This window comes from Parundibacterium terreum (assembly GCF_014636315.1).
Taxonomy (GTDB): domain Bacteria; phylum Pseudomonadota; class Gammaproteobacteria; order Burkholderiales; family Burkholderiaceae_D; genus Undibacterium; species Undibacterium terreum.
This window is the reverse complement of sequence record NZ_BMED01000001.1, coordinates 1712867-1769595: the sequence shown is the minus strand read 5'-3', so window position 1 is coordinate 1769595 and position 56729 is coordinate 1712867. Positions and strand designations below refer to the sequence as shown.

Here is a 56729-nt window from a genome sequence, read left to right as displayed (position 1 = left end):
TTTGCGCGGCAGGTAGGCAAATTCCGGATGGAAGGTGGTCCACTGACGCAGGATCTCGGCGTATGGGCGCGGATCGATCACTTCATCGGCAGCAACGCCGGCGAACTCGTCGGACGTGATATTGCGCATGCAGTTGCCGGAAGTCTGGATCGCGTGCATTTCCACCGATGCCAGCTCTTCCAGGATGTCCGGAGTCTCTTCCAGGTTGATCCAGTTGAACTGGATGTTCTGGCGGGTAGTGAAGTGGCCATAGCCGCGGTCGTATTTGCGGGCGATGTGGGCAAATTTGCGCACTTGGGTTGACGACAGCATGCCGTAAGGAACCGCTATGCGCAGCATGTAGGCATGGCGCTGCATGTACAGGCCGTTTTGCAGGCGCAAGATGCGGAATTCATCCTCGCTCAATTCGCCGGACAGGCGGCGACGTACCTGATCGCGGTATTGGGCGATGCGTTCCTTGATGATTTGGTGATCATGCTGATCGTAACGATACATCTTTTAAATCCTTAAAGAACCAGTTTGGCTGCAACGATGGTAAGCGTAGTGGCTAATAGTCCACGCAAGAATTTTTCGGGCACGGCGCGGGCGGCCATGGAACCGAGGGTAATGCCCGGTAGAGAGCCCAGCAACAAGCTGCCGAGCAGATCCCAGTGTATGGAGCCTAGCCACCAGTGGCCGAAGGCGGCAATCGCGGTCAGTGGCACTGCATAGGCGATGTCCGTACCCGCAATCTGTGCCGATGGCATGCGCGGATACAGCATCACCAGCAGCGTAGCGCCGATGGCGCCTGCACCGATGGAGGAGATCGTGACCAGCGTGCCGAGCAAGGCGCCCGCAATGATGGTTGCGGCTGTCAGTTGTTTACCCTGCAATTGTTTTTCAGGGTGGGCATTTAGCCATGCCAGCATCCTGGCCTTGAACAGCAATGCAATCACTGTCAGAAAAACGGAACCGGCGATGGAGTAACGGATGATCTGGCTTATTTCCTTATCCAGCGCACCAAAATGCTTCAAGCCCAGCGTGGCGACGATGGCAGCAGGGACAGCGCCGAAGCAAAGCAGGCGCACTACCTGCCAATCCACGGTGCCGCGCAGGCGGTGAGTAAACGTGCCTGCCGCCTTGGTAATGGAGGCGAAGGCGAGATCGGTGCCGACGGCAACCGTAGGGGAAACGCCGAATAGCAGGGTCAGCAGGGGCGTCATCAGCGAGCCGCCGCCAACACCGGTCAGCCCCACTAAAGCTCCTACTGCAAATCCCGAAACTATATAGGTTAAAGTCATATCCCCTCGCGCAAAGTAGATGCATCGTAATGAATATGTGCTTTATTCCAAACTACATAGTATTTATTTGCTTATATGCGCTTTTGATATAAGGATATGCGGGCCAGGGATTTTGTCTTATTGCATGCCGATGACGGAAAAAGCATTGAGAAAGATGAAAAATATTGTCTTATAGATATTTATTCAGAGAAAAAGCTGCTCTTGAATGAGCTCCGGCAGGCGAATAAACTATATACTGTTAATGGTATATAAAAAGATAAAAAACCAAATTATCAGGCATAAGAGCTCTGTGCAGTGGATGCGCGGCAGGCCAGCCTAAAACGACGGTATTCCGCAATTTCCCGATTTATTTTGTTGCTCAGGCAGCAATAAACGGGGTTCAAGGCCAACAATGAATCTACATCAACTACGCTTTGTCCGCGAAGCAGTGCGGCAAAATTTTAACCTGACCGAAGCTGCCAAGGCCTTGTTTACCTCGCAACCAGGGGTATCCAAAGCGATTATCGAGCTGGAAGAAGAGCTGGGCGTGGATATCTTTACGCGTCACGGCAAGCGTATACGCGGCCTGACCGAGCCCGGGCGGGCGGTGTTGAAGTCGGTAGAACTGATCATGCAAGAAATCGATGGTCTGAAGCGCATAGGCAAGGAATATGCAGCGCAGGACAGTGGCAGCTTCACAATTGCCACTACGCATACCCAGGCACGTTATGCCTTGCCCAAGGTAGTGCAAGCCTTCATGCAAAGGTATCCCAAGGTCAGGCTGTCGCTGCTGCAGGGCAATCCCAAGCAGATTGCCGAGATGGTCATGCGCGACCAGGCCGACCTGGCGATCGCGACCGAGGCTATTGCAGGCATAGACGGCCTGGTCTCCATGCCTTGCTACCAGTGGGAGCATGTGGTGGTGGTGCCGCCCGAGCATCCGCTGCTGAAGCTGAAGAGCATCACGCTGGAAGAAATTGCGCACTATCCGCTGATTACCTACGACGGCGCATTTGCCGGCCGCAGCAAGATAGACCATGCATTCGAGATCCGCAACCTGAAACCGGATATCTTGCTGGAAGCGATAGATGCCGACGTGATCAAGACTTATGTAGAGCTGGGCATGGGCGTCGGTGTGATTGCCGGTATGGCCTACGATGCCGAACGCGACAAGAACCTGCGCTCGATTCCCGTTGGCCACCTGTTCGGCATGAATGTCTCGCGGGTGGCTGTGAAGAACGGCGCCTACCTGCGCAGCTATATCTACACGTTTATAGAATTGCTGACGCCTACCCTGAACCGCAAGCTGATAGACCAGGTCATGCAGGGCGGCAAGGATACCTACGATTTATGAGCATGCGGGCACTGGCGGACTGGCCGCCGGAAGAGCGTCGCCTGGTGAAGGGCGTGCTGACCGACATCGATGACACGTTCACTACGCATGGGCGCTTGACGATCGCTGCGCTGGATGCGGTGGAAAGGCTCAGAGCTGCTGGCCTGAAAGTCATTGCCGTTACCGGGCGGCCGACCTACTGGACCTTGCCTTTGCTTAGATTGTGCAGTTTCGATGCGGTGATTGCAGAAAATGGCGCCAGCGCGTTCTGGCTGGATGCGCAAGGCCGCTTGCAATCGATGTTTTATGCCGATGCAGAAACGCGCCGGCAACACCGCCACCGGCTGGAAGAGTTCGCGCTGAAGATGCAGCGGCATTTTCCCGCTATTCATATTGCGGAAGATGCCGCGCAGCGGGTGGGGGATCTGGCCTTTGATATCGGTGAGAACATTGCACCGATACCCTTATCGCAACTGGAAGCCGTGGCAGCGCTGATCCGGGCCGAAGGCTTGTATGCAACTACCAGCAGCATTCATGCACATGCATCGGTGGTGCCGTTTTCCAAGCAGAGCATGAGCCAGCGTGTACTGCAGCAGGTATTCGGCATCGGTGACGACGCAGCTTGCCGGCAATACGTGTTTGTTGGCGATTCGGCCAACGATGCGTCGATGTTTGCCCACTATCCTTTGACCGTTGGTGTGGCGAATGTGCGCAAGTTCCTGGATCGTTTCGATGCGCATCCTGCCTATGTCACGCAACAGGAATACGGTGCAGGATTTGTCGAATTGGCGAACTCCATCCTGAACGAAAAATAAGAGCAGTTTTGCTGCCGGCAATACAACAGATACAGAAACAAGAGGAAATTTTATGCGCGAATACTACGCCCAAAGAGCCAAGAGCTACGAAACCATTTATCAAAAGCCGGAACGCCAGGCTGATCTGACACAGCTGGAACAGCGCATCGGCGATGTATTGCAAGGGCATAAGGTGCTGGAGATAGCCTGCGGCACAGGCTACTGGACCGAGCGTTATGCACCGCTTGCAAATTCCGTGCTGGCGACAGACTTCAACCAGGCCATGCTGGATATTGCGCAGAGCAAGAGCTACCCGCAAGGCAAGGTAGAATTTGCGATTGCAGATGCCTTCAATCTGCCGCCTGCCGACTTCAGCGCCTGTTTTGCCGGCTTCCTGTGGTCGCACATCAAGCGTGAAGAACAGACCGCCTTTCTCTCCGGCCTGAGCAAGAGCGGCGGCAAGGACAAGCTGCTGGTGTTAATCGACAATAATTACGTGGAAGGCAGCAGCACGCCGATCGCGCGTACCGACCTGGAAGGCAATACCTATCAGATGCGTCTGCAGGAAGACGGCAGCAGGGTGGAGATCATCAAGAATTTTCCTACAGACAGCGCCTTGCGCAAGAAGTTCGGTCCGGCGGCCAAGGATATTCGTATCCACAGGACTGAATATTTCTGGATGCTGACTTGCGTGCTGAGGTAACGTTGGGCTACTAGCCTTTAGATAGTTTGTGGCTCGCTAACGAAGTTGCACTTTGTGGAGGCTGTGCTGGTCGGGGGTAGCCCGACAGCTACTTACCTTCTTTGTCTCGCCAAAGAAGGTAAGCCAAGAAAGGCGACCGCAAGCCTCGCCCCTTCGGGGTGCCCGATTATGCGGCACAAAAAATGGGAAACAGGCGAAACTCGCTGCGCTCAAACACACCTGTTTCTGATCCATTTTATGTACCGCACAATCGGCGAGGCTTCGAGCGGTTGAAAGTCAAAAGCAAAGTCAAAAACAGCGTCAACCAGATTCTCTTATTTCTAGAAAAGCCAGTTCTTAAGTCGGAGAGGACGTGATGTTGCTACGCTTTATCCTACAGGCAGTTCTGCTGTTGCCTTTGTATTTGCGAAGTGTAATTTCATCAGTTAGGGACAGTTGGCAACACAGAAAAAATTGGCATGGCAAGAGACATCGCTACTTGCGACTTTGCCTGGCCGCCTGATTTACCATTGCCGCCAGCACCAAAGCTCCAATCGCCACCAGCGAACACGCGTCCCGGAAGACGACCTGTTCCTGGCTATCCAGCCCGAACAGCCAGTGCAGCACAAACTCCGAGCTGTAGGAGATCGCCAGTAGCAATATTGCGGCGACGGTGACTACCAATGACAAACTGATGATGCGCCCGCTGGCGCGGCGGCTGAGGCTCATGCCGATTCCAGGATATCTTTTAAGCGCTGCAAATCGCGCGTGACCCAAGCGGCATCGGCGGCAAATTTCGCGTCATCTATATCCGGCTGGCGCAGCAGCGTAAACACCAGCTCGCTATGCTCACCATTGGCGATCACGCGCAGTGGTATGTACACCTTTTGCCCTGTCGGCAGGCTGACCCAGTGGTCCAGTACGCCATAGGTATTGCGGGTGCTGAAGCGTATTGTTACCTGCCCGTTGTCGGTGTTTGCGGTCCAAGCATCACCATGCTGTTTCAATCCATTGCCCAGGCCGGATGCCCAGTGGGAAAAATTCTGCGGCATGCTGGCATAGTCATACACAGCCTGTGCAGTGCGCATAATGCTGATGTTGAGATGGCGCAGGGACTCGCTCATAGCATCATTTCCTTCTGACGTATTTTCCATCGAAGGCGGTAACCCAGGTTTTGCCGGCATCTTCCGAAGTTTGCCACAACTGGCGCACTGAGCCGTCCGTATTCTTTGTCCAGGTAATTTGCTGTCGAAGCAGGGCGCCTGCCTTGTTCGGATTGGGCGCATCGGTCCACAGCACCATTTTGCCATCGGCGAACTTGCCTTCCAGGTTCAGTCGGCTGCCGCTATTATCCACCCAGCTCTGGTGCCACTGTTTATCGGTGATGTCATAGATATTGATACTTTTTCCGGTAAAACCGCCTGTACCCGACCAGTTTTCCAGTAATGCGCAGCCGTCGGCAAACGACTGGATTACGCTGGCGCCGGCGGTCTTGCCGTCAGGCAGATAGACATCCCACTGGCCCAGCCAAAAATCAAACTGGCGGTATTCTTCGCTGTCGCAGGGCTTGGCACTGGCCGCGACAGGCGCTGTTGTTGTGGAATTTGTGCCCGATGGCGTTTGCGCCGATGCCGCCTGCAGACTACAGAGGGCTAGTGCAAATGCAAATAATTTCCGGGCAAAAAGGGGGCTGAAATGCATGCTGTCTCCTGACATTCATTCTGATCGTATGGCAGCGCTTTATCGCGCTTGGCGGAACGGCAATTCCTGCTATAGGTATTATAAAGGCAAGCGGCAAACTGCCGGAAGCGGAGCCTGTTTGCAGGCGAGGCTGCACACTATTGGTTTTCAGGCGTATATCCCGTTTTTGCAGTGCAAAATAGGTTAAACTAGCAAGGTTACCTAGCGTTACAAAATCACCTTCCTTATGGAAAACACGACACCGCAAAGCATTGCTCTGCATTCCTCTGCTCCCGTCAATCTCAGTGAGATTCGTGCGCACTGCTCTTCGTGCAGCCTGCATCAACTGTGCCTGCCCATGGGCTTGGCAGAGACGGATATGGACAAGCTGGACAAGATCATAGGCCGCCGCCGCCGCGTTGCCCGCGACAGTGCCTTATACCGCATGGATGATCCCTTCACCAACCTGTACGCAATCCGCTTCGGCCACTTCAAGACTTACCAGATCAATTCCGGCGGCCAGCAGCACATCACCGGCTTCCAGATGGCAGGCGAGTTACTGGGTATGGATGCCATCAGCACCGAACGCCACCATTGCGATGCGATAGCGCTGGAAGACAGTGAAGTATGCGAAATACCGTTTTCCGGTCTGGAGGGATTGTTTGGTGAAATCCCCAATCTGCTAAGCCATTTCCATCGCATCATGAGCCGCGAAATTACCCGCGAACAGAATGTGATGCTGCTGTTGGGCAGCATGCGTGCCGACCAGCGTTTTGCCGCTTTTCTGGTGAACCTGTCATCCCGCTATGCGACACGCGGCTATTCTTCTACCCGCTTCCAGTTGCGGATGTCGCGCGAGGAGATAGGTAACTATCTTGGCCTGACGATAGAAAGCGTCAGCCGCCTGCTGTCCAAATTCAAGAAACTGGATTTGCTGAAAGTGGACCACAGGGAAATCGAATTACTGCAACTGCCTAGACTGAAGGCTCTCGCGGCGGGCACGGAAAGTTGCGGTTAAAATAAAAAATGAGCTAGAAGGGCGATTGCCGACCGGAGGTTGCATCCACCTTTGCCTCCAGCAGATAGCAGCTCAATGAACTTGCCAGTGCGCAGAATAGCCAGAAGCAGAGAAATCCCGCGCTGTATACTGCGACTGCCGGCAGTTCTATATGTTTGCCTCCAGGTGCCAAATCAAGAGGATCAAACAGCGAAAAAAACAAGCCTTCGGCGGCAATAGCCACCAGGAATGAAGGCCATAGTATCGTCATCAGAAGTCGCATCTACAATCTCCGTTTTGCTTTTCGCAGTTTATTATATTTATAGCGGGTCAAGTTCCATGCCTTGCTGCTGAGGCCAGTTCCATACGCCGCTCAGACGCCACTGATGCTCCTGGTCTTCCAGCGTGACTTGCCACAAGGCCCTGTCCAGCATGGGCAAAACCAGCGAGAAATTCCCAGCCTCATCCACATGCGTTGCTATGGCCAGATCTTTGGACGGCTGGGTAGGGTGAATAAATTTCACTGTCAGGTTGCCGCCGTGAATTGCCTTTATCGGATTCATCCGGCCGTTCACTATGCCGCGCGCGGCGTCGTAGTTCATCAGCGCATTCAGATGTAATGCGACGGCAGCCTTGTCGCGCCGCAGATCCTGATTGATGGCTTTGCCTTCCTTATAGTAATCGTCAACGACCATCGCATCTTGTGAACGATAGGCGACAGAAGCCATATAAGAGCCGGCCACTACGGAGATGATAGGCGGTGCCAGTAAAAACCAGAGCCATGGGTGTTTGAACCAAGGCCTGGCCCGATCCTGATGTATGGCGGACGCGACAGCACGCATATTATTCTCCTAGGGGCGTGGAACAAAAAATACAGCTTTTTCTTTGACTTGCAGATCAGGCTTGTCCATTGCCTGCAACTCGAACCAGATATGATTGCTGCCGGGTTTCCCTTCGCCATGGCCTACATGCACGCGAACCGGTATCGCCTTGGCCGTTGCACCGGCCAGCGTTATTTGCTCTGGCGTTTCCAGCGTGATGGAGTCGATGCCGGAAACCTTGAGCTGATAGGTGTGGGCAAGTTCGTCGGTATTCATCACCTGCAGGCGGTATACGTTTTCTATTACTCCTCCATCCAACTCTCTACCCATGGAGCCCCGGTCGCGTATCACGTCCAGTTTCAGCGGAGTACGGGTCAGCAGACTGCCAAAGAAAATGCTGACAATCAGCACCAGCAGGCCGCTATAGATGAGTACCCTCGGACGGTAAACCGAGCGCATCAGTTGTTGGGGTGAGAAATGGTGTTTGATTGCATTTGCGGTTGAATACCTGATCAGGCCGCGCGGAGCCTGTATCTTATCCATCACCGTATCGCAGGCATCTATGCAGGCTGCACATCCTATGCATTCGTACTGCAGGCCGTTGCGAATGTCGATGCCGGTAGGGCATACCTGTACGCACATCGAACAGTCTATGCATGCGCCGGACCCGTTTGCTCCCGTGCTCGCGGCTTTCTTCGCGCCGCGGGGTTCTCCCCGCAACCCATCATAGGTCACCATCAAGGTATCCTGGTCGAACATCACGCTTTGGAAGCGCGCATAAGGACACATGTATTTGCACACCTGTTCCCGCAACCATCCGGCATTGCCATAGGTTGCAAGTGCGTAGAACAATACCCAGAACCATTCCCAGGGACCGAGTGTCAGCAGCAGTATTTCCTGCATCAAGCTGTGTATGGGGGTGAAATAGCCGACAAAACTGATACCGGTCCACAAGGCAATACCCAGCCAGACCGCGTGCTTGGCAGCCTTTTTCATCGCTTTTTCCGTGCTCCAGGCTTGCCTGTCCAGCCGGATGCGTGCGCTGCGGCTACCCTCGATTTTCCTTTCTACCCACATGAATATCTCGCTGTACACCGTCTGCGGGCACGCGAAGCCGCACCAGAGACGGCCGGCGACTGTCGTGAACAGAAAGAGTGAATAGGCACAGATAATCAGCAGCACCGCCAGATAAATAAAATCCTGCGGCCATAGCACGATGCCGAACAAATAGAATTTCCTGGCAGCGAGATCAAACAATACAGCCTGGCGGCCATTCCATGACAGCCATGGCAATCCGTAGAAGACCAACTGTGTCAACCAAACGCAGATCCAGCGCCAGTTTGCAAACAAGCCCTTGACCTCGCGCGGATAAATCTCCTCGCGCGAGGCATACATCTTGATGCTTGCATATTGCGTATCAGTGTCAGGCATGGTGGAAAACATTCAAATGGTTGGCAAAAGACAGGGGCTTCATTTTTGCGCTACCTTGGTTTCGTCATTCGACAGGCTCCATACATAGGCGGCAAGCACCTGCACCTTGGCTTCACCCAGGAAATCCTTGAACGGCGGCATGGTGTTGGTGCGGCCTTTGCGTATGGTTTCCATGACTGTCTCCACTCCACCACCATATAACCAGATCTTGTCATTCAGCGTTGGCGCGCCTATAGCCTGGTTTCCAATGCCGCCGGCGCCATGGCAACCGGCGCAAGCGCCAAACTTGGCCTTGCCGAATACCGCCTTGATCGGATCGTGCGAAGAATCAGAAAGACTGAGTACGTAGTGCGCAACATTTCTCACGTCATCGTCGGTTCCTAATGCTGCGGCCATCGAGGGCATCTGTCCATTGCGCCCGGACATGATGGTAGTTTTGATGATGTCCGGGCTGCCACCGTATAGCCAATCCTTGTCTGTCAGATTAGGGAAGCCCTTGTTGCCGCGCGCATCGGAACCGTGGCATTGCGCGCAGTAGGTCAGGAACAAGCGCTCTCCTATCGCATGCGCCTGTGGGTCCGCAGCTACAGATTTAATGTCCTGATGCAGGTATTTTTCAAACAAGGGCCCATACTCTGCATCCGCCACATTCAGTTCTTTTTGGTACTGCCCGCTGGATTGCCAGCCCAGTTTGCCGGCATAACTTCCAAGGCCGGGATACAGGTAAAGGTAGGCGCAGCCGAAAATAATAGTCAATATGAAGAGCCACATCCACCAGCGAGGCAGGGGATTGTTCAATTCACCGAGGTCTTCGTCCCACATGTGGCCGGTGGTTTCAGTCTGTCCATGACCATCCTTGTCGATTTTTACTTTCGCTGTCGATTGCGTCCACAACAGCACCGCGCAGCCCAGGATGCCTATGATCGTCAATAGCGCGATGTAGGCATTCCAGAATCCATTGGTAAAGTCAGCCATGTTGCGACTCCCTGTAGCGTGTTTGAACGCCTGTATCTACAAATGTATCAACCGACTCATCCGCAAAGGGCAGGTTGGCTGCCGCATCAAATTCGTTTTTACGTCCCGAGCTATACGACCAGTAGACGATGCCAAGGAAAACCAGCAGGCTGGTAATTGTCATGATGCTTCTCATATCGCTTAAAAAATTGATGATGTCCATGTTTATCTCCTGGTCTTGATCAGAGTGCCCATGTCCTGCAGATAGGCGATCAGCGCATCCTGTTCCGTTTTTCCTTCGAGTGCCTCAGGCGCATGCTTGATGTCATCCTCGGAATACGGATCTCCCAGTCTTTTCAGTGCGCGCATCTTGGGCACAATGTCTTCCGGGTCCAGCTTATTGCGCGCCAGCCACGGATAGCCAGGCATATTCGATTCAGGAACGACATCGCGTGGGTTGTTCAAATGTGTACGGTGCCATTCATCGCTATAGCGCCCGCCTACTCGGGCAAGGTCGGGTCCAGTACGCTTGGAACCCCATTGGAAAGGCCGGTCATACACAAATTCGCCGGCGACCGAGTAGTGGCCATAGCGCTCAGTCTCGGCACGGAAAGGGCGTATCATCTGCGAGTGGCAGTTGTAGCAGCCTTCTCGAACATAGATATCCCGTCCGGCCAGGCGCAATGGCGAGTAGGGTTTCAATCCGGTCACGGCTTCCGTTGTGGATTTTTGGAAGAATAGCGGGACGATTTCCACCAGTCCGCCAAAACTGACGACGACGATGACTAGTGCAATTAATAGCCATGGATTTTTTTCTATCCACTCGTGTGAAAACTTCATCAAAAGCTCCTCATTTTTTTCGTGTGCAATGTGCTGTTTGCGTTCGTTCAGGCCTTCACGCCGGCGAATACCGGTATGCGTGCATTGGCGGTCTTGCTTTCGCGTACGGTCATGAATACATTGAATGCCATCAGCAGCATGCCGCTCAGGTAGAGCAATCCCCCGCCAAAGCGGATCACATAGTAGGGATAGGTCGCCTTGACAGACTCTACGAAGGTATAGGTCAGCGTGCCGTCTGAATTTACAGCTCTCCACATCAGGCCTTGCATGACACCGGCGATCCACATGGCCGCTATGTACAACACGATGCCTATCGTCGCTACCCAGAAGTGCAGTTCCACCAGTTGCTTGCTCCACATCTCGACCTTGCCCGACAGGCGGGGTATCAGGTAATACATGGAACCCATCGTGATGAAGCCCACCCAGCCCAGGGCGCCTGCATGGACGTGGCCTATGGTCCAGTCTGTATAGTGCGACAAGGCATTGACCGTTTTGATCGACATCATCGGTCCCTCAAAAGTCGCCATGCCATAGAAGGACAGGGATACGACCAGGAATTTCAATATGGGATCAGTACGCAGCTTGTGCCAGGCACCCGACAAGGTCATGACGCCGTTGATCATTCCGCCCCATGAAGGCGCTAGCAGAATCAGCGAGAACACCATGCCTATGGACTGGGTCCAGTCCGGCAGAGCGGTGTAGTGCAGGTGATGCGGCCCTGCCCACATGTAGGTAAATATCAGTGCCCAGAAGTGGACGATGGACAGCCGATAAGAATACACGGGCCGTTCCGCCTGTTTGGGGATGAAGTAGTACATCATCCCCAGGAAGCCCGCAGTCAGGAAAAATCCTACCGCGTTATGCCCGTACCACCACTGTATCATCGCGTCCTGCACGCCTGAGTAGGCGGAATAGGACTTGGTCAATGACACCGGCATTGCTGCACTGTTGACGATGTGCAGCAGTGCGACAGTGAGAATAAAGGCGCCGAAGAACCAGTTGGCGACATAGATATGCGGTACCTTGCGTTTCAGCAGCGTACCGAAGAAGACAACAGCGTAGGAAACCCAGACGACCGCCAGCAGCAGGTCTATCGGCCACTCCAGTTCTGCGTATTCCTTGCCCTGTGTGATGCCCATCGGCAGGGTAATCGCCGCCAGCACGATCACCAGTTGCCAGCCCCAGAAAGTGAATGCAGCCAGCCCGTCAGAGAATAACCTCACCTGGCAGGTACGCTGTACGACATAGTAGGATGTGGAAAACAGCGCGCAGCCGCCAAAGGCGAAGATCACTGCATTTGTATGCAGTGGCCGCAGACGGCCATAGGTCAGCCATGGAATATCGAAATTCAACTCCGGCCATGCAAGCTGGGCGGCGATAATGACGCCGACCAACATACCTACTACGCCCCAGAAGATAGTTGCGATGGCAAATTGCTTTACCACCTTATAGTTATAGTTCAGTGCAGTATCCACACATACTCTCCCAAATTACTTCGATCATGGGAGTAGCATAGGGGGAGGCCGGATTTTATTCCTTGATATGCATCAAGCCGAAAAGAAATTACCGGCTATTTTTTAGTGAGATGCAACTGCGGGCGAGTGCGGAAAGGGCGAGTTTCAGCCGAGCCGGCCTTGGCTGCTGTCAATTGGATAACATTCGCCCGCTGCACCTTTTGTGAGGAATGCGCCAGCTGTTCCTTGCGAACGGGGCGTAATATGCTTGAGCTTAATTGCGTGTGCGGCTGCACGTCGAACTTGAATACAGCTACAGCCTGGCTCAATTTGATCGCCTGTTCATCCAGATTGCCGGCAGCAGCGGCAGCTTGCTCAACCAGCGCGGCATTCTGCTGTGTTACGCCGTCCAGCTCGCCGATGGCCTTGTTCACCTGGTCTATGCCGGTGCTCTGCTGCTGGCTGGCATCCGCAATCCGGCTCATGATATCGGTGACTCTCTGTACTGAGCCGACGATTTCCTGCATGGTGTTGCGTGCCTCGTCGACCAGTTGATTGCCTATGCCCACATTTTCCACAGACTCGTCAATCAGCGCCTTGATCTGCTTGGCTGCCGCTGCCGATTTTTGCGCCAGCATGCGCACTTCCGTGGCTACCACTGCAAATCCGCGTCCCTGTTCCCCGGCGCGTGCTGCCTCAACCGCTGCATTCAGGGCAAGGATATTGGTCTGGAATGCAATATCATTAATGAGGCTGATGATTTCGCCTATCTTTCCGGCTGACGCATTGATGTCGTTCATGGTGCTGCCCACTTTTGCAACCGCCTCTCCTCCTTTGGCTGCGATATCGGATGCTTCCGCAACCAGCTTGTCGGCATGCTTCGCATTGCGGGCATTGTCTTTGACGCTGGCGGCAAATTGCTGCATATTGCTTGCAGTTTCTTCCAGGCTGGCAGCCTGCGCTTCTGTGCGTCTGGCCAGATCCATGTTTCCTGTCGCGATTTCGCTGGTGGATATCGCCATGGATGCTACGTTGTTGCGTACATCGCCTATGCTGGCTTTCAGGTTCACGTTCAGCTGTTGCAGTGCACGTTGCATCTGTCCCATATCGCCATAGCCGGTAGCCTCAAACTTGCTTGTCAGGTCGCCTCCCACCAAGGCGTACAGCGCATCGGTGGCGCGCTGGATGGGAGCGACGATGCTTTCATACAGCACATGCCATAGCCACAGGATGCTGGCGATTCCGGAGATGGTGATGCCGGTATTGAATAGCATGCGGGTGCCGCTGCCGCCTATCAAGCCGAAAGAATTCAGGCTGGCCAGGATGAACAGCAGTGTCAGCACCGACATGCCGTAGTTGATGCGGCTGCCGGTAGACAGGTTCCTTACCCACGACAACAGACCCGGCAATCCTCGCTGGATTGCTGCTCCCTGCTTGATCTGCAGGCCGCCGGCGTCACCAGCGCGGAATTGGGTATACAGGGCTTCTGCCTGGTCTATCTGCTGGCGGCTTGGTTTGCTGCGGACCGACATATATCCTGTGGCGCTGCCGTTTTCACGGATAGGGGCAACATTTGCCAGTACCCAGTAATAGTCGCCGTTCTTGCAGCGGTTCTTCACCATGCCGGTCCATGGCAGACCCTGCTTCAAGGTATCCCACAGGTCGGCAAAGGCTTCCGGCGGCATATCAGGATGGCGCACAATATTATGCGGCTGGCCCAGCAACTCTTCTTCGCTAAAACCGCTGATATTGATAAAGCTGGGATTGACATAGGTAATACGACCTTTTAGGTCGGTCTTGGAAACAATCGGATCACCTTCTTTCAATTCTTGTTCCATACTGCTGACGGGCATATTGCTGCGCATTTCATTTACTCCTGTTCATCTATCTTGATCATTTTGCAGTGGCATAAGGGCATGCCGCAGGCTACTTAGCTTTCGTATTTGCATTGCAGGGATGGCGGGGAGGCCTGGTTTCATCGCTGCTGGGAAGAGCAGCGCGATCATCGTCTTGAATGATGTTGAGAGCCGGGCCCAGCATATCGTCGAACTGCCCACTGTCGGACATTGCCAGAAAGATCCAGATGGCGACGAAAACAATAAGAACACTGATAGGTATCAGCAGATATAAGGATTCCATGTCAGGCTTTCTGGTCCACCGTTGCAGGCAGCGTGGTCGCATCACGGCCATTGTTTTCAGTATTGGGGGGCATTTTCCGGATTTGGTGGAGCTTCCGCAGGCTCAACGCATTGACGACGACTATCATTGAGCTGGCAGCCATCCCGACCCCGGACCATAAGGGGCTTACGTAGCCGCAGGCTGCAGCCGGTATCGCGATCAGGTTATACACTCCAGCCCACAGCAGGTTTTGCCTTATGACACTGCCGGTAGCGCGCGCAAGCGAGAAAGTGTTCAACACTGAATCCAGATTTTCAGACAGCAGTACGGCATCTGCATTGACTTGTGCCATTGCTGCGCCGTTCCCCATTGCAAACGAGGCATCAGCCGCGCGCAGCACTGCCGCGTCGTTGATGCCGTCACCTATCATGGCGACTACCGCGCCGGATCGCTGCAGGTTTTGGACGAATTGCAGCTTTTGTTCCGGTAACTGATTGCCGTATACCGTGCTGATGCCGAGCTTGCAGGCGATATTCTGGGCAATTTGCTGGTCGTCGCCACTAAGCAGTATCACTTCCTTGCCTGCGTCCCGCAACTGCCGGACGACAGTGGCCGCTTCATCACGCGCAGCATCCTGCATGTCAAAACGTGCCAGACAAGAGTTCTCGCCCGCCAGATAGATGGAAGAAAATTGCGGGTTTGTCTTTTCTGGTATCGCATACCCTAGAAGTTCTTCTATATATTTTTTGCTTCCCAGCCGGTAGCTCACACCCTTCACGGAGCCCTGCAGTCCCTTGCCAGGTTCGGTATGGGTCTCCGTAGCAAAAGCTTGCATTCGTTCCTGATCGCACCCATCCTCTACCAATGATGCGCGCTGAGCCTGTTTCAGCGCCTCGCCGAGCGGATGCTGGCTACCGGATTCAAGTCCGGCTGCCAGTTGCAGGCACTGTGATGCGCTCACCGTAGAATAAGTCTGGATATGCCGGATTGCCGGTTTGCCTATTGTCAGTGTGCCGGTTTTATCAAAGATCACATGCGTGACGAGCGGCAGGGTTTCCAGCATGCCGGTGCGCATCAGCAATATGCCTTGCCCAAGCATGCGGTCTACCGCAGATGCCAGGGCGCTAGGCGTTGCCAGCGCGAGCGCGCAAGGGCATGAAACAACCAGTATTGCAATCGCAATCGGCCAGGAGCGGGCCGGGTCTATCATCTGCCATAGAGCAAAGAACAAGACTGACAACAGTATTTGTGTTGCGACGAACCATGAGGCCAGTTGGTCCACCCATGTAGTCGTTTCGCGCTTGTTCATGCCCGCGCGTTCGGTCAGCCTGATCAGCGCGGATAGACGGCTGCCTTCTGCCACCCGCAGAACTCGTGCTATGACAGCCTGCTGAATATTGATGGCTCCCCCGGGCAGTTCATCGCCAGCTTCCTTGGGCAGGGGCCGGCTTTCACCGCTGAGCAAGGACGCATCGATCGCCGTGGCGCCGCTGATGATGGTACAGTCCGCAGAGATAGCCTCTCCAGACCGTATCAGGATGACGTCGTCAATGCGCAACTGGTTTGCACTGACTAGCTCTTCAGTTTGATTGAGTGGATAATCCGCCAGCCTGCATGCGGTGACGGGCAAGGTACGCTGCATTTTTTCCAAACGCTCAAAAGCCTTGCGCCTGGCCGCCATTTCCAGGTAGCGGCTGCATAGCAGCAGAAAGATGAACATTGTCACGGAATCAAAATAAACATCTCCGCGATTGTTCCAGGTTGCTATTGCGCTGGCGCCAAAGGCGGCAAGTATGCCCAGCGTAACGGGAACATCCATGCCCAGGCTGCGGCCGCGCAGGCTGAACCATGCACCCCTGTAAAATGGCAAAGCGGAATAACAGACGGCGGGTAATGTCAAAAACAGGCTGGCCCAGCGCAATAGCTGCGCATGCTCTTCTTCTATCGTGAAGCTGGAGGACAGATAGGAAGGAAATGCATACATCATTACCTGCATCATGGACAGGCCGGCGATGAACAACTGGCGAAATAACTGCTTACTGCTGCGGCGTACCCTGTCGCCATGCTCCAGTGCGTCGTAGGGATGGGCGGTATAACCGATCTGATGCAGCGCCTGTATGATCTGACTGGGGCGGCAGCACTGGCTATCCCACTGCACGTAAAGTTTTTCCGCAGAGACATTCATGCTGACGCTTTGCATGCCCGTTAAAGCGCCTAGACGATGCTGGATCAGCCATACGCAGGCGGCGCAGCGTATGCCTTCAATTGAAAAGACAGCTTCGCAGGAGGTTCCAGCTGATTCCTGGGCGGCGACATCGATTGCCTGCAACTGGGCGGGAACAAGATCATCTCTACCGCTGGCGGTGGCAGAATAATCGCTCCGATTGCGATAATAGTCAGAACCGGCCGTGCTGACGATGGCTTCGGCTACTGCCTGGCAGCCGGGGCAGCACATGGCACGTGTGTTTCCATCAATAGTGGCCGCCCAGCGGCTGCCGGCAGGCACGGGAAGGCCGCAATGAAAGCAGAATGCTGCGGTATCAAAATCGGGGGCAGGTTTCATGGCCGCTCCATCTGGATGCTGCTCGGAGCTAGATGCGGTGTAATGCAAAAATTGTCCAACCAGGATGCCTGCGAGCCATAGGCGGCACGTATCAGCCCCAGCAGGCCGAATGCCGCTATCAATAATCCTGCGGCCAGCCGGAATGCCGGTTTCTGCATTTTTTTCCTGGCGCCGGCACCCAGCGTTCCCATAGCCAGCAAAAGTGGGAGGGTACCGGCGCCAAACGCCAGCATGACTAGCGCACCTGAGCGGGCTGAACCGGACAGCATCGCCGTCAGCAGGCTGGAATACACCATGCCACACGGCAGCCAGCCCCATAGTGCACCCATCGCAAGTGTTTTTGCATTACTGTCCAAAGGGAGCAAGCGAGCGGTCAGCGGGCTGATGCGGCGCCATGCAAATTGGCCCGCGGCTTCCAGCGCCGGCAGTCCACGCCAGACACCCATCAGGTAAAAGCCGATGGCAAGCAACATCAGGTTGGCGGCCCAGTAAAAAAATTGTTGCAGCGGAGCTAAACCAGCAAGCAGTAATGCGCCGCTACCCACGCCGCCGGCCAATGCCCCTGCCAGCATATAGCTGCTGATTCTGCCGGCGTTATAGCTGAGTGCGCGTGCCGCATGCTGCAATATCGGTTGTGCGTTATGCGTCGCCATACGGGAATTCGCTGCCGCTACCACAGGAACGGGGAAGGGCCGTCCGTTCAGGGGGCTGGCGCTGACTGAAAAAGCGCTGACGATGCCACCACACATGCCTATACAGTGCAGGCTTCCAACCAGTCCGGTCAGGAATACGGGTATCAGGTTGATGGTCGCCATGGTCTTAGATCGTCGTGGAATAGCGTGCCGGTTCCGGTCGGTGGCTCAAGTAACGGTCGAACACCATGCTGATGTTTCTGATCAGCAGACGGCCTTTTTCAGTAACGCATATCCAGTCTCCGTCAAAGCGTACCAAGCCATCTGCTTCAAACTGCTGCAGCCTGCCCAGCTCCTCCGCAAAGTATTCATTGAAGCTGACCGGGTAGGATAATTCGATAGCGCTGCGGGAAAGTTCGAAATGGCACATCAGGCTTTGGATCACACTGCGCCGTATCAGGTCATCCATGGTCAGGGTGATACCCTTGGCCATAGGCAGCTCGCCTTGTGCGATACGTTCGTAGTAGGCATCCAGGGTTTTTTCGTTCTGGCTATAGGTGGTGCCGACGGCGCTGATGGCGGAAACACCACAGGCGATCATATCGGCATCCGCATGCGTCGAATACCCCTGGAAATTGCGGTGCAGGCGCCCTTGCTGCTGGGCGACGGCCAAACTATCGCCGGGTTTGGCGAAATGGTCCATCCCTATATATACATAGCCGGCGCCAGTCAGGCGCGTGATGCATAGATGCAGCATGTCGAGCTTGGCGTCTGCGCCAGGCAGCTCGCTTTCATTGATGCGTCTTTGCGGCTTGAAGACATGGGGCAAGTGAGCATAATTGTAGATGGCTATCCGGTCTGGGGAGGCGGCAATCACCTTGCTCAGGGTCTGGCTCATGCTGAGCAGATTTTGCCTGGGAAGCCCGTAGATCAGGTCTATGCTGATGGAGCGGAAGCCCGCGTCTCGCGCGGCCTGGATAATTGCCAGCGTTTCCTGTTCCGGCTGTATGCGGTTGACGGCCTTTTGCACGTCCGGGTCAAAGTCTTGCACACCCAGGCTGACACGGTTGAATCCCTGCCGGCGCAAGTTCTGTATGCGCTGCGGCGTTACGGTGCGCGGATCCACTTCTATCGAATACTCGCCTATGTCGTCCGGCGCCAGCTTGAACCAGCGACGTATGTGCGCGAGCAGTTCATCCATTTGCTCATCGCTCAGATAGGTTGGCGTGCCACCGCCGAAATGCAGTTGTTCTACCTGGTTGATACCACTGAACAGCTTGCCCTGCATTTCGATTTCGCGCTTCAGGTAGGCTAGGTAGGTCGCGGCTTTGCTCCGGTCTTTGGTTGCGATCTTGTTGCAGGCGCAGTAATAGCAAACGGTGTCGCAAAAAGGAATATGGATATACAGGGATAGCGGGCGTATGCCTTGCACGCGCACGCTGGCAACGGCATGCAGGTAATCCCAAGGCTTGAAATCAGCGGAAAAGCGGTCGGCGGTAGGATAAGAAGTATAGCGCGGCCCGCTTTGCTTCAGTCTGCGTATCAGCGCTGCATCAAAGTCAATAGGCTGGGCTGGGTTTGCGGAGAAGGTGGATACTGCCATAATTTGTTTCCTGCTGACGAGAGGCGGGCATAAGATGGCTTGAGTGTAGGGCGAGGCGAGGCTAACTATCTTGATATAAATCAAAACGCGCGGAGTTTGCGCTGCAGAAATAGAGATTTGGCCGTGTAAAGTAAAAAAATGGCAAAATGGCCACTCTGGAGAGCCAGGTGGCCTATTGAATAGCAGAAAGACTTCTTAGTGCGACATCAGTACCGGTACCGTCATCGTATCAAGCACGGTGCGCGTTACCCCGCCCAGCAGGATTTCACGGAAACGAGAATGCCCGTAGCCACCCATCACGATCAGGTCGGAAGCGAAATCCGTCGCCAGCGACAATAGCGCATTGCCGACATCGGATTCTGCGTGCTGTTCTGAAACATTGACCTTAACCTTATGCCTGGCCAGGTAGAGCGCAATATCTGCGCCGGGTTGTTCGCCATGCTTGCCAAGGTCACCAGCCGCATTGAACACCGCCACTTGCGCTATCTTCGCCCGCCTGAGCAGTGGAATGGCTGCGCTGACCGCACGTGCAGCCGGCACCCCTGCGTCCCACGCAAGCAACGCACGCTCACCTACCGTCGCAAAGTGCCCGACGTAGGGCACGATCAGCACCGGCCTGCCGCAATTGAGCACCACATACTCTGGAAAATCCGGTGTAACGCTGGGAGACGGATCTTCCAGATCTGTCTGGCCTATCACGACCAGATCCGAATAGCGGGCCTGCATGCTGAGACCGCCGGCGGCCTCGTCGTCCACCAGCCGGGTCTCGTAGGATTCCACGCCCATGCTCTTGACGATGCCTTCAAATTCCGTGAGCGCGTTTTGGGCTTTGTCACGCAGCATGTCCAGATTTATGAGCATGCCGGGATCGGCAAACATCGGTGCGCTATTGGCGTACATCCAGCGCGACACGCCAGTCATCGCGACACCTATCAAATGAGCATGCTCTGCAATGGCAATGCGGGCGGCGATACGCATGCGCTCTGTGGCATTTCTGGATTGATCGACATGCACCAGTATGGATTGATAAGTCATATTTCTCCTCTTTGACTGAAAGAACCTGTTCCCAGCGTAGGCTTTGTAGCATGTCCCGTCCAGTCCGGTTTGCGCAAAAATCTGCTTAAATGGCGATGAATTGACGTACGTCAATTTTTTGGTCGCAGCGGCCACCATTCTTTCAAAAAGCAATTCTGTGCGATTTGATTGAGATCAAGTATCAGCGAGTTCGTATTTGCTACAGTGCAGCAACTTCGATTTCAGACTGGCGGATATTCTCATGTTACAGAGTGCTTTTCCTCTTCTACGAATAAAGGGCAAGGGCCTGTTGCCTATCGTCCAGGGAGGCATGGGAGTGGGCGTCTCCGCCCATAAGCTGGCCGGTAGCGTGGCCCGGCTGGGCGCGATGGGTACCATCTCCAGTGTGGATTTGCGCCGGCACCATGCCGATTTGATGCAGCAAACCGGAAAATCACGCGACAAGGCAGCGATTGATCATGCCAACCTGATCGCTCTGGACAGGGAAATAAAATCCGCGAAACAGACAGCAGCAGGCAATGGCATGGTGGCTGTTAACATCATGCGGGCTGTTTCGGAATATGCCAACTATGTCAGGCAGGCCTGCATCAGCGGTGCCGATGCGATTGTGGTGGGTGCCGGTCTGCCGCTGGATCTGCCGGATCTGACCAGGGACTTCGAGCAAATCGCGCTGATCCCCATCCTGTCCGATGCGCGCGGCATTTCTCTATTGCTAAAAAAATGGATGCGCAAGAATCGCCTGCCGGATGCCATAGTCATAGAAAATCCGCAATATGCCGCAGGCCATCTCGGGGCCGCTGGGCTGGAAGAAATAAATAGCCCGCATTTTGGTTTTGCTATCGTGTTGGAGCAGACCATTGCAGTCATGAAGGAACTACAGCTTGAACCTGAGGCTATCCCGCTGATCGTGGCCGGAGGCATCAACAGCCACAAGAAGATGCATGACATGATCTCGCTAGGGGCAAATGGTGTGCAATTGGGCACACCATTTGCTGTGACTGCGGAGGGCGATGCCCACCCGCTGTTCAAGAAGACACTGGTGGACGCTCAGGAGGAAGACATCGTCACCTTCATGAGCGTTGCCGGATTGCCGGCGCGTGCGGTGCGCACGCCATGGCTGGAGAATTACTTACGCAAGGAAGCAAAGCTGCAATCAAAAGCTGGCATAAAGGAATGCACAGTCGGGTTCGATTGTCTGCAGCAATGCGGTTTGCGCGATGGTCTGGAGAAGTCCGGCCAGTTTTGCATAGATACGCAGTTGGCTTTTGCTTTGGCTGGAGACGTAAAACGCGGCCTTTTTTTCCGGGGTTCCGAGCCTCTGCCGTTTGGTAACGCTATCCGTTCAGTGAAGGAGTTAATGGATTTCATCTTGAACGGGATTTCTCCATCGGCAAATGCCGCTGCTCTCTCAACCTAGATGAAATTCTAATTTTGGTTCACGAATACTAATTTTCCCGTGTCAAATCCAGCGGCTGAGGCTTTTGCAATCAATGATTTTTTTGTGATCTCGTCAATAGAGGGTGTTCTGGATAATAACCACAAATAGGATTTGTCATGGCCGCTAATCAATGAATATTGATAGTCTTTTTTGTCGAGTTCGAATACCACGTAGCTGGCGTAAAACGGACCGAAAAAAGATACTTTAAGATGTGCAATGTGTGGCCCTTGCACATAGTAGGCTTTGCCCTCGGCTTCTTTCCATCTGCCGTCTTCTGAGGAATAGCCGCGATTGATCACTTTGATGCCGCCATCTTCACGCAAACTGTATTCAGCAGTCACTTTGCTGAGTCCGCGCTCGAAGGAGTTATCGAGGCGAGCAATTTCATACCATTTCCCCAAGTACCTGCTTGCCACAAAGTTTTGTACGGGCTCGATCTTGTCGGGCACTCCTGTGCAAGCTGAAAGGCAGGCGGTGAGGAAAATGACGACAATTACAGAAATTATTTTCATTGTTTGCTCTATTCATTCAGCGGTGTCATATCTGAAAAGTTTTACTGATTACCGAATGCCGGTCTGTGCGGACGCACACATTGGCAATGATGGTAAATTATCGGAGGGCTGAATCCGCTAAAAAGCGTTTTATACGGGCTTTGTTGAATTTCACTATAGTCTCAGGTCATTTTCATTCAAATGGATCATACGTGCCGAAGCTCCAAAGATGTCCTTCCAGATCGTAGCAACTGAAGCCGCGGCCGCCATAGTCTTCGTCCTTGATCTCTATCGCGATTCTAGCACCGCCCTTTTTTGCAAGCTGGTAGACCGCATCGGCATCATTGACCACTGCATACACGGTCTGCGTTTGTGCGCCACCGAGTTCATCGGGCTGTTTCAGCATGCGGCTGTATTCATTGTCATCCCTGGACGCGGATCCCAGCATGATCATGCCATTTCCAAACCTCAGTTGCGCATGGAGTATGCTCCCATTGTCACCCGGCACTATCAGATGCCTGCTGAAACCGAAATGTGTGCATAGCCATTCTATCGCCGCCGGTGCGTCGCTATAGCGTAGGCATGGGATGATTGCTGCTTTTGTGGCTTTAGCTATTTCACTCATGCTGCTCTCCGGCTGTGTTTGCTTCTACTCTGTTTCATACATTTGCGCGACCACCTGTTTATTTCTCTCGATGACGGTCTTGCGCTTGATCTTCATCGTAGCAGTCAATTCACCGGTGTCAACCGATAGCGGCTGATGGAGTACCGTAAACTTGCGTATTGCCGCCACACGCGCATGATGGGTATTGGCCTCGTCGATGGCACGCTGCACTTCTGCCAGTATCTGTGGATGCTGGGTCAGATTATCTCCCTGCAGCCCATGTTCTTTGGCAAAGGCATTGACTGCATCGGCTTTCAAAGTGAGTAATGCTGTCAGGAAATGCTTGCCGTCACCGCAGACGATCGCATGTTCTATCATCGGTGTACTCATCAATGCAGCTTCTATGTTTGCCGGAGAAATATTTTTGCCGCCGGAAGTAATCAGCAAATCCTTCTTGCGGCCGGTGACGTAAAGATAGCCGTCGCTGTCAAAATGTCCCAGGTCGCCGGAATGCAGCCAGCCATCCTGTAAGGTTTCAGCAGTTTCTTCCGGCCGTCGCATATAGCCCTGGAATACATGCGGTCCACGTACCAGTATTTCTCCGTCTTCAGCAATCTTGACTTCGCTGCCCGCCAGCGGCTTGCCGACAGAGCCCAGCCTGGTATGTCCTGGCTGGCTGATGGACGTAGGGCCGCAGTCTTCGGACTGGCCATATACTTCGCGTATCACCAGATCCAGCCCGGAGAAAAATTCCAGGTTCTCCAGTGCGATGGGAGCGGCGGCAGAAATCAGTATCCGTGCGTGCTGAAAACCAAGGGCTTCTTTGATTTTCGAATAGATGAGCTTGTCGGCCTTGTTCTTTTGCCAGTTCAGGAAAGCGCCCGGCTGCTGGCCGGCCAGGTCCATCGCATGCCAGCGGCGGCCGGTGCGCATCGCCCATCTGGCCAGCACGGCCTTGATGCCGGTTGCTGCGGCCATTTTACCGGCGATGGTGGCATGCATTTTTTCCCACACGCGCGGCACGCCGAAAAAGAAGGTCGGCTTTACCTCGCGCAAATGCTCGCCCAGGCTTTCCATGCTGTTGGCAAAATACACCGGATAGCCCGCATAGATATGGTTGTGGATGCTGCCCAGTTGCTCGGCGATATGCGCCAGCGGCAGATAGGAAATCATCCTGTCGTTTTCGTCGCTGCTGACTGCATTGCACAGCGAGGCGGTTGCCCAGCACAGGTTGTTATGGCTCAGCATTACAGCCTTGGATGGCCCCGTCGTTCCCGAAGTATAGATCAGCGTTCCCAGGTCTTGTGGCTGTATCGCCGCCAGCCTCTGATGCAGCTCGGCGACATAGTCCTGCGTGCCCATGGACAGGAAGTGTTCCCAGGATATTTGCCCTGGCCTGGTGGCTGCGGTACCGCGCATCAGCACCATATGCTGCAGTTTCTCCATCTGGTGCTTTTGCTCTGCCAGCTTTGCATATTGCGCATCGTTTTCTACCAGCATGACGGTACAGCCGGAATGATTGACGATATATTCTATCTCTTCCGCTGCACTGGTCCAGTAGATGCCGGCTGCGACAGCGCCGACCATCATCGCCGCAATATCAATGATGACCCATTCGGGCCGGTTGAAGCCCAGTATGCAGACCGCATCGCCTTTTTGCACACCCAATGCCAGCAAGGCGCGCGCGGCGGCCTGTACCTGCTCTGAATAATCAGCCCAGCTGGTGGGCTGCCATGCAGTCTGGTCGCGGATATAGTAGGCGGGTTTGGTCCCCAGGCGCTTGGCGGTTGCCAGGAAGCGTGCAGGTGCGGATACAAAGGGGATGGACGCAGCGTTTGAACTCACTATACTCTCCTGACGAAAGGCGTTAGTAAATGGCTGAAACTACATCTGGACCTAGGGACTAAAGCTGGAATTGCTGCGGGGCAGGGTGGAGGAAGGCTCCACCCGCTATGCTCAGGCCAGGCCCTTGATTGTTCTGGTTTCTGCCGGGCTGGCAATGTCGCGTCCTGCACGCTTTGCGCATTGTGCAAGTTCTTGTATCAATTGTCCATTGCCATTTGCGCGTTCGCCATTGGGCAGGTAGAAGGTGTCTTCCAGGCCGCTACGCAGCATGCCGCCCAGGTTTGCGGTTACCTGGTGCACGGGCCAGATTTCAGAACGGCCTATCAGTGTGGTCTGCCACAATGCCCCTGGCGTAATCCAGCGCAACAACAGCGCCAGCAAGTCGGCATCCACCGGCATGCCCGAGGCGACGCCCATTACGAAGTTGTACTCGGCATTGCTTACCATGCCGGCTTTCTGGAACATGCCTACCGCACGTACAATGCCGACATCGAAACATTCGAATTCAGGATGGGTCGCCGTTTCCGCCATCACGTCCAGCATTGCCTGCACTTTGGAAACCGGGTTGTCGAATACCATGGGTGGCCAGGCCCACTGGCCATCTTCCTTGATCTTCAGGTAATTCAGGCTGCCGGCATTGCAGGCGGCGATCTCCGGCTTGACCCTGCGTATGCAGGCGACCGGGCCGGATATGTCCTTGCCCACTACGCCGGTAGTCAGATTGATGATGACACCGGGGCAGGCGGCGCGTATTGCATCGCACACTTCCGCTGCCACATCAGGATCCCAGCTGGGCATGTGGCCTGCACCTTCTTCCTGCTGGCGCAAATGCACATGCATGATGGAGGCGCCTGCATTGTAGGCGTCGCGCGCCTCGGCAGCCATCTGGGCCGGAGTAACGGGAACCGGGTGTTGTTTGGGGTTGGTCAGCACGCCGGTCAGGGCGCAGGTTAGTACGGCTTTTTGCATGGTGGTCTCCAATTTTTGCTTGTTGCTTATTATTTCCTCGCACTGCAGCAATCTTGCAGTAGGGGATTTCCTTATTCGCCTGTTTCCAGCTCCATCAGCAAGTCCTTGGCCTTGACCTGCTCACCGGGTTTTGCGCTGATAGCCTTCACTGTTCCATCTGCTTTCGCGGTCAGCCACATTTCCATTTTCATTGCTTCTACACAGGCCAGAGGCTGACCGGCGCTGACCGCGTCTCCGACCTGCACGCTGATCTGCGTGACGACACCTGCAACCGGCGCGCGCACACGGCGCGCATCCTGGCCGGCATTTGCTGCGGGGAAGGGGGAGGCTTCGGTGAAGCTGAATACGGCGGCCCGAACTACCAGGTACAGCACATCATCCGTGCCGGATTTCTTCCGTAGTGCCGGAATTTTTTTGATGACGCCATCCCAGACGTAGCGTAGTGATCCTTCTTCCAGCGAGAGTATCTGCAGTTGATGATTTTCCTGATTGCTGCTTACGCTGATCAGTCCATCCGGTAATGGCGTCACACGCAAAGAGCGTTGCAGCCCGTCGCTATCCAGTTTGATGTCAAACGCTGCCACGCTGTCTGCACGCGCGCCCATGCCTTGCTCTCCTGCCGCGAGTATGGCTGCGGCAGTGCACCAGGTTTCGTCAGGTGCCACCGGGCGTTTCAGCAGCGCTTCGCCATTGGCCGACCAGGTGTCCAGCAGGGTCGTGGTCATTCTTGCGTGTTTGAAATCCTCGTGATTCACCAGATCGCGCAAAAAGCGGCCGTTGTTGGGCAGACCCAGCAAAGGGGCATCTTCCAGCGCAGCTGTCAGTCTGCGGATAGCGTCTGCTCGGTCGCTGCCATGCGCGATGATCTTGGCCACCATCGCATCGTAGTAGGGCGACACCACGCTGCCGCTGCGTATGCCATCATCAATGCGGACACCAGCATGGGCCTTGGCACGCTCGGGTTGCCACCAGACGATTTCGCCGGTTTGCGGAGCGAAGTCGGTATAGGGGTCTTCAGCATACAGGCGGGCCTCTATCGCATGACCGCTATAACGTATCTGTTCCTGTGTCACCGGCAAAGGGAGTCCGGCCGCAACGCGTATCTGCCACTCCACCAGGTCGTAGCCGGTGATCATCTCGGTAACAGGATGCTCCACCTGCATACGTGTATTCATTTCAAGGAAATAGTGCTGCATCTCCTGGTCCAGCATGAATTCCACTGTGCCGGCGCCGCGATAGCCCACTGCCAGTGCCACAGCCACCGCATCCTTGCCCATGCGTTCGCGCAGGGCCGGAGTCAGGATAGGAGACGGCGCTTCCTCTATGACTTTTTGCCGGCGGCGCTGGGCGGTGCAATCGCGCTCGCCCAGATAGACCGCGTTGCCGTGCGCATCGGCAAATACCTGTATCTCTATGTGGCGGCCATTGACGATCATTTTTTCCAGCATCAGGCTGCCATCGCCGAAGGCGGATTGAGCCTCCCGTCTTGCGCTGGCAATTGCTGTGGGCAATTCCGCTGCATGCTGTAGTACGCGTATGCCGCGTCCGCCGCCTCCCGCCACTGCCTTGACCAGCAGCGGAAAACCTATGCGCGCGGCTTCTGCCAGCAGATGCGCTTCACCTTGCTCCTGCCCCAGATAGCCGGGCGATACCGGAACACCTGCCGCCGTCATGCGTGCCTTGGCTACCGCCTTATTGCCCATTAGCGTAATCGCCTCGGCTGGCGGGCCAATGAAGACCAGGCCGTTATCCTGGCAAGCCTGTGCAAATGCGGCGTTTTCCGACAGGAAGCCATAGCCGGGATGGATGGCCCCGGCTCCGGTTTTTTTTGCCGCGGCAATCAGTTTGTCTATGCGCAGATAGGATTCTGACGGGGCGGATGGGCCGATGGCGACAGCCTCATCCGCCATCGCGACATGCGGCGCATCCGCATCTGCTTCGCTGAAGACTGCAACCGTGCGGTAGCCCAGCGCGCGCGCGGAGCGTATGACCCGGCAGGCAATTTCACCACGATTGGCAATCAGGATTTTTTCAAACATGCATGCTCCATTATTGCGCTTCATTATTTGCAGCTACCCAGGACGGTTTGCGTTTTTGCAGGAAAGCCATGCCTCCCTCCATGCCTTCCACGCTGCGTGCCGCATGCGAGAATACGGCTGCGGCATCGCGGATCAGCGCTTGCGGCGCTTCCAGCCGGGCGCGCGCCATCAATGCCTTGCTGGCCGCCACCGCATGCGGCGCGCATTGCAGTATCTTGTGGATATTGGCGTGTACTGCGGCGTCCAGAGCGTTGGCATCGACGTGTAGCTCATGGATCAGCCTGAGGCTCAATGCCTCCTGTGCATTGATGTGGCCGCCGGTGACTGCGAGGCGCTTTGCTTCCGAATAACCTAGCCTCTCGACCAGGAAAGGGGCAATCTGGGCCGGCACCAGGCCGATGGAGGTCTCCGGCAAGCGGAACAGTGTACTGCTGCTGGCCAGCGCTACATCGGCGATGCAGGCCAGCCCGAAGCCGCCGCCCATCACCGCACCTTCCAGCGCAACGATCACTGCCAGCGGCGTGCGGGCATAGGCGAGACATAGTTCTCCAAAGCGGGCATTGACCTCGGCGATGGCATCTATGCCCGCCGTCTCCGGCTGCATGCGTGCCGCTGCCATATCCTTGATATCGCCGCCCGAGCAAAAATGGCCATTCTCGCCGCGCAGTACGATGATGCGGACAGCGCCATCGTTCTCGGCCTGCTCCAGCGACAGCAGCAATTCATTCACCATCAGGATGGACATCGCATTGCGCGATTCAGGCCGGTTCAGGCTCAGCGTCAATACGCCATCGGCATAGCGGCGCTTGACGGTGGACAGATCATCATAGCTTGCGGTTGTCACGGTAGTCATAGCGATTTCCCCGGCAGCGTGCCTTCCAGTTTGGCGATAATGCCGAGCATGACTTCATCGGCGCCGCCGCCTATGGATACCAGCCTGCCGTCGCGATAGGCCATAGAAATAGGGTTATCCCAGGTATAGCCCATGCCGCCCCAGTATTGCAGGCAACTGTCTGCCACCTCGCGTATCAGGCGGCCGCATTTCAGTTTGGCCATTGATGCCAGCCGTGTCACGTCTTTGCCGTCCACATAGGCTTCCACCGCACGGTAAGTAATCGAGCGCAGGCATTCCACCTCGGTGCGCAACTCGGCGAGACGAAAGTAAACGGCCTGATTGTCCAGTATCGATTTGCCGAAAGCCTTGCGTTCCCGCGTATAGGTAATGGTCTGGTCGATCAGCCGGTCCAGCATTTTCAACGAGCTGGCCGCACCCCACAGCCTTTCTTCCTGGAATTGCAACATCTGGAAAGTAAAGCCCATGCCTTCTTGGCCCACCAGGTTGCGGCGCGGCACGCGCACATTGTCGAAGAACAGTTGCGCGGTATCGGAAGAATTCATGCCTATCTTCCGGATTTTCTGGCGCGTGATGCCCGCGGCATCCATGGGCACGATGATCAGCGATTTATTCCTGTGCGGCGCGCCTTCCGAGGTATTGGCCAACAGGCAGCACCAGTCTGCCTTCATGCCGTTGGTAATCCACATCTTCGAGCCGTTGATCACATAGTCGTCACCTTCGATGCGGGCCGAAGTCGTGATCGCTGCCACATCCGAACCGCCGCCGGTTTCGCTGATGCCTACGCAGCCGACCATATCACCGGCGATGGAAGGGGCGAGATAAGCACGGCGCAAATCGTCGGAGCCAAAGCGCGCCAGCGCCGGGGTACACATATCGGTGTGGACGCCTATCGCCATCGGCACACCGCTGCAGTCGCAGGCACCCAAAGCCTCCGCCATGACCATAGAGTAAGAAAAGTCCAGCCCCAGCCCGCCAAATTCTTCCGGGTATTTCACACCGAGCAGGCCCAGCGTCCCCAGCTTCTTGAATAGCTGGTGGGAGGGAAATTCCTCGGCATCTTCCCAAGCTTTCACATGGGGATTGATTTCGTTCTGCACGAATTTCGTGACCGTATCAGCGAGCTGTATGTGCTCGGGGGTGAATTTCATTACGCTGTCTCCATTATTGGTTTTGGTGCGTGAATTACGTTCCGGTGCTGCTTTTTTTTGGGGCTAGCTCAGAATCTGGACACTCCAAAGGTATTGGTGCGCGGTGTTCTGGATTCCGCTTCCTGGGCTACGGCCAGGCATAGTCCCAGCACGCTGCGGGTATCGCGCGGGGCGATGATGCCGTCATCCCACAGACGTGCAGTGCCAAACAAGACCGAAGACTCTTGGTCCAGGCGCATGCGCAGGCCGTCCGACATTGCCTTCAGTGCTTCATCGTTGGCCGGGATGCCGGCGCGCTCCATCTTGCTGCGGCTGACGATGTCCATCACCTTGGCTGCCTGCGCGCCGCCCATTACTGCAGTGCGCGCGGTAGGCCAGGAAAAGATAAAGCGCGGATCGAAGCCGCGTCCGCACATGCCGTAGTTGCCGGCGCCGAAGGAGCCGCCGATCACGATGGTGAACTTGGGCACGCGCGCATTGGCGACCGCCTGTATCATCTTCGAACCATGCTTGATCGCGCCATTGCGCTCTGCTTCGGAGCCAACCATATAACCGGTGGTGTTTTGCAGGAAGATCAGCGGCGTGCCGCTCTGGTCGCACAATTGTATGAATTGCGCAGCCTTGGTGGAGCCGTTCGGCTGTATAGGTCCGTTGTTGCCGATGATGCCGACGTTGTGCCCCATCAGCCGGGCGTGGCCGCAGACTGTATCGGCCGCATAGTTTTGCTTGAACTCCAGGAAGTCCGAGCCATCCACCAGCCTGGCTATCACCTCGCGCACGTCATACGGTTCGCGCTCATCGTCGGGGACTATGCCCATCAATTCTTCTGCCGGATAGAGCGGGGCTGTGCCAGCGCTATCTGCGGGTACCGCATCCCAGCGCAGCTTGTCCATCACTTCCCTGGCGGTGGCAATGGCATGGGCGTCGTTCTCGCACAGGTATTCACCCAGCCCGGTTATCTCGGCATGGGTTTGCGCGCCGCCCAATGATTCTTCGTCGGTGTCTTCGCCTATGGCCGCTTTGACCAGCGGCGGACCGGCCAGGAAGATGCTGGAACGTCCGCGCACCAGGATCACATAGTCGGACAGGCCCGGCAGGTAGGCGCCGCCTGCTGTGGAGGAACCATGGACCACCGCGATCTGCGGTATGCCGGCGGCCGACAGCCTGGCCTGGTTGGCAAAGCTGCGTCCGCCTTCGATGAAAATTTCGCTCTGGTACATCAGGTTGGCACCGCCGCTCTCGACCAGATAGATCAGCGGTAGGCGGTTGTCGCGGGAAATTTCTTGCGCGCGCAGGCTCTTCTTTAAACCCATGGGTGACACGGTGCCGCCCTTGATGGCGCTGTCGCTGGCCAGGATCACGCAGCGTTTGCCGGCCACCGTGCCTATGCCTATCACCGAGCCCCCACCCAGCACGGCCTTTTTGCCGTCGTCGTCATGCATCTTGAAACCGGCCAGGCGGCTGAACTCCAGGAAAGGGGAGCCGCGGTCCAGCAGGCGCGCCACCCTTTCGCGCGGCAGCAACTGGCCGCGCTCCTCAAATTTGGCGCGTTTGGACGAGGACTCTTCCAGTACTTTTTGTTCCAGTTCCAGCACTGCGGCCAGCTTGGCTTGCATGCTGGCGCTATTGCGTGCGAACGAATCCGACTTGGTATTGATGCTGGACTCAAGTACGGGCATGGAGCGCCTCCTTGTCGTGCAGCGGGGAAGCTGTGAGGGCGGAAGTGGTAGGGCAGGACTGTGGGTCCGCAGCATTGCGTTTGTTCATTCAGAGCTCCGACGATGATACGGTTTCGGGGTGAACTACTGTAACAAGGGTAACAAAGCCTGCGCCGTCTGTGTCAATGCGGCGCTTGAATGGCAGATTATTTTGGCTGATTCTAAATCTGCCTTCCGTTAACGTCAACTGATTAATCTATAGGTTAGTATTGTCCCTCTAAAGGCTGCATGGTACATTTCGGCTGTCACCACGTTTTTACAAACACCAGGAGAGAACAGATGGATTTAGCAGCATGCACAGAAGCGATACGTGCCAAGGTCGGCGACGATAGCGGTTTGAACGCCACCTTGAAATTTGATTGCGGCAGCGACGGCGTTGTATTTGTGGATGCGCTGTCCACGCCGAACACGGTCAGCAATGAAAATCTGGAGGCAGTCTGCACCGTAGCGATTTCGGTGGAAAACCTGAGCGCCCTGCTGTCCGGTGAATTGAATCCCGTGAATGGCTTCATGATGGGCAAGTTCAAGGTATCCGGCGATATGAGCGTGGCAATGCGCTTGCAAAAAGTGGTCTGAAGATTCATCCAGGTTTTAACAAGCAGTAATATGTAGGTCTTCCCGGGAACTGTCATGGCCAGCCGCAAATCAGCCGCAATGGAAACTTCTCTTGCCGCCAGCATGGGCGGAGGGGCCGCGACAGATACTGACAGGCCAGAGGTTATGGATGCGCAGGCCTTTGTCGACTCGCATCGGAGCGACGATACTTCGCAGCTATTCGGCATCAATGAACTCTGCGAAGAGTTTGGTATTTCCCAGCGTGCGTTGCGCTTCTATGAAGACAAGGAACTCATCACTCCACGCCGCGTCAATAATACCCGTGTCTACACTCGCCGCGATCGCGCCAGACTGGCGCTGATACTGCGTGCCAAGGCGATAGGGTCGCCTCTGTCGGAGATCAAACATTATCTGGATTTGTATGGCGCGCACGGCGAAGGACGCAGCAAGCAGCTTAGCTATGTCATTGCCCGCACCGACCAGACCATCTCTGAACTGGAGCAAAAGCGCGCGCAGATAGATGAAACCCTGGCAGAACTGCGCCTGATCAATATCAGCAGCCGCAGGCAGATGGAAGAGCGCAAGAAAGCCGGAGAAAAAAGCTAGCAAAGCCCGGCTGCGCCAGGCCTTACAGATTTTTTCTTGGATTTTCCTGGATTCTATACCAGCGACACGCCGCCTATCGCCAGTGCCGAAGTGCCATCGGGATACAGCGCGTCATAGCAGCGCGTACATTGCTCGCAAAACAGGTGCGAGCGTTTGACCTGCTTGTAGCGCAATACCAGCAACAGCGCATTGCCGGGGCAGTGGGGGCAAGTTTCCCGCATGGTGCCTGCAGGGGTAATGTCTTCGGATAAATAACCTTCTTCGCGCTCTATGCCGCTGACCAAGTCGCGCGGATCCATCTCGATGAGCGTGAAGAACGGCGCTCTTTTCTCTCTTCTCTCTGTGTAGTATTGGTCGTTGGATTGACGTTTCAATAATTCGGCAGCGATCATATCTTACTCCAGGTGACAACGGAATCACTCCGGCCTTGAGAACCGGACTTTCAATCTAGTAAAAATGGCCGGAGAAAACAAGGCATTCTTTCGCGAAACAAATCGGTATCGAGACTTGTTTCTTTAGTGGAATAAAACCTGATGATGAACTGTCTGAATAATTCATTCACTGAAAGAATGGGCGTAAAAAAACGGCATGGAGCCAAGGGCTGCATGCCGTTAGTAGCCGAACTAGTCGGCCAGGAGATTAAAAGCGGTGCTGGATGCCGGCAGTGACGCCAGTCTGGCTGCTGCCGTAGCCAACGTCATCACGCGACAGGCTGACGGTATTGTTGCCCTTGGCTTTTGCATACGCGCCGACCAGATACAGGTCGGTGCGTTTGGACATTGCATACTTGCCCCCCAGTACGTACATGATAGGGTCTGCGTTCAGAGCAGCCGTGGTGTTCTTGATATCCTGGTAGTACACAACACCGGTGATAGTGAATGCCTCGGTCGTCTTGTAGTTGACGCCGCCCCAGTAGGTATCGCTGCGCTGGTCGGCGCCACCGGCTGCCAGGGTTTTCTTGAAATGGCGGAAGCCGGCATTCAGCTTGGCATCGCCCAATTGGTAACCTGCGGCCAGATGGGTTGCCGTAGTCTTGTCATACACGCCTGCAGTGTTGCGCACGCCGTTTACCTGGCTATACACGGCTGCCAACCGCAATGCGCCAACGTTGTATCCCAGTGCCAGTGCATATTTGGCGCTGTCGGAAGTGCTGCCCGCAGCTTCGCCGAATGCATAGTTGGCGCCCAGGCGGAAGCCGTTGAAGTCACCTTGGTATTTGACCATGTTGGAGACGCCGGTCAGCAAGCCATCCTTGCGGTTGCCGGAGGCACCGGCAGAAGTAGCCCAGGAATACTGTGGCGCATAACCCATAGGGTCAAACGGCAACAGGAAGTCGTACACGGTGCTGAATGAGCGGCCAGCGACAACTCGGCCAAAATTGCCTTCCAGGCCGACATTGGCCTGGCGGCCGAAAATATCGCCATCGGAAGCGCCTGCGTCCAGCTTCAGGCCGCCTTCCAGTTGGAATACTGCTTTCAGGCCGTCACCGAGGTCTTCTGTGCCGCGAAAGCCGAAGCGCGAAGTGTTTGCGCCGCCGGAGTTCAGTCTCAGCAAGGAATTTTTTGTTGGGTTGGCATTGGTCAGGTATTCGACATTCATGTCGAGCAGACCGTAGATCTGCACATTGGATTGAGCCTGGGCGAGCGTGCAGGCAGGCGCGAAAATGGCGAGCGCCAGTAGTTTCTTCTTCATTGATCGTCTCCGTTTTGAATTATCGATTTGAGGCTGGTCTTGCGTTACTTTTGAAGTAATTTTGCAATAGTGCAATGTGTGGTACCTGCCTAGCTTATGTAGCCAAGCTTTCAAATCGCTTTCGGGGCTATTTTGTACCGCTGGAAATGTCGCAGCCCGTAGCATGTGCAGCTAAAAAACCACAAATAAACCACAAATCACGCTGGCGGCGGGAGGTGTCAAGCCGTGCTGTTTTGCTATTTATCGGGTTTGCAGTGTGATATCGGCGCCACGCCAGGCTTGCACGAACTGCTTCCTGGCTTGCTCCGCCTGGTTGGGCTTGCCTTGCTCATTGAGCGCAAGTTGCAGCCCATGCAGTGAGCGGCCGCTGGCGATATTGTGCTTTAAGTCATTGCGGAAAGCGGCTTCTGCTCCCACGGCATCCCCCTCCTGCAACAATGCATTGCCCAGCATCCAGCCGGACGACAAGTACCAGTTGGGCGGTTCATCGTAGGATAGCTTATCTTCTGCATCGGCCGCCTCGCGCAAGGCCAGCACTGCAGCGGGCGCATCCTTGGCAAACAAGGCCAGCCGCCCGTCCAGATAATGCAGTGCGACCTCTAATACGGCCCGGCTACGGTTGTTGCCGTATTCCTCCGCTTCACCGGTGCTGGATTTGGCCGCGATGAACTTGCTGCGCTCCTGCTGCGCATCCTCGTTGCGGCCCTTGCCTGCATAGGCGATGGACCGCGCAAAATGCCAGAGCGTCGTACTCACCGGGGCCTCAAAAGGCGCTTCCGGCAGCGCCAATATGTCGTCCCAGCGATCAAACAGCGTATAGATCAAGGCCGGAGTGGCGTAGAAAGAATCCAGGTAAGGCGCCTCTTTCAGTTTTGGTCGCACCATATCGGCCAGCTTGTTTGCTGCGGCAATTGCTTGTTCCGCATTGCCCGCATAGGCATAGCTGACTGCCAGGAAGTGCAGGTTATGTCCATAGTAGCCGGTCAGATATCCCGACTGGCCGCCTGCGGCAATCAGCCGCTCATCCGCGTGCGCAGCAGCGATATTGGAGCGTGCCGCCGCCAGGTAGTCGCCGGTGCGGATGTAGATATGCGCGGGCATATGCACCAGATGGCCTGCGGACGGCGCCAGTGTTTCCAGCCGCCGGGCGGATGCCAAAGCTTTTTCAGGATAGGGCGACATTTCTATCGCATGCACATAATAATGATTGGCACCTATGTGATTCGGTTGACGCTTCAGGGCTTTTTCCAGCGCAGCGATGGCTTCCAGTGTGCCTTCCTCGGGCGTGCCGTCGGCTTTCCATAGCTTCCACGGGTGCAGGTCCATCACGCTTTCTGCGTACAGGACGGCGGCATCGACGTCATTCGGATAGCGCCTGCTCAGATCGGCCATCGCATCTTTGTAAGCGACATTCAATGCGGTGCTATCGGCCTTGGGGTCGGCGGAATAGCGCTTGCTGAGAGCATCGATGTACGCTCCTTCGCTGGCGGATGCGTACTTCTTCAGCACTATGGCCTGCTGCAACGCCCCATAGGCCAGCTTGTGCGCCGGCTCCGACATGGGCTGGTTGATATTCGGCCCCAATGCATAAGCCATGCCCCAGGCTGCCATTGCCAGATGGGGATCCAGCTCTATCGCGCGCACAAAAGAGGCCAGCGCTGCTTCATGGTTGAAGGCGTAGACCAGCTTCAGGCCCTGGTCGAAATAGGCCTGTGCCTGCTTGTTTTTGGTCGACACCGCATGGTGCAGGGGGCTGAGTCCTGAATCCAGACTGTTGCCAGGGACCGACAATTCTTTCGGGCTTTCATGCGCGACAACAAAACCGGAAAACAGCATCGAGATTGCCAATATAGTCCGTATACAGGCCAGTTTCATCATTGCTCCTTGATTTTGCGCATTTTTACGTCGATTTTGAATGATATTCACCGCTTTTGATGTGGTCGTCAATGTTGCTACAGGCCACTGCTTTTGTGGCTTCAGGACGGACATAAATAATTTAGATATAAAAAATGCCGTACGGTAAGGATTGCCTGTTAAAGAGTGTTACTTGGCTTGCTGTTCGCAGGTACAGGTGATGTAATAGCAGGCTTTGCGCTTTTTTCGGGCATTCTGCCCTTGCGCCGCGACACCTGCAGATCAACTGGATTACGGTATTTTTTTATGGGCTCAATTTCAAGCTCACTATTCAACCCGGCATTTAAGCTGGCACATATGGCAGCGAACAAGCCAGCACCTAAGCTGCCAACTAAGCCAGCAGCGAAGCTGATGCGGGCTTCAAGACAAGCTTCAGAACATCAGCTTTCTTCAGGCTCAGTGGCCCAGGCTTCGGCAGGAAGGGCAACGGGTCCTTCCTTCCTCCCTTCAAAAAGCAGAGCTTCGACCCGCATGCTCAAGATAGTTTTAGTGCTGTGGGCATCCCTGCGCCTGACCAGTGCGTGGGCAGAGGATGAGTTGATCGTTTATTTTGAAGACCGTGCTCCTTTCTCTGCGATGGATGCCGAAGGAAGAATAGCCGGATTGGTCGCTACTCCGGCAGAAAATGCCTTCAGGCAGGCGGGCATACCGCATGAATGGGTGATGGTGCCCTACAAGCGGCAGTTAATGCAGTTGCAAAAAAATGCTGAGCCGGCTTGCGGCATCGGCTTTTTCAAAACGCCGGAACGTGAGCGTGTGGCAAAATTCAGCAGCGCCATCTATCGCGACGGCCCTACCGTCGTCCTTGCCAACCAGGGTTTTCGTCCCAAGGAAAAGAGTAAGCTGGCAGACGTCATGCTGACCAAAGATGTGCGCATGCTGCGCAAGGATGCGTCTACCTATGGTCCTTTTATCGACGATGCCGTAGCCAAAGCAAAGCCCGAGATTGTGTCCACAACGGCAGAGCTAAAAAATATGGCGTTGATGATCGCCGCCGGCCGCGCGGACTTCATGATGATTACGCGCGAAGAGGCGCAGCAATTGATCGATTCTAGCGGCGAGACCGGGAAACAACTGCATATCGTGCAGTTGTCCGATATACCCTTGGGCCAAAACCGGCACATCATGTGCACCAGCCAGGTTCCCGATGCAGTGATAGACCGGCTGAACAAGGCTATCGAGCGCCGCTAAGCTTATAATCCGGAAAACGACCATCCCAGATGACCAATGAACGACGTTCCCGGTAAGTTTGCTATTACCCTGCATCCGCAAGGCTGGGAATTTATGTCGCAGCCGGGCCAGAGCCTGCTGGAGGCGGCCCGCGCAGCAGGCATCATCATGCCCAGTTCCTGCAGGAACGGCACTTGCCGCACCTGCCTGTGTTTAATGCCGCGTGGCGCAGTCAGTTATAAAATTGAATGGCCCGGACTGAGCCGCGAAGAAAAGGAAGACGGTTACATCCTCCCCTGTGTTGCCAGTGCTGTTACAGATGTGGAGCTTGAGGCCCCAGCTGCGATATTGCAAGCCAAAGAATGATGCCCCTGCACCGGGAGTGAGGGGCATGTCTTTTTTCTTTGATTATTCCTTGATACCCAAGGTCGTCAGCAAGAACGCGTAGTCCAGCGCATTCTCTTTCAGTGCATCGTAGCGGCCAGATGCGCCGCCATGTCCCGCACCCATATTGGTTACCAGCAGCAGAGGATTTTTGTCGGTCTTCAGGCTGCGCAGTTTGGCGACATACTTGGCTGGCTCCCAATACATGACCTGGCTGTCGTTCAGCGAAGTCTTGACCAGGATAGTCGGATAAGCCTTGGCCGCCAGGTTATCGTAAGGCGAATAAGATTTGATATAGTCGTAGTAAGGTTTTTCGTTTGGATTGCCCCACTCCTCATATTCGCCTACGGTCAGCGGCAGGCTGGCATCCAGCATGGTATTGACGACGTCGACAAACGGCACGTGCGAGATAACCAGCTTGAACAGGTCGGGGCGCATATTGGTTACTGCGCCCATCAGCAAGCCGCCCGCGCTGCCGCCTTCTATTGCCAGGCGGTCGCTGGACGTGAATTTCTCGTTGATCAGGAATTCCGCCGCAGTAATGAAGTCTGTGAAGGTGTTTTTCTTTTTCAGCATCTTGCCATCGTCATACCAGGCCTTGCCCAGATCGCCGCCGCCGCGTATGTGAGCCACTGCGAATACCACCCCCCTGTCCAGCAGGGACAGGCGATTGCTGGAGAAGCTGATAGGGTAGGGGAAACCGTAGGAGCCGTAGGCATTCAAGCTCAGCGGTGCGCTGCCATCCAGCTTTACACCTTTCTTGTACACGATAGATACCGGTATCATTTTGCCGTCGCTCGCTTTGGTAAAGCGGCGTTCCGATGTGTAGTCATCCGGATTAAATCCGCCCAGCACGGCGCGCCGCTTGATCAGCTTGCCCGCCTGCTTGCCCATATCGTATTCGTACACCGAGAATGGTGTGGTGAAGGACTGGTAGCTATAGGTCAGCGTCTTGGTATCCCATTCTAAGTTCTTGCCTCCAGCCAGGGAATACACTGCCTCCGGAAAAGCGATCCGGTGCTGTTTCTTACTGGATAATTCGGTGATGGCCAGTTGTTGCAGGCCCTTGTCACGTTCATGCACGACCAGGTAATTTTTGAACAGGTCTATATGCTCCAGCATCACGTCACTGCGATGCGCGACGACCTCATGCCAGTTTCTTTTGTCCGTCCTGGCAATTTTTTCCGTCGGCGTACGGATCACTCGGAAATTGCGGCCAGTATCGTTGATGCGGATATAAAAAGATCCGCCCTGGTAGTCCACGCTGTATTCCTGATCCTTCTTGCGTGGCAAAACGATTTGCCACGGGCTGGCGGGTTTGTCTGCGTGCACAAAGCGGGTTTCGGTGGTCGTGGAACTGGCAATGCTAAGGAAAATATATTCTTTGCTGCGGTCGAGCGCTACGTCGATATGGAATAGCTCATCTTTTTCTTCATAGACCAGCTTGTCCTTAGCCTGGTTTTGTCCTTGATTTATAGCGGCAAGGTGCAACTGGTTGGAGCGTTTTGTTACCGCATCTTCCGTCGTATAAAATAGGTTTTTGCTGTCCCGAGTCCAGGCGATTGAAGTGATCCGTTCACGGTTTTCCAGTACCAGTTTGCCAGTGCGCAAATCCTTGACCTGTAATACATACTGGCGAAAGCCGGTGCCGTCAGTGGCGTAAGCCAGGTAGTTGCCATCCGGGCTGATGATTGCAGCGTCGACGGACATGAATTTTTTGCCCTCTGCCAGTTGGTTCACGTCCAGCGTAATTTCTTCCGGCGATGCTTCATAGGTGCCGTCGGCCTGGATCAGCTTGCGGCAAAGGATGTTGTATTGTTTTCCGGCTTCCGTGCGCGAGTAATAGTAGTATTTTCCATTACGGTAGGGCGCGCTAACATCGGTTTCCTGGATGCGGCCCAGCATCTCTTTATAGAGCTTGTCTTGCAGGGATTTGGTCGGTTCCAGCGCTTTCTCTGCGTAGGCATTTTCTGCTTCCAGATAGCTGATGACCTCGGGGTTGGATTTTTCGCGCAGCCAAAAATAATCGTCCACACGGCGATCGCCAAAATTGGTATCCACCTTTGGGCGTTTGGCAGCAACTGGGGCATCTGGCATGGTCGGAGTGGCGGCATCAGCCGCATAGCAGTGGGAAGTCAGCAATAGCATAGACATCAATATACTGCCAAACCGTTTTGCAGTTTGGAGCGGACGCTTGAGGTGAAAAGGCGAAGCACGCATATCGTATTTCCTATTTATAAAATGAGTTCCAAGCTTGCTGTTTGCGAGTGTGCTTCATTTTTTTGCCGGACTCGCCAGCTTGCGTATTTTTTCTTCAAAATTGCTGAAACGCCGGTTCAACTGCTGCAACTGATCCTGTTTTTCCTTGTCACTCAGGAAGGAGTAACGGATGCTGTTGTATACCGTTGCCTTTAATTCTGCATAGCTGGGTTTGTAGCGGCTGGCGTACAGCAGGTATTCATTGCTCATTGTGGAGCGCGATACCCCGGCATCGTCGGTGGAAATGACAAAGGGCACTCCATGCGCCTTGTATGCCGTGACAGGATGGGCTTCGTTTTTAACACCGAGAATGAAGGCATTACTGCTCAGGTTGACCTCGACCGGGATGTCCAGCTGTTTCATGCTGTCCATCAATTCATAGGCATGGGCTTCGTAAGTGATATCGATACCGTGCCCTATGCGGTTGGCGCCTGCAATCTGTATGGCTTGCGCGATATGCGACTGCAGTCCGTCCGGCGGCACCATGCTCAGTGTCAGCTCGCCTGCGTGCAGGGCCAGTTTGACATCGGGAAAGCGCTGCTTCAGGAAGCGGAACATTTTCATATGCAGCGTATAGTCGCGCATGGCGACAATACCGTTTTCCGGTCCTACGATATTGACGCCGACGATCAGCTTGTTCATGTGTGCCGCGGCGAACGATGAATACAGGCTGGCGAATACCCGGGACGGCGCAAAGCCGCGTACGGCAAAAGCCTGGAAGCGCATTGTGAAGTCTGCGTCATCGATGCCTGCGGCGATCTCGTCTACCATGTCGGCATACTCTTTGATCTTCGTCGCAGTCGCAGTGTCGGCAATCAGGGCGGCGTAATACGCACGCAATACCTGTTCTACCTGTTCATCGCTGCTGGCGGAGGTCAATGCATCCAGGTCGGCATTCATGCCGGCTAACGCCACGTTTGGCCCGCTCTTGAGCATGGTTTCCAGGTATTGCATGTTCTCAGCCTTGGCGCTGTCCTTCAACCATTGCAGACCTTCGCGGAAGTATTCATCTGATATCGGGCCGAAGTAGGCGAAAGTATCAAAGAACTGCTGATCCGGCGGTGTTTGATCATGCGAATGGTTGTCGTAGTCCTTGTCGGACCAGCGCTGCAAAAGCTCGCGGTAGAAGCCGTTATCCTGCCGTACTTCATCCGCACTGGCGCAGACGGCCTTGGCCGCCGCCGGCAGATCGCTACGGGCTTCTATATGGTATTTCTGCGCTTTCAGCTGGGGGACGTTGTCCCGGTAGATGCAGAAATTGCGTTTGCCTACCCAGTCCAGATAGGTTTCTGCATAGATTGCACCTGAATAGTGATGATGCAGGTCCCCGCCTTTGGGCATGGCGCTGACAAACAGATTCAGCCGCGCGAGATCGGTGACAGGGCCGGCAATCAGCCTGGCGTAATACTGGCTGGTGACCAGGGTATTTTTTGTCGCCGCCGGCGGGCTCGGTGTCCTTGCCAGGACATGTCCAGCTACCAGCAATGGCAGTAGCGAGCAGATCAATATTTCGCAGGATTTATTCTTCATATCTGGCTCTGCAAAAAAGTATGGGGCGCGCCGATTAGTGCATATTTTTTAGCGCGTATTTTTTTATGCGTATTACATTCTTCGCTTGTCTACTTGCATTTTCCCTTGGCGATGGCGGTGACATAAAAGGGTAATGCCAATAGTCCGCTGAAACTGACGTTTCCCAGTTTTGCAGGATTATGTTTTAGCGGGTCTTCGCCTTTGGCGAGGCAACCGGGGACGGCCGCTTCTTTCATCGCTACATCAAATTGCTGCATTTTTGTCGATTCCGGATTTGCAAGTGTCTTGCCGGTGGCATCGGCCATTTTCTGCATATCGGTCCTGCTGTCTTTATATGCCTTGGTGATGGCTTTGCTATCCACTTTCAGCGTGCTGTTGATTGTATCGCCGTTTTCGTTGCTGCCGGTAGCTGGTGGTGGTATTTCAGGAGCTGCTTCCACTGGAGTGCTGGTCTGGCCGCTATCGCTTGCCGGAAGTACAGCTCGCGCTGCTGGCGCGGAATTGGATTTCCCTTTGCGACCGGCATCACCTGTCGGAATCCTGGCGGCTGCGTTCTCATGATTTTCCGGCTGGCGCGCGGAGGGTATCGGCAGATTAAAGAGGGACAAATACTGCACGCTGCCGGGCTGCTCTGCTTCTGTGCGCTGTGACCAGAGGCGGTTGCCGCTGAACTGCTTTGCCAGCATCAAGGTGAGCAGCATCGCAAATACGGCAGCCAGGACGCGTTGTTTACGATTGTCTGCCTGCCAGCGATCATTGATCAGCATGTACATGGAAAGGGAACCAGGAAAAGATGATTACCTATTGTTGTCTATTTGAAAATGAAAGACAATGATTATTTAGAGGAAACAGCTTGCCCAGGTGAGTTGCATGTGCTCGTTGCCGCCTGGCCCCGTTTCCAGCAAGGGCTGCTGGCGCTATCAACCGGGTGAGGGATGCCGTCTGCATCGATCTTCCCCAGGCTGGTTTGCCAGCCGCTTACACCGGTCTTGTCCAGGCTCAGCTTCAGGACGGATACCTGGGTTTGCGGCTCGTTGTCCAGCTCATCAATCATGAAGTTACCCAGGCTGTAGATGATGGGCTTGCCCTTGTAGGTATCGGTATCCTGTATCACATGCGGGTGCCCGCCGATAACGGCATCTGCACCGGCATCGATCATGATCCTGGCAAGGTGGCGCTGCCTTGCGTTGGCCTGCATTTCATTTTCCCAGCCCCAGTGCATGAAGGGAATGACGATGTCTGCATGGTAGACGCTACGCGCTTTCCTGATATCTGCCACGACTTGCTCATCCTCGCTCCAGGCGACGCCGGCCGCATCCTTGTCTGCTTCGAAACTGCGCGGCAGGAATTCATCGTAGGCCAGCAAGGCAATGCGGATTCCCTTGCGGGTGATCAGCAAGGGAGTATGTGCTTCCTGCAGATTGCGGCCACCGCCGAAATAGGGGATTTTCTGCTGCTGTAGCAGCCCCAGCATTTCGCTGAATGCATCCCTGCCGTAGTCGCCGGAATGGTTATTGGCAATACCGACCGCATCGAAGTGGCGTTTCAGGATCTCCAGCGTGCGCGGATGAGCGCGGAAGGTAAAGGTTTTGTCTGCCTGGTCGCCACCAGTGGCAACCACGCATTCCAGATTGCCTATGCGCAGATCGGCGTTGGCCAGTATTCCAGCAAAGGCTGCAAACGGGTCGCGCCCCTGTTCTATCGCCTTGCCGGGTTTGCCGTCCAGAACGATGTCGCCGGCGAACAGTACCGTGACCGTTTTATCATTCAGGTCTGCCGCGTGGACAGTCCCAAGGAACACGGTGCCGAAGAGTGCGTTACAGATAAGGCTTGCCAGTATGCACCTCATGGGGCTACTCCTTGCAACGTGCAATGGTATTGCAGTTCGCGCTCCACATCGCCGGCATACAGGTAATTCTGCGGAGTCAGCGGGTAGGGCTTGTCGGATACTGTAAACGGCGGCAGGTAGGTTGCCTGGTGTATCGGGATGTCCTTGCGCCGTGTCTGAAAGTAGGCATACAGCTTGATGTAATCGATAGGCTTGTCTACACTTACCATCACTGCCTTGAAGCGAAAGCGTTCGCCTATGTCCACCGCCTCTATGCTATAGGGATCGGAACCTGGCGTAGCCACTACCGTGTATGTGACGCCTGCATAAATGACCTCGCAACGCAGCAGCGGAGCCGCCTGCACGACGCCGTATAGCTGGAAACTGAATGCGATACTGAGGAGCAGACGGGAACAGTGGTGGACAACATGTTGGTATGAGCCAAGCCGGTTTTTATTGTGCATGTTTGCCTGCTGCCGCCTGATATAAGCACAGGCGAAGTGAAATCCGCCGGTAGGGATTGATAGGACCCGAATGCAGATGAGCCGGGTTTTAAGACTCTTCGTCTTCAGATTTTTCTTCCACGACCATGCTGAAGCCGCTGCTCGCCGCCGCGGCGCCTTGCAGATTGCGCGTGCCTTTCAGCTTGATTTGCAGGCGCAGTTCGTTGGCCGAGTCAGCATTGCGTATCGCTTCTTCATAGCTGATGAATTTTTTATTGTACAGATCAAACAGCGCCTGGTCGAAAGTACACATGCCCAGCTCGCGGGATTTTGCCATAATTTCCTTGATGGACTGGAATTGTCCTTTGAAAATCATTTCCGCGACAGTCGGCGTATTCAACAGGATTTCTATCGCTGCCTTGCGGCCGTTGCCGTCTTCGGTCTTTACCAGGCGTTGGGAAATAATCGCGCGCAGGTTGGAGGACAGATCCATCAGCAACTGGTTGCGTCGCTCTTCGGGGAAGAAGTTGATGATACGGTCTATCGCCTGGTTGGAGCTGTTTGCATGCAAGGTACCCAGGCACAGGTGGCCGGTTTCTGCAAAGGCGATCGCATGCTCCATGGTTTCCGTGTCGCGGATCTCGCCGATCAGGATCACGTCCGGCGCCTGCCTCAGTGTGTTCTTCAAGGCGTGGTGCCATGAGTGGGTATCCACCCCGACTTCCCGGTGCGTAACCAGGCAGTTCTTATTCTTGTGCACGTACTCAACCGGATCTTCTACCGTGATGATATGTCCGGCGGAATTCGTATTGCGGTAGTCGATCATCGCGGCTAGCGTAGTGGATTTGCCGGAACCGGTACCGCCGACGACCAATACCAGGCCGCGCTTGGTCATGATCACGTCTTTTAGCGTTTCGGGCAGCGCCAGCTTTTCAAAGGTTGGAATTTCGGACGCGATGGTACGTATCACCATGCCGGTGTGTTGCTGCTGCACGAAGACATTCACGCGGAAGCGGCAGACATTGGGCAGGGAGATCGCAAAATTGCACTCCATCTCTGCTTCAAATTCGGCCTGCTGCTTATCGTTCATCAAGCTCAGCGCCAGCTTCTTCGTGATATCGCCACTCAATTTTTGCTGGCTGAGCGGTTTCATGCCGCCGTGCGATTTGATGCTGGGTGGGAAATCCGCAGAAATGAACAAATCGGAGCCGCCCATCTTATGCATGGCAGCTAATAATTGGTGCATATAGCTACGTGCTTCTTCCGGACCGAAGGTGGACATGCGCGACTCCTCAAAGGACGATAGACAAAACAATAGAAAAAGGTTTGCAGCCGGACCTGGGATTGCGAGCCGGGCAAACGCTCATTTTATATCTTTGAAATTGCCTTGCGGAAATAATTTGATGGGAAATGCGATATCAGCGACAGGCATTTGCAAAGCATACTATGCAAACTTGGCAAAAGTGAATGACGGTGCAAGTATTTTTGATAACAGACTCCGTGAAGGGTCTGTTTGCCCTGCCTGACATGTATTCAGGCAGGGGACGCTAAAGATTAGCTGGATTTACGACGGCGGGAGATCAGCAGCAAGCCCAGGCCTGCTGCAAACAAGGCGTAAGTTGCGGGTTCCGGTACGTTAGCTTGGGTCAGGTTGAAGCTCAGGCTGGGGCCCCAGATGGAATCTGTTGGTTGTCCCTTTTCGCCCCAGGTCATGGTAGTGAATTCAGGTGCTGCGCTGTCTGTGATATCGGAAAAGCCGGATTGAATATAGCTGATTGCAGAATTGACGCTGATGTTTTGTGCGCTCAAGCCATACGACTCTCCATTACTTAAGCCCACTATGCGGTAAGAAGCTCCTGCCAGCAGATTGACCGCATCGATACTGCTATAGCGAAAACTGCCAAGCAGAATATCGCTGACGTCAACGATGGTTTCTGCCAGTTTATTTCCGCTCATATCAAACAAGGCGACCGCATGAGATCCGCTTGTATTGGCATCGCTGAAAAAATATGCCAGCGCATTTACCGTGATTGCCTGGTTGGCAGTGAATTCAACCGCAAAATTGTAGTTATTAGTATCGTCGTTAACGATGGAATATGGATCCAGGGTAAAGGCTGGCGTGGCATAAGAGTTTGCTGTAGCCAGCGACATAGCAAAAGCAGCCGCTGCCGCCAGTTTGCCGAAAATAGAAGTGAATTTCATTCTTGCTCCGTTGGTATTGATATTCAATTTGCTTGTCGGGATTGGCAAGGAAGCCAATCCCGACGCCTCTTTATTTACTTAGCGCTGGCCAAAACCGGTAAAGGTATCATGGTCATACACATCCCATTCCAGGGCAGGGTCCCAGACTGCAGGGCGCGCAGATGGAATGCTGCCGTGAACAATTCCACTCTTGCGGCGCAGGGTTTTGTTGATGGTAGTGACAGCGGCATTGCTTGGCGATGTCCATGCTCCGCCTGCAGGCTGGAATCCAACCTGTCCAAAGGCATCTACAACGCTGCCGTTTTTCTCCAGAGTGACAGCATCGTCGCCGTTAAAGTTGACCACACCGCTGGTTAGCTTGGTTCCCTGGATTTCAGCTATTCTGGCTGCCGCAGTTTGGGAGTTGTACAAGGTCAGTGTTGCGCCTGCCGGTATCGTTCCTGTCAGATTGAATGTCGTCGTAGGGCTGACCGCACCGTTGGCATACAGCTTGACCTTGTAAATGCTGAGGTCCACGCTGGCTGCTGTCGGATTGTAGATTTCTATGGCCTTGTTGTTGCTGGAACCTTCTGCATATTCGCTGAAAAACAGCTCGGCACTATCGCCAGGCCCCGGGCCTGCTGGCGGACTGATGGTGACTGGCGCAGACAATTCTGCAGTGACGCCGTTACCATCGGTCAGCACCAGCTTGATGGCGTAGGTACCTGCTGATGCATAGGTCTTGCTCGCTGTGCTTGCATTGGCTGCCAAGGCTTGCGGGCCAGTTCCGTCACCCCAATCAACCGTCAACGAAGGAGTGCCCGTGCCATTTGCGACGGCAGCAGTGATGCCTGTAATCGTGGTTGCCGTGCCGGCCTGGCCGATGGAAGGTAATACTGCGTTCAGGGTTGGTGCGATTACTGCAGGGTCCGCATTCAGGGTCAGGCCCACCAGCACCGGGTCGTGATCGGAAGAACGGTAAGGAGTGACATCATAACGGTCATCAGTCTTGAACTCGGTGTTGTAGTCCAGTACTTCCGGTTCGTCAGAATTGACATGCCAGATCGTGATGCCGGTGACCTGTGATTTCATGCTGCCGCTGGCAAAAGCATGGTCCAGCACGCCGGACTGGCCGTCAAAGATGAAGGAGTAACGATCCTGTGCGGGCACGCGGCGTGTCAGCTCTTCAAAGCCGCCGGCTTCAATGGAAGCGATAGGGTCTTCGTTCAGGTAGGCATTGTAATCGCCGACCATCAGTACATCCTGCTCACCGGAGCTGGAAACCAATGTGGATACCCAATTTTTCAGGGCCGCAGCCTGTACGACGCGTGATGCGTTCCAGCATCCCTGGCCGTAATCTTGGTCGGGGCTGGTGGCGCTGCTTGGGCAAGAACCTTTGCTCTTCAGGTGGTTGACCACAAACCAGAAATTGCCGTTATTGCTGTTGGCAGCAAAACGCTGTGCAACTGGCGGACGCAAGCCGCCATCCACCGAGAAGCCTGGATCGGTCGGCACTTTCGCGTTACCGATAGGAGTGACGGCGCTGGGCTTGTAGATGATAGCAACCTTGATTTCATCCGTACCCGGCTGGCCGCTGTTGATAAAGCTGTAGGTATTGGCACCCAGCTTGGCATTGACTGCTGCTACCAGGTCGCCAATGGATGTTGTGGCATTGTTCTCTATTTCCATCAGGCCCAGCACATCAGCGTTCAGGCCAGTGATAGTCATCACCAGCTTGTCGCGCTGACGCTGCAATTCCAGCGCAGTATTGGCGCCGCGCTTGTTCAATGTCGTGAAGTAGTTCAGCACATTCAGGCTGCCTGCACGCAAGGTCCCGCCCACCGCATTCGGCGCGACAGGGCGTGGATTGCTGGCTGTGAATGTTGCCTGCTGCGTGGGTTGCACCACATAGCTGCCGAAACCATATGTCATAATCCCCTGAACATTTTGCACTGTGTCGCCGACGCGCCGGGTACCGGTTTTGTCGCTGGCAGACAGGTAGGGAATAGGATTAGGGTTGGCCGGCGAAGAGCCGTCGTCCAGCACGATGCTGGAACGGGCATTGAGTGCCGCATTCGCTGCGGAGTCATTGCTGGTTGGGTTGCTGTATGGAGTAAACATGCGGCTTGGTGCCAGCACGATCTCGCCATACTGGCCGAGACTGTGTACGTCGCTGACGGTCAGGGTTTGGGTAAATTTGACCAGCATGCCTTCATAGGCGCGCAGATCGGACGGGTTTGCAACCGGCAGGCTGACGGTGACCGGCAGGATAGTAGGTCCTTTGCCGCAAACAGACACTTCGGTCAGCAGGCTGACTTGAGTCGTGCTTTCAGTATCGGTGGCTGCAGCTTTATATTCCTGCACGGTACCGCTGACTTGCACATAGTCGCCGAGTTTGACTGTGACGGTATTGCCTGGTGCATAGACAAAGATACCCTCGGAAGTTTTAGGATCGCTGTCGGGAACCGGTTGCTGGATATAGAAGCCCTTGAGCTGATTGGCTGCCTGGAAGTCACCAACCACAACACCGCGTACGGTTGTCGTTTGTCCTGCGTAGGCGCTGGTAGCGCCGCTGCCCTGGATAACGTCAATATTACGCAATGTGTTGGGAGCGGCAGGACAAGCAGGCAGTGCTCCTGGCGGAACAAGCAACAGCGCCGTCGAGTTGCGTGCGGTTTCTCCGTCAGCGGTATTGCTACCGCCGCAGCCTGCCAATAATATGGCAAAACTTGAAACTATTACCAGCCCCGCGAGGTTCGCGCGGCTACTCCATTGCTTCATCATGTTTTCTCCCGTTGTGGTGGTGCAAACAGGTGATTCTAGGTTTGCCAAATGACAATAGCATGACCATTTCGTCATTTTCAATCGGACAATAGCAATCGTTTGCGCTTGCGTATTATTTCAGCAACAAGAGTATTATTTTTGCACTGCAGCAGAGCAGCTTGCACCAAAAAAATGCTCGCCAGGTTATCTTTTCTAAGTCGGCCCATAAGTGGGCGGGCACCCGGCGAAGCGAATGGATTTAATTTAGTTTGGTTTAAAATTTCTTTATGGAAATTTTATTTCTATAAAGAACTATTTTGAAAGATTAAATGAATAGTGAAGACAGCTTGCGGATAGACCTGGAATCGATACAGGTCGCCATGCGGGAGCAGCGCCTGCGCAAAATGAAGGCGATTGCGCTGGGCTTTTTCATGGCTGCCGTTATTTTATATTGCACTGCACAAATATTGCTTAAAAAATATGCGATGTGGGCTTATGTATCTGCCTTTGCAGAGGCTGCAATGATAGGGGCAATTGCCGACTGGTTTGCCGTTGTCGCCCTGTTTCGCCACCCTCTGGGACTGCCGATCTGGCATACCGCGATCATCCCGAACAGCAAACAGGAAATCGCCAAAAACATAGGTAATTTCATTACAACTCACTTTGTGACGGTCGATGGCATCGTTCATCGCGTCAGGGAAGCCGATCCTGCGGGCAAGCTGGCAAGTTGGCTGATACAGCCGGATAGCGGCGCAAAGCTGGGCAAGCTGGCTGCTGAAGCGGGTGCCATGGTGATCGCTGCGCTGGATGATGCGGGTATGCGCCGTTTTGTTCGCGACAACATCAGGAAGAGGCTGGATAGCATGGACATCTCCAGCGTTGCGGGCGATGTATTGCATGCGATGGTTGAAGAAAAGCGGCATCAGCGCTTGCTGGACACAGTCTTGCAGGCGATGGCGGAAAAACTGGACAAGCCGGAGAGCCAGGACAAATTGCTGGCCCTGATCAGCGAGGTGCTGGATCTGGATAGCGTGAAAATCCTCGGTATTGAAGTGGGCGGCACGATGCGCAGCCTGGCAGCACGTGCGGTGGTGCGCATGGTCAATAGCCTGCAGGCTAAAGCTGCGGAGGTGCAGGCCGATGCTGAACATCCGTGGCGGACGCAATTCGATGTCTACGTCAGCGACTTCATCTTGCATCTGAAGGCCGATCCCGCCTGGCGCAGCAAGATAGACCAGGCCAAGCAAGAGCTGCTGAATGACGCTCAACTGAATCATTACCTGGAACAGCTATGGGATGAAGCCAAGGCGAAGATGCTGGAAGACATACAGCGCCAGGATTCGGCGACAGCGGCCTATCTAAGCGAAATGGCCTTGAATCTCGGCCGCAAACTGGCCGGCGATGCGGGTCTGCAAAGCTGGATCAACGAAAAAATCCTGAATAACATACCTCCTCTGGTCGATAAATACAGGAGCAAGGTCGCCGCTTTCATTACACAGGAAATCGACAAATGGTCGAAAGAGGAAATGACGGGAAGGATAGAGCTGGCCTTGGGACCGGACCTGCAATTTATCCGTATCAACGGTACGCTGGTAGGCGGCCTGGTGGGTTTGTTGATTTATAGCCTGACCCACTGGCTGACAGCATGAAATTGAGAACGATAGCGGGTGAAGCTACAAGACGCATGCTGTGAAATACTTGATAGAGGCATCTTGTAAATCACTGTACAAAAATGCATCATAGGCCTCCTTGATTTTTCTTGAAGAGCTGCGTTTATGAAGCAAGCCCATGCCTCCCGCTTGAATGGTCTCGATACATTGAGGGCGATCGCCATTTTGCTGGTGCTGATGTACCACTACATGAAATTCGTCAGCAGCAATGCCAACTTCGGAGTATTGAGTGAGATAGGCTGGGCCGGCGTAGATTTGTTCTTTGTGCTGAGCGGCTACCTGATCGGCAACCAGATATTCTCGGCGCTCAAGTCAGGACAGCAGCTCTCGCTGAAGCTGTTTTATATCCGCCGGTTCTTGCGCACGCTGCCGAATTATTATGTGGTGCTGGCGCTCTACTTCATATTCCCGCTGGCGATGGGTGGCAATCCAGTTACCCCGCTGTGGAAATTCCTGACATTCACACAAAACCTGGGCCTGAAATCCGGCAGTGCCTTTTCCCAGGCATGGTCATTGTGCATAGAAGAGCAGTTTTACCTGATACTCCCGGTGCTGGCCTTATTGTTTGCCAGATTCAGGCTGTCGATGCGATCGGCATGGGGCCTGCTAATTGCCACCATGCTGGCAGGCATGGCGATCCGGGCTTATTTTTGGACTTTGTATGCCAACGATGTCCGTTCCTATTACACGCATGTTTATTATGCGAGCTTCAGTCGCTTTGATGAATTATTGCCGGGTGTTGCACTGGCCATGCTAAAGAATTTCCATGAGCCCATCTGGAAGGGTTTGCTTGAAAAATACCGTCTATCCATGGCTGCTGGTTTAGCAGTGCTCGCGATCGCCTTTGGCCTTTTTCTGGAATATAACTATATCGAAGGCCAGGGTTACACCTTTGTTACCGGCACGTTCGGCTACACCTTGCTTTCTGTCGGTTTTGCTTTTCTGTGCCTGTCGGCACTGAGCCCTTGTTCTCTGTTGCACAGGATACGCGTTCCCGGCGCCGCCTCCCTCGCACTGTGGTCGTACGCGCTTTATCTGGTGCATAAACCCCTGATGCACATGCTTCAAGCTCCTTTGCAAGAGCAGGGCATCAGCGTCAATTCGGCAACGGGGATAGCAATCATGATGCTTGCCAGCGTGTTTGCGGGCTGGCTCCTATATATGCTGGTCGAAACGCCTTTCATGAATCTGCGCGATCGCTTTTATTCCAGCAATAGCCGGTCTAGCCGCAGTGCTGAAGTGGAAAGCCTGGCTTCTTCCATAGCCGGATGACAGCATTTTGCGCCGCTTTGTAGTTGCCCTTGCGCGCCAGGCTTACAGTTCGTTTCTGTCATTAAAAGCGGAAATGTTCGCTACCTTGAATACTTTGGACAGGGAATTCAGCTCCTGGTGATGCTTTTCCGCGAGGCGGGCTACGCATTGCTGGCCCAGTGGAGTGAGGCTGACCTCAACTTGCCGACGGTCCGTGCTTCCCGGGGAACGTGTCACCAAGCCTGCTTTCTCGCAACGCGTCACCAATGCCACAACGCCGTGGTGTTGCGACTGCAGGCGCTCGGCCAGCTCGCCTATGCTTGCATGTTCGCGGCCAGGATAACCCTTAATATGCAACAGCAATTGATATTGCAGAGGAGTTAAACCTTCACCTTGCGCGATGTCTTCGCTAAAGCGCAGGAAGCGTCGTAGCTGATAACGGAACTCCGACAAAGCCTCAATATCTTTTTTGCTGAGCTTGGCAGTATCTGTCATGGGATTCGTTCTTGCTGCGGCGTGCGGACGGCATCGCTACGCTGCATCGGATAATAAAAATGTCATTTTATGATGCATTGGGATTTACATGCCTATGGATTTATATGAAAACGCCAATCAGTTTTCTTGAGATACCAAATTGCTCATAATTTTTTATTCAAATCGAGCAGTTGAGCATGGAAACTGTTAAGCTTCCAGCCTATTGAAAAATGCGTTCCGGCGGAATGTGTTTTTATCTTTTGATTGTTAGCGGATTGCCCTTGAAATCCGCATACTGGTAAGCATTTGCGTCCCATGTTCAAGAAACCCCTTATTGCCGCCGGCCTTGTCGCCGGCCTCGCCTTGTTCAGTATTGCCAGCGTCAGCTACGCTGCATTGCCGCGCATAGGTTCCAGCCATGCGCTGGTGATAGAAGACGGTACTGGAAAAATCCTGCTGGAAAAGAATTCCAATGAAGTTGTGCCTATCGCATCGCTGACCAAATTGATGACAGCCATGGTCGTGCTGGATGCCAAGCCTGACATGAACGAAGCTATCCACATAGAACAGGAAGATGTCGACATGCTAAAACATAGCATGTCGCGGGTACCGGTCGGTGCAACCATGCCGAGAAAAGATGTACTGCAATTGGCGCTGATGTCGTCCGACAATCGCGCTGCGGCTTCGCTGGCACGTACCTATCCGGGTGGAAAAGCCGCCTTCCTAACGGCGGTCCAGGCCAAGATCAAAGGCTTGGGACTTGCCAATACAGCGATAGAAGAGCCCACCGGCCTGTCTCCCAATAATAAATCCAATGCGGTTGATCTGGCCAAAATGGCTGAGGCAGCGTCCAGATATCCCGACATCGTGCGTATCACCACCGATAGTGGAGAGGTCGTTAATATCAATGGCCGCCAAGTGGAATATCATAATTCCAATCGCCTGGTAGGCAAGAAGGGCTGGGACATCGGCCTGTCGAAAACAGGCTTTACCAATGAAGCCGGCAATTGCCTGATCATGCGTATCAAGGCGGCTGGCAAGAATGCGACGCTGGTGCTGTTGAATGCGAAAGCCAATTCTGCGCGTTTGTTCGACGCTTCCAGCATACGGCGCTTCCTCGGCGGCGAGCCTGAACCGGAAGTGGTGGCGCACGCAAGCCGGCATCGCAAGAACAGGCGCCACGCCTGATCAGGGTGCAAGCCCTGGATTGCTGAGTAGAACAAGAGCGGAGCTAAATGCTCCGCTTATGCTTTCAGCACAGCCATGTCGGGCCACGTATAGCGCAGGCACAGCACCTGGCCGCCGCCCGGAGGTTCCCACAATTCGTCATCGGCGGCGACACCGCCCACCCTTTGATAAAAGCGGATGGCTGAGGGGTTGGCAGCCGCTACCCACAGATACAGTCCACGCGCAGCATCAATTCCGCTGCACCAGCGTGCTACGTCGGCCATCAGCCGGGCACCTATATTTTGCCCCTTGCTGTCGGCTGCTACATGCAGGTTGTCCAGATAGTGGCCCCACTGCGGATGTTCGTTGGCAAAGGCGCAGGCAAATCCGCGCACGATTCCCTGGTCTTCCGCGACCACAATGTATTGATTTTCTGCAGGGGAGCGCAGGCGCTCCTCCCAGGATGCCAGCCTTTCAGCATGGACCTCATGGTCCAGATAGGCATCGCTCAGCATGCCGCGATAGATCAGGCGCCAGTTTTCTGCGTGAAGATAAGCGATAGCCAGTGCGTCAGAGAGGGTTGCGGTGCGTAGCTGCATGAAAAATTCTTCCAGTCCTTGATTCTTGAATACTTTGGTCCAGGCTATTCTGACTGTATTTTTCGTGTTTGTCATCGCCGCCATCATCCCTGGCGTGATTGGAAAGCGAAAATGAAAAAAGGATACGGCCGCGAATGGCCGTATCCTTCGGGTCTTGCTGCTGCCGGCTGGCGATGCCGGCCGGCTTTAATGCTGACGACTTATTTTGCAGGAGCAGCTTTGGCTTCTTCTGTAGATGCAGCAGCTTTGGCCGCTTTATGTTTGCTGTGTTTTTTCTTGCTGACAGTTTTTTCTGGTGTGGACGCTGCAGTGCTAGCCGCTGCGCTTGCCGTCGCCGCTGCCGGAGCGCTGGCTGCCGGTGTTTGTGCGAAAGCTGCGCCCATAGTGAAAGTAGTGGCAACGAGAGCGATGATCAGTTTGTTCATGATGGATTCCTTTGAGGTTAGCGTAGCAGTCCTACGTGAGCTTATAACGTCGGCGCCCTTTTTCCTGTTGACGCGAGAATTGTTTCCAGATGTTTCAGGCGGGCATCTAAGTGTATTTCGACGTTTTCCGGGCATCCAATAGCGGCCTCGCGTAAAATCTGGGGTTTTGCATCTGGAATCACGCATGAACCGCACTAACCATAATAATGGCTTTCTCACCCTGATCCTGGCCGGCCTGTCCATGGTCGGTCCGCTGGCTATCGATACTTATTTGCCGTCATTCCCGGCGATCTCGAAGGCCTTCGAGGTTGGCCCCTTGCTGATGCAGCAAAGCCTGAGCCTGTTTCTGTTTACCTTTGCCTTCATGATGCTGTTCTACGGAACACTGTCGGATTCCTTTGGCCGCCGTCCCGTGATCCTGGTATCGCTGGTGGTGTATACGCTGGCATCCCTGGGGGCCGCAATGGCGCCGTCTTTTGGCTGGCTGCTGGTCTGCCGCGTATTCCAGGGCCTGGCTGCCGGTGCCGGTTCCGTGGTTAGCCGCGCGATCGTGCAGGACAAGTTTGCCGGCGCAGAAGCGCAGCGCATGCTGTCGCATATCATGATGCTGTTTGGCCTGGCGCCCGCGATAGCGCCGATACTCGGCGGCTGGCTGCAGGTCAGCCTGGGCTGGCGCTCCATATTCTGGTTCCTGACTTCATTTGGCGTATTGATGCTGGTAGTCTGCTATCGCGCCTTGCCGGAGAGCCTGCCGCCCAAGTCGCGCCACGCTTTCCATCCTGTTGTGATCGCCGCCAATTATCTGAAAGTGCTGCGCCATCACCGCTTCCTGCTGCTGGCTCTGGCAGTAGGCCTGAGTTTTAGCGGCTTTGCGCTATACATCGGGTCCGCCGCTAATTTCGTGATGAATATCCTGCACAAGCCAGAAACAGCGTTTGCCTGGTTGTTCATCCCGCTGATCAGCGGCATGGTCACGGGCTCGGCGATATCGGCCAAGCATGCGGCCCGCTACACGCCCAAAACGATGATATTGGCCGGCTACGGCATCATGGCGGCAGCTTCTGTACTCAATGTCGGCTACAACTACGTGTTTGCGGCCGAAGTACCTTGGGCTGTCCTGCCTTTGTTTATCTATGCGTTCGGCCTGGCCCTGATTACGCCTGCGATCACCATCATTGCAATGAACTACTTTCCCGATAACCGCGGCCTGGCCTCGTCGCTGCAGTCTTTCATACAGATGTTCATGTTTGCGCTGGTGTCCGGTTTTGTGGCGCCGGTGTTGTTTGAAAGTGCGTTCAAACTGGCTTGCGGCGTTATGGCTGGTCTCTGTCTGAGCTTTTTCTGCTGGTCGCTGGGACAGCCGAAGCAAACAGATGCGCCGCCAGCGGCTGCCGGTACCTAGATAAGCTTACCCAAACTAAGTTTACCCGGACTAAGCTACCCAAACAAAAAAGCCCCTGCACAGCGAGTGCAGGGGCTTTTTTTTCAGAGCGACGAAAAGGCTCTAGGCCAAATCAGTCTGTTTCTCGATAATACGGGATACGATGCCGTACTTGATCGCTTCTTCGGCATTCATCCAGAAATCCCTCTCCATATCCAGCATGACCTTGTCCAGCGGCTGGCCGGTTTCCCTGGATACTTCACGCGCGATGCGCTCACGGGTCTTGATGATTTCTTTCGCATGGATCGCGATATCGGATGCCTGGCCGCCTGCGCCGCCGCCTGGTTGATGGATCATGAAGCGGGTGTTCGGCAAGCATACGCGTCTTTCCTTGGGCGCTGCCAGGAAGATGTGCGTACCCGCGCTGGCGACCCAGCCTGTACCTATGGTGGTCACCGGTGCACGCACGAAACGTATCATGTCATGGATCGCATCGCCGGATTCGACGTGGCCGCCGGGCGAGGAGATCAGCATGTGGATAGGGGCGTCCGATTCCTGGGACAGTGCGATCAGGCGCTCGCAGGCTGCACGTGCGGACTGGTGGTTAATTTCGCCGAAGATGGTGACAAAACGCGATTTGAACAAAAGCTTGCCCTCAATGCGGTCGTCTTTGTTTGTATCCTTGTCGTCTTTTGGTGTGCTGCCTGGTTCTTCCATGTGGTTTCTCCTGTTAGTTGTCTTTGTGCGGCATGAGCCGAGTTTCACCGCGACATGAACTACGAATTTGCTCTTAGCGTGGATTATAGTGAGTTTCTGTAAATATTATTTTAAATCCTATAAAATTCCCGCAATGTAAAAGTGCCAGCGACGGAGCCAACAATGAGTAGTGAAGGAGCTAAATATTTGGACGTCCCCTGTTCTGCCGATGCTCCGCCCGCAGTGAGCTTTGCCGCGGCTTTTAGGTTCTGGCTGAAGCTGGGCTTTATCAGCTTTGGCGGACCGGCGGGGCAGATTTCCATCATGCACCAGGAGCTGGTAGAAAACCGGCGCTGGATTTCCGAACAACGCTTCCTACATGCGCTGAACTTTTGCATGCTTCTGCCCGGCCCGGAGGCGCAGCAACTTGCCACCTA

The 56729-nt window shown here is 54.6% G+C and carries 55 protein-coding genes (2 of these 55 running past the window's edge); 14 read left to right on the top strand and 41 right to left on the bottom strand.

The genetic code is table 11. The features are described from left to right. On the bottom strand, positions 1-495 hold the 5' portion of the coding sequence (locus tag IEW12_RS08255) for a nitrite/sulfite reductase (protein WP_188565432.1). It extends 1200 nt beyond the left edge of the window; only the first 495 of its 1695 coding nucleotides appear in the window; the start codon lies at positions 493-495; the stop codon falls past the left edge of the window. An 11-nt stretch (positions 496-506) separates the two neighbouring features. Further along, a complete protein-coding gene (locus IEW12_RS08250) occupies positions 507-1280 on the bottom strand; it encodes a sulfite exporter TauE/SafE family protein (RefSeq protein ID WP_188565431.1) in 774 nt (257 codons plus the stop codon). A gap of 391 nt (positions 1281-1671) precedes the next feature. On the opposite strand from IEW12_RS08250, the gene IEW12_RS08245 reads away from it, so the two are divergent. From IEW12_RS08245 to IEW12_RS08235, 3 genes are read left to right on the top strand one after another with little or no spacing between them, the layout of a single operon-like run. After that, positions 1672-2613, top strand: coding sequence for a CysB family HTH-type transcriptional regulator (locus tag IEW12_RS08245; protein ID WP_188565430.1), 942 nt, complete (start codon positions 1672-1674; stop codon positions 2611-2613). Continuing rightward, a complete protein-coding gene (locus IEW12_RS08240) occupies positions 2610-3407 on the top strand; it encodes an HAD family hydrolase (RefSeq protein WP_188565429.1) in 798 nt (265 codons plus the stop codon). Before IEW12_RS08245 ends, IEW12_RS08240 begins: the two co-directional genes overlap by 4 nt. Positions 3408-3459: 52 nt before the next feature. Next, positions 3460-4089 carry a class I SAM-dependent methyltransferase gene (locus tag IEW12_RS08235; RefSeq protein WP_188565428.1) on the top strand — a complete coding sequence of 210 codons (630 nt, stop codon included), beginning with the start codon at positions 3460-3462 and terminating at the stop codon, positions 4087-4089. Between the two features lie 474 nt (positions 4090-4563). On the opposite strand, the gene IEW12_RS08230 is transcribed toward IEW12_RS08235, so the two are convergent. From IEW12_RS08230 to IEW12_RS08220, 3 genes are read right to left on the bottom strand one after another with little or no spacing between them, the layout of a single operon-like run. Beyond that, the gene (locus tag IEW12_RS08230; protein ID WP_188565427.1) at positions 4564-4797 is read right to left on the bottom strand and encodes a hypothetical protein; all 234 of its coding nucleotides are present in this window, start codon (positions 4795-4797) and stop codon (positions 4564-4566) included. Continuing rightward, positions 4794-5192: an SRPBCC family protein gene (locus tag IEW12_RS08225; protein ID WP_188565426.1), complete on the bottom strand. Its 399-nt coding sequence runs from the start codon at positions 5190-5192 to the stop codon at positions 4794-4796. Before IEW12_RS08225 ends, IEW12_RS08230 begins: the two co-directional genes overlap by 4 nt. 4 nt (positions 5193-5196) lie before the next feature. Then, the gene (locus tag IEW12_RS08220) at positions 5197-5769 is read right to left on the bottom strand and encodes a hypothetical protein (protein WP_188565425.1); all 573 of its coding nucleotides are present in this window, start codon (positions 5767-5769) and stop codon (positions 5197-5199) included. A 226-nt stretch (positions 5770-5995) separates the two neighbouring features. On the opposite strand from IEW12_RS08220, the gene fnr reads away from it, so the two are divergent. Further along, on the top strand, positions 5996-6766 hold the full coding sequence (gene fnr, locus IEW12_RS08215; protein ID WP_188565424.1) for a fumarate/nitrate reduction transcriptional regulator Fnr: 771 nt from the start codon (positions 5996-5998) through the stop codon (positions 6764-6766). A gap of 13 nt (positions 6767-6779) precedes the next feature. On the opposite strand, the gene IEW12_RS08210 is transcribed toward fnr, so the two are convergent. The 13 genes from IEW12_RS08210 to IEW12_RS08150 all read right to left on the bottom strand — a co-directional run bounded on the left by IEW12_RS08210 (position 6780) and on the right by IEW12_RS08150 (position 20196). After that, positions 6780-7028, bottom strand: a complete 249-nt coding sequence (locus IEW12_RS08210) for a hypothetical protein (RefSeq protein ID WP_229750986.1) — start codon at positions 7026-7028, stop codon at positions 6780-6782. A 37-nt stretch (positions 7029-7065) separates the two neighbouring features. Continuing rightward, positions 7066-7587 (bottom strand): FixH family protein, encoded by a 522-nt coding sequence (locus tag IEW12_RS08205; protein ID WP_188565423.1) that lies wholly within the window; start codon positions 7585-7587, stop codon positions 7066-7068. Between the two features lie 9 nt (positions 7588-7596). Continuing rightward, on the bottom strand, positions 7597-8997 hold the full coding sequence (gene ccoG / locus IEW12_RS08200; protein WP_188565422.1) for a cytochrome c oxidase accessory protein CcoG: 1401 nt from the start codon (positions 8995-8997) through the stop codon (positions 7597-7599). 39 nt (positions 8998-9036) lie between these two features. Then, a complete protein-coding gene (ccoP, locus tag IEW12_RS08195) occupies positions 9037-9972 on the bottom strand; it encodes a cytochrome-c oxidase, cbb3-type subunit III (protein WP_188565421.1) in 936 nt (311 codons plus the stop codon). Next, positions 9965-10174: a cbb3-type cytochrome oxidase subunit 3 gene (locus IEW12_RS08190; RefSeq protein WP_188565420.1), complete on the bottom strand. Its 210-nt coding sequence runs from the start codon at positions 10172-10174 to the stop codon at positions 9965-9967. The genes ccoP and IEW12_RS08190 overlap by 8 nt, the downstream gene beginning before the upstream one ends. Positions 10175-10176: 2 nt before the next feature. Next, on the bottom strand, positions 10177-10791 hold the full coding sequence (gene ccoO / locus IEW12_RS08185; protein WP_188565419.1) for a cytochrome-c oxidase, cbb3-type subunit II: 615 nt from the start codon (positions 10789-10791) through the stop codon (positions 10177-10179). Positions 10792-10838: 47 nt separating this feature from the next. Continuing rightward, positions 10839-12266, bottom strand: coding sequence for a cytochrome-c oxidase, cbb3-type subunit I (gene ccoN, locus IEW12_RS08180; RefSeq protein ID WP_188565418.1), 1428 nt, complete (start codon positions 12264-12266; stop codon positions 10839-10841). A 95-nt stretch (positions 12267-12361) separates the two neighbouring features. Beyond that, on the bottom strand, positions 12362-14110 hold the full coding sequence (locus IEW12_RS08175; protein ID WP_188565417.1) for a methyl-accepting chemotaxis protein: 1749 nt from the start codon (positions 14108-14110) through the stop codon (positions 12362-12364). 61 nt (positions 14111-14171) lie between these two features. Next, positions 14172-14384: a cbb3-type cytochrome oxidase assembly protein CcoS gene (gene ccoS / locus IEW12_RS08170; RefSeq protein ID WP_188565416.1), complete on the bottom strand. Its 213-nt coding sequence runs from the start codon at positions 14382-14384 to the stop codon at positions 14172-14174. A gap of 1 nt (position 14385) precedes the next feature. Beyond that, a complete protein-coding gene (locus tag IEW12_RS08165; protein ID WP_188565415.1) occupies positions 14386-16926 on the bottom strand; it encodes a heavy metal translocating P-type ATPase in 2541 nt (846 codons plus the stop codon). After that, entirely contained in the window at positions 16923-17741 is an 819-nt protein-coding gene (locus IEW12_RS08160; RefSeq protein ID WP_188565414.1) for a sulfite exporter TauE/SafE family protein, read from the bottom strand. Before IEW12_RS08160 ends, IEW12_RS08165 begins: the two co-directional genes overlap by 4 nt. A 4-nt stretch (positions 17742-17745) precedes the next feature. Continuing rightward, positions 17746-19161, bottom strand: coding sequence for an oxygen-independent coproporphyrinogen III oxidase (gene hemN, locus IEW12_RS08155; protein WP_188565413.1), 1416 nt, complete (start codon positions 19159-19161; stop codon positions 17746-17748). Between the two features lie 195 nt (positions 19162-19356). Next, entirely contained in the window at positions 19357-20196 is an 840-nt protein-coding gene (locus IEW12_RS08150; RefSeq protein ID WP_188565412.1) for a universal stress protein, read from the bottom strand. Positions 20197-20437: 241 nt separating this feature from the next. Here IEW12_RS08150 and IEW12_RS08145 point away from each other — a divergent pair, with 241 nt between their 5' ends. After that, complete coding sequence (locus IEW12_RS08145; RefSeq protein ID WP_188565411.1) at positions 20438-21613, top strand: NAD(P)H-dependent flavin oxidoreductase; 1176 nt, start codon at positions 20438-20440, stop codon at positions 21611-21613. 8 nt (positions 21614-21621) lie between these two features. On the opposite strand, the gene IEW12_RS08140 is transcribed toward IEW12_RS08145, so the two are convergent. The 8 genes from IEW12_RS08140 to IEW12_RS08105 form a co-directional block, all read right to left on the bottom strand. Beyond that, the gene (locus tag IEW12_RS08140) at positions 21622-22146 is read right to left on the bottom strand and encodes a lipocalin family protein (protein WP_188565410.1); all 525 of its coding nucleotides are present in this window, start codon (positions 22144-22146) and stop codon (positions 21622-21624) included. Positions 22147-22318: 172 nt separating this feature from the next. Then, the gene (locus IEW12_RS08135; protein ID WP_188565409.1) at positions 22319-22750 is read right to left on the bottom strand and encodes a VOC family protein; all 432 of its coding nucleotides are present in this window, start codon (positions 22748-22750) and stop codon (positions 22319-22321) included. Positions 22751-22774: 24 nt separating this feature from the next. Beyond that, on the bottom strand, positions 22775-24574 hold the full coding sequence (locus IEW12_RS08130) for an AMP-dependent synthetase/ligase (RefSeq protein ID WP_188565408.1): 1800 nt from the start codon (positions 24572-24574) through the stop codon (positions 22775-22777). A 111-nt stretch (positions 24575-24685) separates the two neighbouring features. Next, positions 24686-25543: a beta-keto acid cleavage family enzyme gene (locus IEW12_RS08125; protein ID WP_188565407.1), complete on the bottom strand. Its 858-nt coding sequence runs from the start codon at positions 25541-25543 to the stop codon at positions 24686-24688. A 71-nt stretch (positions 25544-25614) separates the two neighbouring features. Continuing rightward, the gene (locus tag IEW12_RS08120; RefSeq protein ID WP_188565406.1) at positions 25615-27582 is read right to left on the bottom strand and encodes an acetyl/propionyl/methylcrotonyl-CoA carboxylase subunit alpha; all 1968 of its coding nucleotides are present in this window, start codon (positions 27580-27582) and stop codon (positions 25615-25617) included. Positions 27583-27592: 10 nt separating this feature from the next. Next, the gene (locus IEW12_RS08115) at positions 27593-28435 is read right to left on the bottom strand and encodes an enoyl-CoA hydratase/isomerase family protein (protein ID WP_188565405.1); all 843 of its coding nucleotides are present in this window, start codon (positions 28433-28435) and stop codon (positions 27593-27595) included. Continuing rightward, the gene (locus tag IEW12_RS08110) at positions 28432-29586 is read right to left on the bottom strand and encodes an acyl-CoA dehydrogenase family protein (protein ID WP_188565404.1); all 1155 of its coding nucleotides are present in this window, start codon (positions 29584-29586) and stop codon (positions 28432-28434) included. Before IEW12_RS08110 ends, IEW12_RS08115 begins: the two co-directional genes overlap by 4 nt. A 68-nt stretch (positions 29587-29654) precedes the next feature. Continuing rightward, positions 29655-31265, bottom strand: coding sequence for an acyl-CoA carboxylase subunit beta (locus IEW12_RS08105; protein WP_188565403.1), 1611 nt, complete (start codon positions 31263-31265; stop codon positions 29655-29657). A gap of 318 nt (positions 31266-31583) precedes the next feature. On the opposite strand from IEW12_RS08105, the gene IEW12_RS08100 reads away from it, so the two are divergent. After that, entirely contained in the window at positions 31584-31880 is a 297-nt protein-coding gene (locus IEW12_RS08100) for an SCP2 sterol-binding domain-containing protein (RefSeq protein WP_188565402.1), read from the top strand. A 78-nt stretch (positions 31881-31958) separates the two neighbouring features. Then, positions 31959-32465, top strand: coding sequence for a MerR family transcriptional regulator (locus tag IEW12_RS08095; RefSeq protein WP_229750985.1), 507 nt, complete (start codon positions 31959-31961; stop codon positions 32463-32465). A 53-nt stretch (positions 32466-32518) separates the two neighbouring features. Here the strand turns inward: IEW12_RS08095 and IEW12_RS08090 are convergent, their stop codons facing one another. From IEW12_RS08090 to IEW12_RS08080, 3 genes are all read right to left on the bottom strand, one after another. Then, positions 32519-32857 carry a hypothetical protein gene (locus IEW12_RS08090; protein WP_188565401.1) on the bottom strand — a complete coding sequence of 113 codons (339 nt, stop codon included), beginning with the start codon at positions 32855-32857 and terminating at the stop codon, positions 32519-32521. A gap of 247 nt (positions 32858-33104) precedes the next feature. Further along, complete coding sequence (locus IEW12_RS08085) at positions 33105-34157, bottom strand: porin (protein WP_188565400.1); 1053 nt, start codon at positions 34155-34157, stop codon at positions 33105-33107. Positions 34158-34397: 240 nt separating this feature from the next. Next, positions 34398-36035: a tetratricopeptide repeat protein gene (locus IEW12_RS08080; protein ID WP_188565399.1), complete on the bottom strand. Its 1638-nt coding sequence runs from the start codon at positions 36033-36035 to the stop codon at positions 34398-34400. 507 nt (positions 36036-36542) lie between these two features. Here IEW12_RS08080 and IEW12_RS08075 point away from each other — a divergent pair. Further along, on the top strand, positions 36543-37262 hold the full coding sequence (locus tag IEW12_RS08075) for a substrate-binding periplasmic protein (RefSeq protein WP_188565398.1): 720 nt from the start codon (positions 36543-36545) through the stop codon (positions 37260-37262). 36 nt (positions 37263-37298) lie between these two features. Beyond that, the gene (locus IEW12_RS08070; protein ID WP_188565397.1) at positions 37299-37607 is read left to right on the top strand and encodes a 2Fe-2S iron-sulfur cluster-binding protein; all 309 of its coding nucleotides are present in this window, start codon (positions 37299-37301) and stop codon (positions 37605-37607) included. A 42-nt stretch (positions 37608-37649) separates the two neighbouring features. Here the strand turns inward: IEW12_RS08070 and IEW12_RS08065 are convergent, their stop codons facing one another. From IEW12_RS08065 to IEW12_RS08030, 8 genes are all read right to left on the bottom strand, one after another. Continuing rightward, the gene (locus IEW12_RS08065; RefSeq protein ID WP_229750984.1) at positions 37650-39779 is read right to left on the bottom strand and encodes a S9 family peptidase; all 2130 of its coding nucleotides are present in this window, start codon (positions 39777-39779) and stop codon (positions 37650-37652) included. A 120-nt stretch (positions 39780-39899) separates the two neighbouring features. After that, entirely contained in the window at positions 39900-41414 is a 1515-nt protein-coding gene (locus tag IEW12_RS08060) for an adenosine deaminase family protein (RefSeq protein WP_188565396.1), read from the bottom strand. Positions 41415-41503: 89 nt separating this feature from the next. Continuing rightward, positions 41504-42187: a hypothetical protein gene (locus IEW12_RS08055; RefSeq protein WP_188565395.1), complete on the bottom strand. Its 684-nt coding sequence runs from the start codon at positions 42185-42187 to the stop codon at positions 41504-41506. Between the two features lie 62 nt (positions 42188-42249). Next, a complete protein-coding gene (locus IEW12_RS08050) occupies positions 42250-43263 on the bottom strand; it encodes a CapA family protein (protein ID WP_188565394.1) in 1014 nt (337 codons plus the stop codon). Continuing rightward, positions 43260-43706: a hypothetical protein gene (locus tag IEW12_RS08045; protein ID WP_229750983.1), complete on the bottom strand. Its 447-nt coding sequence runs from the start codon at positions 43704-43706 to the stop codon at positions 43260-43262. The genes IEW12_RS08050 and IEW12_RS08045 overlap by 4 nt, the downstream gene beginning before the upstream one ends. Before the next feature lie 88 nt (positions 43707-43794). Next, the gene (locus IEW12_RS08040) at positions 43795-44967 is read right to left on the bottom strand and encodes a PilT/PilU family type 4a pilus ATPase (RefSeq protein ID WP_308789119.1); all 1173 of its coding nucleotides are present in this window, start codon (positions 44965-44967) and stop codon (positions 43795-43797) included. A gap of 272 nt (positions 44968-45239) precedes the next feature. Continuing rightward, on the bottom strand, positions 45240-45887 hold the full coding sequence (locus IEW12_RS08035; RefSeq protein WP_188565715.1) for a DUF4082 domain-containing protein: 648 nt from the start codon (positions 45885-45887) through the stop codon (positions 45240-45242). A 78-nt stretch (positions 45888-45965) separates the two neighbouring features. After that, positions 45966-48650 (bottom strand): ExeM/NucH family extracellular endonuclease, encoded by a 2685-nt coding sequence (locus IEW12_RS08030; protein WP_188565393.1) that lies wholly within the window; start codon positions 48648-48650, stop codon positions 45966-45968. Between the two features lie 308 nt (positions 48651-48958). Here IEW12_RS08030 and IEW12_RS08025 point away from each other — a divergent pair, with 308 nt between their 5' ends. Continuing rightward, positions 48959-50278, top strand: a complete 1320-nt coding sequence (locus IEW12_RS08025) for a DUF445 domain-containing protein (RefSeq protein WP_188565392.1) — start codon at positions 48959-48961, stop codon at positions 50276-50278. 126 nt (positions 50279-50404) lie between these two features. Beyond that, positions 50405-51571 (top strand): acyltransferase family protein, encoded by a 1167-nt coding sequence (locus IEW12_RS08020; RefSeq protein WP_188565391.1) that lies wholly within the window; start codon positions 50405-50407, stop codon positions 51569-51571. A 42-nt stretch (positions 51572-51613) separates the two neighbouring features. On the opposite strand, the gene IEW12_RS08015 is transcribed toward IEW12_RS08020, so the two are convergent. Continuing rightward, positions 51614-52045 (bottom strand): MarR family winged helix-turn-helix transcriptional regulator, encoded by a 432-nt coding sequence (locus IEW12_RS08015; RefSeq protein ID WP_188565390.1) that lies wholly within the window; start codon positions 52043-52045, stop codon positions 51614-51616. Between the two features lie 294 nt (positions 52046-52339). On the opposite strand from IEW12_RS08015, the gene IEW12_RS08010 reads away from it, so the two are divergent. Further along, positions 52340-53212, top strand: a complete 873-nt coding sequence (locus tag IEW12_RS08010) for a serine hydrolase (protein ID WP_188565389.1) — start codon at positions 52340-52342, stop codon at positions 53210-53212. A 56-nt stretch (positions 53213-53268) separates the two neighbouring features. Here the strand turns inward: IEW12_RS08010 and IEW12_RS08005 are convergent, their stop codons facing one another. Both IEW12_RS08005 and IEW12_RS08000 read right to left on the bottom strand, forming a co-directional pair. Continuing rightward, positions 53269-53865, bottom strand: coding sequence for a GNAT family N-acetyltransferase (locus tag IEW12_RS08005; RefSeq protein ID WP_188565388.1), 597 nt, complete (start codon positions 53863-53865; stop codon positions 53269-53271). 125 nt (positions 53866-53990) lie between these two features. Further along, entirely contained in the window at positions 53991-54215 is a 225-nt protein-coding gene (locus tag IEW12_RS08000) for a hypothetical protein (protein ID WP_188565387.1), read from the bottom strand. Positions 54216-54399: 184 nt separating this feature from the next. On the opposite strand from IEW12_RS08000, the gene IEW12_RS07995 reads away from it, so the two are divergent. Beyond that, complete coding sequence (locus IEW12_RS07995) at positions 54400-55617, top strand: multidrug effflux MFS transporter (RefSeq protein ID WP_188565386.1); 1218 nt, start codon at positions 54400-54402, stop codon at positions 55615-55617. Positions 55618-55719: 102 nt separating this feature from the next. Here the strand turns inward: IEW12_RS07995 and IEW12_RS07990 are convergent, their stop codons facing one another. Next, entirely contained in the window at positions 55720-56313 is a 594-nt protein-coding gene (locus IEW12_RS07990) for an ATP-dependent Clp protease proteolytic subunit (RefSeq protein WP_188565385.1), read from the bottom strand. Positions 56314-56475: 162 nt separating this feature from the next. On the opposite strand from IEW12_RS07990, the gene chrA reads away from it, so the two are divergent. Then, positions 56476-56729: the beginning of a chromate efflux transporter gene (gene chrA, locus IEW12_RS07985; protein ID WP_188565384.1), read on the top strand. It continues 1120 nt past the right edge of the window; 254 of the gene's 1374 nt are visible here — the first part of the coding sequence; it begins with the start codon at positions 56476-56478; its stop codon lies beyond the right edge, outside the window.

Excerpts from the sequence above, each read along its gene's own strand:
- IEW12_RS07990 (WP_188565385.1), bottom strand. The coding sequence starts at position 56,313 with ATGGAAGAACCAGGCAGCACACCAAAAGACGACAAGGATACAAACAAA.
- IEW12_RS08240 (WP_188565429.1), top strand. The coding sequence starts at position 2,610 with ATGAGCATGCGGGCACTGGCGGACTGGCCGCCGGAAGAGCGTCGCCTG.
- IEW12_RS08020 (WP_188565391.1), top strand. The coding sequence starts at position 50,405 with ATGAAGCAAGCCCATGCCTCCCGCTTGAATGGTCTCGATACATTGAGG.
- IEW12_RS08035 (WP_188565715.1), bottom strand. The coding sequence starts at position 45,887 with ATGAAATTCACTTCTATTTTCGGCAAACTGGCGGCAGCGGCTGCTTTT.
- IEW12_RS08225 (WP_188565426.1), bottom strand. The coding sequence starts at position 5,192 with ATGAGCGAGTCCCTGCGCCATCTCAACATCAGCATTATGCGCACTGCA.
- IEW12_RS08235 (WP_188565428.1), top strand. The coding sequence starts at position 3,460 with ATGCGCGAATACTACGCCCAAAGAGCCAAGAGCTACGAAACCATTTAT.
- IEW12_RS08030 (WP_188565393.1), bottom strand. The coding sequence starts at position 48,650 with ATGATGAAGCAATGGAGTAGCCGCGCGAACCTCGCGGGGCTGGTAATA.
- IEW12_RS08175 (WP_188565417.1), bottom strand. The coding sequence starts at position 14,110 with ATGCGCAGCAATATGCCCGTCAGCAGTATGGAACAAGAATTGAAAGAA.
- IEW12_RS08040 (WP_308789119.1), bottom strand. The coding sequence starts at position 44,967 with ATGTCCACCTTCGGTCCGGAAGAAGCACGTAGCTATATGCACCAATTA.
- IEW12_RS08190 (WP_188565420.1), bottom strand. The coding sequence starts at position 10,174 with ATGGACATCATCAATTTTTTAAGCGATATGAGAAGCATCATGACAATT.
- IEW12_RS08230 (WP_188565427.1), bottom strand. The coding sequence starts at position 4,797 with ATGAGCCTCAGCCGCCGCGCCAGCGGGCGCATCATCAGTTTGTCATTG.
- IEW12_RS08000 (WP_188565387.1), bottom strand. The coding sequence starts at position 54,215 with ATGAACAAACTGATCATCGCTCTCGTTGCCACTACTTTCACTATGGGC.
- IEW12_RS08070 (WP_188565397.1), top strand. The coding sequence starts at position 37,299 with ATGAACGACGTTCCCGGTAAGTTTGCTATTACCCTGCATCCGCAAGGC.
- IEW12_RS08025 (WP_188565392.1), top strand. The coding sequence starts at position 48,959 with ATGAATAGTGAAGACAGCTTGCGGATAGACCTGGAATCGATACAGGTC.
- IEW12_RS08085 (WP_188565400.1), bottom strand. The coding sequence starts at position 34,157 with ATGAAGAAGAAACTACTGGCGCTCGCCATTTTCGCGCCTGCCTGCACG.
- IEW12_RS08105 (WP_188565403.1), bottom strand. The coding sequence starts at position 31,265 with ATGCCCGTACTTGAGTCCAGCATCAATACCAAGTCGGATTCGTTCGCA.
- IEW12_RS08005 (WP_188565388.1), bottom strand. The coding sequence starts at position 53,865 with ATGACAAACACGAAAAATACAGTCAGAATAGCCTGGACCAAAGTATTC.
- IEW12_RS08150 (WP_188565412.1), bottom strand. The coding sequence starts at position 20,196 with ATGACTTATCAATCCATACTGGTGCATGTCGATCAATCCAGAAATGCC.
- IEW12_RS08100 (WP_188565402.1), top strand. The coding sequence starts at position 31,584 with ATGGATTTAGCAGCATGCACAGAAGCGATACGTGCCAAGGTCGGCGAC.
- ccoP (WP_188565421.1), bottom strand. The coding sequence starts at position 9,972 with ATGGCTGACTTTACCAATGGATTCTGGAATGCCTACATCGCGCTATTG.
- fnr (WP_188565424.1), top strand. The coding sequence starts at position 5,996 with ATGGAAAACACGACACCGCAAAGCATTGCTCTGCATTCCTCTGCTCCC.
- IEW12_RS08110 (WP_188565404.1), bottom strand. The coding sequence starts at position 29,586 with ATGAAATTCACCCCCGAGCACATACAGCTCGCTGATACGGTCACGAAA.
- ccoO (WP_188565419.1), bottom strand. The coding sequence starts at position 10,791 with ATGAAGTTTTCACACGAGTGGATAGAAAAAAATCCATGGCTATTAATT.
- IEW12_RS08145 (WP_188565411.1), top strand. The coding sequence starts at position 20,438 with ATGTTACAGAGTGCTTTTCCTCTTCTACGAATAAAGGGCAAGGGCCTG.
- IEW12_RS08120 (WP_188565406.1), bottom strand. The coding sequence starts at position 27,582 with ATGTTTGAAAAAATCCTGATTGCCAATCGTGGTGAAATTGCCTGCCGG.
- IEW12_RS08045 (WP_229750983.1), bottom strand. The coding sequence starts at position 43,706 with ATGCACAATAAAAACCGGCTTGGCTCATACCAACATGTTGTCCACCAC.
- IEW12_RS08165 (WP_188565415.1), bottom strand. The coding sequence starts at position 16,926 with ATGAAACCTGCCCCCGATTTTGATACCGCAGCATTCTGCTTTCATTGC.
- IEW12_RS08060 (WP_188565396.1), bottom strand. The coding sequence starts at position 41,414 with ATGAAGAATAAATCCTGCGAAATATTGATCTGCTCGCTACTGCCATTG.
- IEW12_RS08090 (WP_188565401.1), bottom strand. The coding sequence starts at position 32,857 with ATGATCGCTGCCGAATTATTGAAACGTCAATCCAACGACCAATACTAC.
- IEW12_RS08220 (WP_188565425.1), bottom strand. The coding sequence starts at position 5,769 with ATGCATTTCAGCCCCCTTTTTGCCCGGAAATTATTTGCATTTGCACTA.
- IEW12_RS08160 (WP_188565414.1), bottom strand. The coding sequence starts at position 17,741 with ATGGCGACCATCAACCTGATACCCGTATTCCTGACCGGACTGGTTGGA.
- IEW12_RS08140 (WP_188565410.1), bottom strand. The coding sequence starts at position 22,146 with ATGAAAATAATTTCTGTAATTGTCGTCATTTTCCTCACCGCCTGCCTT.
- IEW12_RS08050 (WP_188565394.1), bottom strand. The coding sequence starts at position 43,263 with ATGAGGTGCATACTGGCAAGCCTTATCTGTAACGCACTCTTCGGCACC.
- IEW12_RS07995 (WP_188565386.1), top strand. The coding sequence starts at position 54,400 with ATGAACCGCACTAACCATAATAATGGCTTTCTCACCCTGATCCTGGCC.
- IEW12_RS08125 (WP_188565407.1), bottom strand. The coding sequence starts at position 25,543 with ATGCAAAAAGCCGTACTAACCTGCGCCCTGACCGGCGTGCTGACCAAC.
- ccoS (WP_188565416.1), bottom strand. The coding sequence starts at position 14,384 with ATGGAATCCTTATATCTGCTGATACCTATCAGTGTTCTTATTGTTTTC.
- IEW12_RS08135 (WP_188565409.1), bottom strand. The coding sequence starts at position 22,750 with ATGAGTGAAATAGCTAAAGCCACAAAAGCAGCAATCATCCCATGCCTA.
- hemN (WP_188565413.1), bottom strand. The coding sequence starts at position 19,161 with ATGGCAGTATCCACCTTCTCCGCAAACCCAGCCCAGCCTATTGACTTT.
- IEW12_RS08250 (WP_188565431.1), bottom strand. The coding sequence starts at position 1,280 with ATGACTTTAACCTATATAGTTTCGGGATTTGCAGTAGGAGCTTTAGTG.
- ccoG (WP_188565422.1), bottom strand. The coding sequence starts at position 8,997 with ATGCCTGACACTGATACGCAATATGCAAGCATCAAGATGTATGCCTCG.
- IEW12_RS08080 (WP_188565399.1), bottom strand. The coding sequence starts at position 36,035 with ATGATGAAACTGGCCTGTATACGGACTATATTGGCAATCTCGATGCTG.
- IEW12_RS08095 (WP_229750985.1), top strand. The coding sequence starts at position 31,959 with ATGGAAACTTCTCTTGCCGCCAGCATGGGCGGAGGGGCCGCGACAGAT.
- IEW12_RS08205 (WP_188565423.1), bottom strand. The coding sequence starts at position 7,587 with ATGCGTGCTGTCGCGTCCGCCATACATCAGGATCGGGCCAGGCCTTGG.
- IEW12_RS08055 (WP_188565395.1), bottom strand. The coding sequence starts at position 42,187 with ATGTACATGCTGATCAATGATCGCTGGCAGGCAGACAATCGTAAACAA.
- IEW12_RS08115 (WP_188565405.1), bottom strand. The coding sequence starts at position 28,435 with ATGACTACCGTGACAACCGCAAGCTATGATGATCTGTCCACCGTCAAG.
- IEW12_RS08065 (WP_229750984.1), bottom strand. The coding sequence starts at position 39,779 with ATGTCTATGCTATTGCTGACTTCCCACTGCTATGCGGCTGATGCCGCC.
- IEW12_RS08010 (WP_188565389.1), top strand. The coding sequence starts at position 52,340 with ATGTTCAAGAAACCCCTTATTGCCGCCGGCCTTGTCGCCGGCCTCGCC.
- IEW12_RS08210 (WP_229750986.1), bottom strand. The coding sequence starts at position 7,028 with ATGCGACTTCTGATGACGATACTATGGCCTTCATTCCTGGTGGCTATT.
- IEW12_RS08075 (WP_188565398.1), top strand. The coding sequence starts at position 36,543 with ATGCTCAAGATAGTTTTAGTGCTGTGGGCATCCCTGCGCCTGACCAGT.
- IEW12_RS08015 (WP_188565390.1), bottom strand. The coding sequence starts at position 52,045 with ATGACAGATACTGCCAAGCTCAGCAAAAAAGATATTGAGGCTTTGTCG.
- IEW12_RS08245 (WP_188565430.1), top strand. The coding sequence starts at position 1,672 with ATGAATCTACATCAACTACGCTTTGTCCGCGAAGCAGTGCGGCAAAAT.